The 57,671-nt window shown below is 57.3% G+C and carries 42 protein-coding genes and 1 pseudogene (2 of these 43 only partly in view); 24 read left to right on the plus strand and 19 right to left on the minus strand.

Features of this window, described 5'->3' with window-relative positions; genetic code table 11:
• Positions 1-109, plus strand: partial view of a D-alanine--D-alanine ligase gene (locus OKC31_RS16190; protein WP_270657193.1) — the 3' end only. Its footprint begins 881 nt before the window's first position; 109 of the gene's 990 nt are visible here — the last part of the coding sequence; its start codon lies beyond the left edge, outside the window; it ends in the stop codon at positions 107-109.
• A gap of 169 nt (positions 110-278) precedes the next feature.
• Here OKC31_RS16190 and mngB read toward each other — a convergent pair whose 3' ends face one another.
• Together mngB and mngA are read right to left on the minus strand one after the other, a co-directional pair.
• Entirely contained in the window at positions 279-2,933 is a 2,655-nt protein-coding gene (gene mngB, locus OKC31_RS16195) for a mannosylglycerate hydrolase (RefSeq protein WP_270657194.1), read from the minus strand.
• An 86-nt stretch (positions 2,934-3,019) separates the two neighbouring features.
• Positions 3,020-4,966, minus strand: coding sequence for a PTS 2-O-a-mannosyl-D-glycerate transporter subunit IIABC (gene mngA / locus OKC31_RS16200; protein WP_270657195.1), 1,947 nt, complete (start codon positions 4,964-4,966; stop codon positions 3,020-3,022).
• Positions 4,967-5,213: 247 nt separating this feature from the next.
• Between mngA and OKC31_RS16205 the strand changes: the two genes are divergently transcribed.
• Positions 5,214-5,933 carry a GntR family transcriptional regulator gene (locus tag OKC31_RS16205; RefSeq protein WP_005337027.1) on the plus strand — a complete coding sequence of 240 codons (720 nt, stop codon included), beginning with the start codon at positions 5,214-5,216 and terminating at the stop codon, positions 5,931-5,933.
• Between the two features lie 128 nt (positions 5,934-6,061).
• Here OKC31_RS16205 and xseA read toward each other — a convergent pair whose 3' ends face one another.
• Both xseA and tolA read right to left on the minus strand, forming a co-directional pair.
• Positions 6,062-7,441, minus strand: coding sequence for an exodeoxyribonuclease VII large subunit (gene xseA, locus OKC31_RS16210; protein WP_270657196.1), 1,380 nt, complete (start codon positions 7,439-7,441; stop codon positions 6,062-6,064).
• Positions 7,442-7,531: 90 nt separating this feature from the next.
• Positions 7,532-8,041 carry a cell envelope integrity protein TolA gene (gene tolA / locus OKC31_RS16215; protein ID WP_270657197.1) on the minus strand — a complete coding sequence of 170 codons (510 nt, stop codon included), beginning with the start codon at positions 8,039-8,041 and terminating at the stop codon, positions 7,532-7,534.
• A 575-nt stretch (positions 8,042-8,616) separates the two neighbouring features.
• Here tolA and guaB point away from each other — a divergent pair.
• The 4 genes from guaB to OKC31_RS16235 all read left to right on the plus strand — a co-directional run bounded on the left by guaB (position 8,617) and on the right by OKC31_RS16235 (position 16,548).
• Positions 8,617-10,080, plus strand: a complete 1,464-nt coding sequence (gene guaB / locus OKC31_RS16220; protein WP_005345006.1) for an IMP dehydrogenase — start codon at positions 8,617-8,619, stop codon at positions 10,078-10,080.
• An 84-nt stretch (positions 10,081-10,164) separates the two neighbouring features.
• Positions 10,165-11,754 (plus strand): glutamine-hydrolyzing GMP synthase, encoded by a 1,590-nt coding sequence (gene guaA / locus OKC31_RS16225; protein ID WP_129504193.1) that lies wholly within the window; start codon positions 10,165-10,167, stop codon positions 11,752-11,754.
• Positions 11,755-12,133: 379 nt separating this feature from the next.
• Positions 12,134-12,406, plus strand: coding sequence for a hypothetical protein (locus OKC31_RS16230; RefSeq protein ID WP_005337011.1), 273 nt, complete (start codon positions 12,134-12,136; stop codon positions 12,404-12,406).
• Between the two features lie 299 nt (positions 12,407-12,705).
• A complete protein-coding gene (locus tag OKC31_RS16235) occupies positions 12,706-16,548 on the plus strand; it encodes a hypothetical protein (RefSeq protein ID WP_139730994.1) in 3,843 nt (1,280 codons plus the stop codon).
• 312 nt (positions 16,549-16,860) lie between these two features.
• Here OKC31_RS16235 and OKC31_RS16240 read toward each other — a convergent pair whose 3' ends face one another.
• Positions 16,861-17,688 (minus strand): bifunctional transcriptional activator/DNA repair enzyme AdaA, encoded by an 828-nt coding sequence (locus OKC31_RS16240; protein ID WP_160880445.1) that lies wholly within the window; start codon positions 17,686-17,688, stop codon positions 16,861-16,863.
• Positions 17,689-17,739: 51 nt separating this feature from the next.
• Positions 17,740-18,504: an SDR family oxidoreductase gene (locus OKC31_RS16245; protein WP_115521930.1), complete on the minus strand. Its 765-nt coding sequence runs from the start codon at positions 18,502-18,504 to the stop codon at positions 17,740-17,742.
• Positions 18,505-18,827: 323 nt separating this feature from the next.
• On the opposite strand from OKC31_RS16245, the gene OKC31_RS16250 reads away from it, so the two are divergent.
• Positions 18,828-20,198: a leucine-rich repeat-containing protein kinase family protein gene (locus tag OKC31_RS16250; protein ID WP_236360989.1), complete on the plus strand. Its 1,371-nt coding sequence runs from the start codon at positions 18,828-18,830 to the stop codon at positions 20,196-20,198.
• Between the two features lie 283 nt (positions 20,199-20,481).
• Positions 20,482-21,129, plus strand: a complete 648-nt coding sequence (locus OKC31_RS16255; RefSeq protein ID WP_005337003.1) for a thiopurine S-methyltransferase — start codon at positions 20,482-20,484, stop codon at positions 21,127-21,129.
• A 331-nt stretch (positions 21,130-21,460) separates the two neighbouring features.
• Here OKC31_RS16255 and OKC31_RS16260 read toward each other — a convergent pair whose 3' ends face one another.
• A complete protein-coding gene (locus OKC31_RS16260; protein WP_236360988.1) occupies positions 21,461-24,247 on the minus strand; it encodes an insulinase family protein in 2,787 nt (928 codons plus the stop codon).
• 162 nt (positions 24,248-24,409) lie between these two features.
• On the opposite strand from OKC31_RS16260, the gene sixA reads away from it, so the two are divergent.
• From sixA to OKC31_RS16275, 3 genes are all read left to right on the plus strand, one after another.
• A complete protein-coding gene (sixA, locus tag OKC31_RS16265) occupies positions 24,410-24,877 on the plus strand; it encodes a phosphohistidine phosphatase SixA (RefSeq protein WP_005351311.1) in 468 nt (155 codons plus the stop codon).
• Positions 24,878-25,010: 133 nt separating this feature from the next.
• Positions 25,011-25,217, plus strand: coding sequence for a DUF1107 domain-containing protein (locus OKC31_RS16270; RefSeq protein ID WP_005336998.1), 207 nt, complete (start codon positions 25,011-25,013; stop codon positions 25,215-25,217).
• A 164-nt stretch (positions 25,218-25,381) separates the two neighbouring features.
• On the plus strand, positions 25,382-26,299 hold the full coding sequence (locus OKC31_RS16275; RefSeq protein ID WP_270657198.1) for a DMT family transporter: 918 nt from the start codon (positions 25,382-25,384) through the stop codon (positions 26,297-26,299).
• 103 nt (positions 26,300-26,402) lie between these two features.
• Here OKC31_RS16275 and OKC31_RS16280 read toward each other — a convergent pair whose 3' ends face one another.
• A complete protein-coding gene (locus OKC31_RS16280; protein ID WP_270657200.1) occupies positions 26,403-28,019 on the minus strand; it encodes a peptide ABC transporter substrate-binding protein in 1,617 nt (538 codons plus the stop codon).
• Between the two features lie 382 nt (positions 28,020-28,401).
• On the opposite strand from OKC31_RS16280, the gene fbp reads away from it, so the two are divergent.
• On the plus strand, positions 28,402-29,436 hold the full coding sequence (gene fbp / locus OKC31_RS16285; protein ID WP_005336993.1) for a class 1 fructose-bisphosphatase: 1,035 nt from the start codon (positions 28,402-28,404) through the stop codon (positions 29,434-29,436).
• 100 nt (positions 29,437-29,536) lie between these two features.
• Here fbp and mfd read toward each other — a convergent pair whose 3' ends face one another.
• Together mfd and OKC31_RS16295 are read right to left on the minus strand one after the other, a co-directional pair.
• Entirely contained in the window at positions 29,537-33,019 is a 3,483-nt protein-coding gene (gene mfd, locus OKC31_RS16290; RefSeq protein ID WP_270657222.1) for a transcription-repair coupling factor, read from the minus strand.
• Between the two features lie 56 nt (positions 33,020-33,075).
• A complete protein-coding gene (locus tag OKC31_RS16295) occupies positions 33,076-33,651 on the minus strand; it encodes a hypothetical protein (RefSeq protein WP_005351323.1) in 576 nt (191 codons plus the stop codon).
• A gap of 76 nt (positions 33,652-33,727) precedes the next feature.
• On the opposite strand from OKC31_RS16295, the gene OKC31_RS16300 reads away from it, so the two are divergent.
• The 3 genes from OKC31_RS16300 (at position 33,728) to lolE (ending at position 37,000) form a co-directional block, all read left to right on the plus strand.
• Positions 33,728-34,963, plus strand: a complete 1,236-nt coding sequence (locus OKC31_RS16300) for a lipoprotein-releasing ABC transporter permease subunit (RefSeq protein WP_270657201.1) — start codon at positions 33,728-33,730, stop codon at positions 34,961-34,963.
• Between the two features lie 97 nt (positions 34,964-35,060).
• The gene (gene lolD, locus OKC31_RS16305; protein WP_043825533.1) at positions 35,061-35,759 is read left to right on the plus strand and encodes a lipoprotein-releasing ABC transporter ATP-binding protein LolD; all 699 of its coding nucleotides are present in this window, start codon (positions 35,061-35,063) and stop codon (positions 35,757-35,759) included.
• The gene (gene lolE, locus OKC31_RS16310) at positions 35,759-37,000 is read left to right on the plus strand and encodes a lipoprotein-releasing ABC transporter permease subunit LolE (RefSeq protein WP_043825531.1); all 1,242 of its coding nucleotides are present in this window, start codon (positions 35,759-35,761) and stop codon (positions 36,998-37,000) included. The genes lolD and lolE overlap by 1 nt, the downstream gene beginning before the upstream one ends.
• Before the next feature lie 87 nt (positions 37,001-37,087).
• Here lolE and yfbR read toward each other — a convergent pair whose 3' ends face one another.
• Both yfbR and OKC31_RS16320 read right to left on the minus strand, forming a co-directional pair.
• Positions 37,088-37,678 (minus strand): 5'-deoxynucleotidase, encoded by a 591-nt coding sequence (gene yfbR / locus OKC31_RS16315; RefSeq protein ID WP_043825506.1) that lies wholly within the window; start codon positions 37,676-37,678, stop codon positions 37,088-37,090.
• A gap of 92 nt (positions 37,679-37,770) precedes the next feature.
• A complete protein-coding gene (locus tag OKC31_RS16320; RefSeq protein ID WP_005336982.1) occupies positions 37,771-38,205 on the minus strand; it encodes a YccF domain-containing protein in 435 nt (144 codons plus the stop codon).
• A 441-nt stretch (positions 38,206-38,646) separates the two neighbouring features.
• On the opposite strand from OKC31_RS16320, the gene tig reads away from it, so the two are divergent.
• From tig to ppiD, 6 genes are all read left to right on the plus strand, one after another.
• Positions 38,647-39,957, plus strand: coding sequence for a trigger factor (gene tig, locus OKC31_RS16325; RefSeq protein ID WP_005345092.1), 1,311 nt, complete (start codon positions 38,647-38,649; stop codon positions 39,955-39,957).
• An 86-nt stretch (positions 39,958-40,043) separates the two neighbouring features.
• Entirely contained in the window at positions 40,044-40,667 is a 624-nt protein-coding gene (gene clpP / locus OKC31_RS16330; RefSeq protein ID WP_005336979.1) for an ATP-dependent Clp endopeptidase proteolytic subunit ClpP, read from the plus strand.
• A 70-nt stretch (positions 40,668-40,737) separates the two neighbouring features.
• Positions 40,738-42,012 carry an ATP-dependent protease ATP-binding subunit ClpX gene (gene clpX / locus OKC31_RS16335; RefSeq protein ID WP_247822678.1) on the plus strand — a complete coding sequence of 425 codons (1,275 nt, stop codon included), beginning with the start codon at positions 40,738-40,740 and terminating at the stop codon, positions 42,010-42,012.
• 141 nt (positions 42,013-42,153) lie between these two features.
• Positions 42,154-44,508, plus strand: a complete 2,355-nt coding sequence (lon, locus tag OKC31_RS16340) for an endopeptidase La (RefSeq protein WP_005336976.1) — start codon at positions 42,154-42,156, stop codon at positions 44,506-44,508.
• Positions 44,509-44,748: 240 nt separating this feature from the next.
• Complete coding sequence (hupB, locus tag OKC31_RS16345; protein ID WP_005315375.1) at positions 44,749-45,021, plus strand: nucleoid-associated protein HU-beta; 273 nt, start codon at positions 44,749-44,751, stop codon at positions 45,019-45,021.
• Positions 45,022-45,171: 150 nt separating this feature from the next.
• The gene (gene ppiD, locus OKC31_RS16350) at positions 45,172-47,085 is read left to right on the plus strand and encodes a peptidylprolyl isomerase (RefSeq protein WP_270657203.1); all 1,914 of its coding nucleotides are present in this window, start codon (positions 45,172-45,174) and stop codon (positions 47,083-47,085) included.
• 246 nt (positions 47,086-47,331) lie between these two features.
• On the opposite strand, the gene OKC31_RS16355 is transcribed toward ppiD, so the two are convergent.
• The 5 genes from OKC31_RS16355 to OKC31_RS16375 form a co-directional block, all read right to left on the minus strand.
• Positions 47,332-48,924, minus strand: coding sequence for an ABC-F family ATPase (locus tag OKC31_RS16355; RefSeq protein ID WP_040068106.1), 1,593 nt, complete (start codon positions 48,922-48,924; stop codon positions 47,332-47,334).
• A 167-nt stretch (positions 48,925-49,091) separates the two neighbouring features.
• Positions 49,092-50,744: a cation acetate symporter gene (locus OKC31_RS16360; RefSeq protein ID WP_247822679.1), complete on the minus strand. Its 1,653-nt coding sequence runs from the start codon at positions 50,742-50,744 to the stop codon at positions 49,092-49,094.
• On the minus strand, positions 50,741-51,052 hold the full coding sequence (locus OKC31_RS16365) for a DUF485 domain-containing protein (RefSeq protein WP_040068110.1): 312 nt from the start codon (positions 51,050-51,052) through the stop codon (positions 50,741-50,743). The genes OKC31_RS16360 and OKC31_RS16365 overlap by 4 nt, the downstream gene beginning before the upstream one ends.
• 105 nt (positions 51,053-51,157) lie before the next feature.
• Positions 51,158-51,784: a 3'-5' exonuclease gene (locus OKC31_RS16370; protein ID WP_247822680.1), complete on the minus strand. Its 627-nt coding sequence runs from the start codon at positions 51,782-51,784 to the stop codon at positions 51,158-51,160.
• Between the two features lie 2 nt (positions 51,785-51,786).
• Positions 51,787-53,574: a putative nucleotidyltransferase substrate binding domain-containing protein gene (locus OKC31_RS16375; protein ID WP_270657205.1), complete on the minus strand. Its 1,788-nt coding sequence runs from the start codon at positions 53,572-53,574 to the stop codon at positions 51,787-51,789.
• Positions 53,575-53,741: 167 nt separating this feature from the next.
• Here OKC31_RS16375 and OKC31_RS16380 point away from each other — a divergent pair, with 167 nt between their 5' ends.
• The 3 genes and pseudogenes from OKC31_RS16380 (at position 53,742) to OKC31_RS16390 (ending at position 55,359) form a co-directional block, all read left to right on the plus strand.
• Complete coding sequence (locus OKC31_RS16380; RefSeq protein ID WP_270657207.1) at positions 53,742-54,548, plus strand: crotonase/enoyl-CoA hydratase family protein; 807 nt, start codon at positions 53,742-53,744, stop codon at positions 54,546-54,548.
• Positions 54,549-54,554: 6 nt separating this feature from the next.
• Positions 54,555-55,094 (plus strand): annotated as a pseudogene (locus tag OKC31_RS16385) (phage portal protein); the annotation flags it as partial.
• 58 nt (positions 55,095-55,152) lie between these two features.
• The gene (locus OKC31_RS16390) at positions 55,153-55,359 is read left to right on the plus strand and encodes an ogr/Delta-like zinc finger family protein (protein WP_333563522.1); all 207 of its coding nucleotides are present in this window, start codon (positions 55,153-55,155) and stop codon (positions 55,357-55,359) included.
• A gap of 274 nt (positions 55,360-55,633) precedes the next feature.
• Here the strand turns inward: OKC31_RS16390 and OKC31_RS16395 are convergent, their stop codons facing one another.
• Together OKC31_RS16395 and OKC31_RS16400 are read right to left on the minus strand one after the other, a co-directional pair.
• Entirely contained in the window at positions 55,634-56,557 is a 924-nt protein-coding gene (locus tag OKC31_RS16395) for an HNH endonuclease (protein ID WP_270657208.1), read from the minus strand.
• Between the two features lie 2 nt (positions 56,558-56,559).
• Positions 56,560-57,671: the 3' portion of an AAA family ATPase gene (locus OKC31_RS16400; protein ID WP_270657210.1), read on the minus strand. 463 nt of this gene lie beyond the right edge of the window; only the last 1,112 of its 1,575 coding nucleotides appear in the window; its start codon lies beyond the right edge, outside the window — the gene reads right to left on this strand; the stop codon is at positions 56,560-56,562.

Genomic DNA, 57,671 nt, shown 5'->3' on the forward strand with positions numbered 1-57,671 from the left:
CAACACCTTCCCGGGCATGACCTCCATCTCAATGTTCCCGAAACTGCTGGAGCATCACGGTCACCGCTTCGCCGACTACCTTGAGCAGATCCTGCGCAAGGCCAGCTAAGCGCGCTCCCCCGCTCGCGGGATGAAGCAGGACCCAATAAAAATCCCCGCCAACTGGCAGGGATTTTTTTATGTCTTTATCAAGCGAGGCAGGCCAGCTTGAAGGGATAAAAAGGCGGGGAGGGGATGATTCTTCCCCGCCTGTTGCTACCTGTGGGTGTTACCGGCGGTTAACCGCGAGCCACCCGAAAGCGTACGCTGCGGGAGTGGCACGGCGCCAGCTCACCAAACTCGCCAGCGGCCAGTTCAAGGGGCAGGGGCTGTTCGTCCATCCGCACCGCTTGCCAGTCGCTCAGGATGTATTCGCTGCTCACTTGGCCCCCCTCCAGTACCGCCTGTTCGCTCGGGTTGTAGACCCGGATCACCAGCGCCTCTTCATCTTCGGCTTTCTTCAGAGCGCTCAGCACCGGACCGGAGGGAGCCATGGTGAGCAGACTGAAGTGGAGCGGGGTGGTGAAGCTCGCCTTGTTGAGCTTCATGGCATCGTACGGGATCTTGTTGTAGCAGCGCACCGGGGTGAGGTAGCTGCGCGCCGCCTGCATCACGTTGGCGCTGATGTGATCACCGGCAAACGCCAGCAGGCTGAAACGGCAGCTGAGTTTGCCACGCACCTGGGAGTCCGGGGTGGGCAGCTTGATGCCGGAGGGGCGACCCGGGCGCAGCAGCAGCTCCTCTTTACCGAGTACGCCGACCCCGCGCAGCAGGGTGAGTGCCAGGGTGTCGCACTGCTGACCGATCACTTCAAACTCGCGCAGACCGTCGCTCAGTACCGTCAGTCCCTGCTTGCCATCTTGCAGGGCGACGAAGTTCATCAACTGCCAGACCGGAATGGGGGCCTCTTTCCACCCTTCTGCCTCCCAGTTCGCCATGGCGCTGTCGCGGGAGGGGCGGGTGATGCAGCCAAACTGGTTGTCGGAGACTACGGTGTCGCTCGGGAAGGGGGTGGGGATCAGCACCCGCACTCTGTGATCATCTGCCTGATTGTCGAGTTCCAGCTCGATGTCGATGCGTGGGCTCTGATGCGCCAGCGTGATGCGGCAGGTGACATCGAGGTGGCCGCTGCACTGGCGGCTGGCCCGCTCGGCGAGGTTGGCTGGCACGGCCATGCGGAGCTTGAGCGTAGCGATGCTCTGCCACGCTTCATGGGTGACCTCACGGGTCACCGCAAACTCGGTGGAGTAGCGCAGCCACTCGTCCCGCGACGGCGAGTAGTCATACTCGTCGCCATCATCGGAGCCCTCTTCCAGGGTGAGCACCTGATCAAAGGTGGTGCCGCGCAGCTTGTCCAGGATCTGCAGGGTGCCGTTGTCATTGAGGGCGATGCGGTAAAAATCGTTCTCCAGCAGCTCGCCGCTGGCCGTCACCGGTTGCTCCAGTCCCGGCTGGTTGCCCTCGATATGGAGAGTGCAATAGCCCATGGCGGGCAGCGGATGGCAGAGCTGGATGTCGTACTCCATAAAGGGGTCGTAGTTGCCGTAGTGCACGATCTGTCTGTCTACCAGACCCGGGTCAATCTCGCGCTTGGCGCGGATGAAGTAGGGAACCGGCTGGCCTGCCTCATCGCGCAGGGCAAAGGATTGGGCGCGAATGCGGATGCTGGTATTGATCACCTCCTGACGGGGGAGGGGCATCAGGTTGAACAGGCAGAGCTTGTCGGCCACCTGTACCCCGTCTTCACAGAGCGCCACCGGCATGTTGTCGACAATCTTGCGCATGTAGAAGCGGATCAGGTTCTCGGCCATGTCGTCGGCCAGAATGAAGCGGGTCATCACCTCCTGATGCACCTTGTCGCTGCAGCAGCAGCCGATGCTGTCGTGGGCGTGGTTCTTCATGATCTCTTTCCACATCTTCTCCAGCAGCCCGTGGTGGTACTCGAAGCCGAGTGCCCAGGCGATGCTCGCCAGCGGCTCGAGGATGTTGACGATCTTGTTCTCGATGGCGGCGTGGGCCAGCTTGATGTCCATCCGGGTGGAGGAGATGGTGCGGTGTACCCGCATGTATTTGCCGTCGTTGAACTCCCCCTTGAGGGTGGCCAGTTGGTCGCGGCACGCCTCGATGCGCTCGAAGACCTGCTCGAAGCGGCTCATGTGGAATTCACGCTGGGGGTAGATCTCCCGCAGCTTGTCGATGATGGCGAAGATGTTCTGTTGCAGCGGCATCTGGTCGTGGCCGTTGGGCAGCAGGATATCCTTGGTCACCGAGGCCTTCTCCAGCACCTCGAAGTAGGATTCGAGCCGCTTGCGCAGACCTGCCTCATCTTCTGGCAGGTACTTGCCGATGGCGTAGCCGAGCGGCAGCACCTGGGCGGTCACCTCGCTGCCGTCGTTGCTCTGCCAGAGGAATTCGGTCTTGTCGGTGCCGTGACGCTCGGAGCAGCCGCGCCAGAACATGGCCCGATCGATCCCGAAGCCATTGAAGATGTGGGGCAGCTGGGAGGACATGCCGAACGAATCGGGCAGGTAACCGATCTTCATCGGCTCGCCAAGGCTAAGGCAGTCGCGCATCCCGTAGAGCAGGTTGCGCAGGATGGACTCGCCGCTCACCTGCATGGTGTCGGTCTGGGTGTACCAGGGGCCGATGATGAGCTTGCCTGCTTCCACCAGCGCCTTCACCCGGGCCTTGTTCTCGGGCTGGATGGCGAAATAATCCTCCAGCACCGCAGTCTGGCCGTCCAGTACATAGAACTTGTAGTCGGGGTCGGATTCAAGACGCGCCAGGATCTCAGCCATGTTGTTGACCAGCAGGATGCGGGACTCCTCGGTGGTGAAGTACCACTCCCGATCCCAGTGCATGTGCGGCGTGATGTGAACTCGTGAAACTGTCATGACAATGATCCTTTGCTGACGCACGGCGGCCCTTGCCTGCCGTGCGGAAAAATAGTCTGTTGAAAAAGCGGTTGTGAAGATGAGCCTTACTCTGTGGCGACCACCTGATAGGTGCCGCGCTGCATGGCGTGACGGCGCCAGCCGATCAGCACCACAGTGGAGATAAGGGTGCCCACCAGCGCCGCACCGAGCCAGACGGCGGCAGCCGTCAGGGCGCCATGGCCACCATCGTGGAGCAGGAACAGGGAGAAGATGCCAGCCCCCGGGGTGGAGAGACCAATCCCCATGGCACCCACCATGGCTCCGGTGACCACCGAGCCTGCGAGGAAGGAGCCGATCACCCGGATCGGATCTTCGATGGCCATCGGAATGGCGCCCTCGGTGATCCCCGCCAGCCCCAATAGCCAGGTTGATTTGCCGGTCTCGATCTCGAAGGTCTGGAACAGGCGCGGCGCCAGCATGGTGGAGAAGGTGACGGTAAAGGCCGAGACCATCTTGACCGCGCCGAAGATGGCGTAGGGGCCGTAGACCCCGTTGGCCATGGCGCCGAGGCAGAAGGCGTAGGCCGCCTTGTTGACCGGGCCACCCAAGTCAAACGAGCACATAAAGCCGAGCAGGGCGCCCAGTACCAGCGCATTGGTGCCGGAGAGGCCATTGAGCCACTCGGTGAGGCTGTTGTTGAGCCAAGCTACCGGCTGGCCGATGACAAACAGCATCAGGCTGCCCGCCACCAGAGTGCCGATCACCGGATAGAGGTAAAAGGTAAGAAAGCCGTTGAAGTTGGGGCTAAGGCGTACATGCTGCTTGACCCAGCGCATCAGGTAACCGGCGATAAGACCGCCTACCACCCCGCCGAGAAAACCGGAGCCAATCATGTTGGCGGCCAGTCCCGCCGCAAAGCCCGGGCCCAGCGCCGGTTTGTCTGCCAGCGAATAGGCGGTATAGGCCGCCAGCACCGGCACCATCAGGGTGCCCAGCATGCCGCCGCCCAGCTTGCGGTACATCCAGAGCCAGGAGTTCTCGGTATCAAACAGATGCTGCAGGCCGAAGATCTGGGCCAGCAGCACAGAGACGGCGAGCACGGTACCGCCCGCCACGATCAGCGGCACGGCAAAGGAGATACCGCTCAGCAGCGCCTGCTTGAGCTCGGTCTTGAGGCTCACCTTCTTGCCGGTTGGCGCGTCGCTCTGGCTGAGGTTTGGTTTCGGGGCTGTGCGACCACTCTTGGCCGCTTCCAGCGCCTCATTGAGGATCCGCTCGGCATGGCGGATGGGCTCGGCCACCGGCGTCTCGATACGGGGGATGCCAGCAAAACGCTCCTGCTCCTTGATGGCCACCTCGGCGGCGAAGATGCAGGCCACCGCAGCATCGAGCGCCTCTTGCGGCAAGCGATCCTCGATGCCGTTGGCACCCTGCTTCTCGACCAGTACCCGAATACCCAGCTTGCGCCCCGCCTTTTCCAGATACTCGGCAGCCATATAGGTGTGGGCGATCCCCGCCGGGCAGGCAGTGACACAGACCACAGTGGGTTTATTTGTATTTAAGTTGTCTTCTTTTGCTGGTTGCTTGTCGCCATCCCCTTCACCATCAAGCAGCGCCATCAGCTGCTCGGCACTCTGGGCCGCCAGCACCGCCTCGCGGGTATCGTCATCCACCAGGGCAGTGGTGAGGGTGGTGAGCAGCTGCATATGGGTGGAGCCCGCCTGATCGGTCGGGATCGCCAGCATGAAGATCAGGTTGACCGGCTCGGGGCCGTCGATCCCCTCCCAACCCAGCTCTTCGCTCAGGGTGGCGACGGCAAAGGCTGCTTCACGCACCGCATCGCACTTGCCGTGGGGCACTGCCAGCCCTTCGCCAAGGGCGGTAGGGCCCTGCGCCTCGCGGGCCATGACCGCAGCCAGAAAGGCGGCCTTGTCGTGCAGCTTGCCGGCCTGATCGAGCCGATCAGCCAGGGCATGAATGGCCGCATCCCGATCGGCAAAGCGGGTTTGCAACGTGATGAGATGGGGGCCGGTAAGACTGGTCAGATTCATGATGATCCTCTGTCAGGTTGGCTTGCCAGCAAGCCGTCATGGTGAAAGTGACAGCGATGCTAACAAACCGGCCGACTGATTTTTGTGAGTGGTATCATACAATTCATTATTTGTATTGTTTTTGTATTGTTCGGTCAAGGTGATTTGTTAGGTCAAATGGGGCCGAGCCGTTTTGTCTGCCATGCAACTGGGGTAGAATGGCGCCTCTTCCATTTATCATGGCGCAGAGCCGACGAGGTGGCCTTTCGTGTCGAAAAAACCCATGTATCGCCAGATAGCCGACACCATCCAGCAGTGGATTGCGCAAGGGGAACTGGCCCCCGGCGATGCCCTGCCCACCGAAGCCGAGCTGCGCGAGCAGTTCGGGGTGAGCCGGGTGACGGTGCGTCAGGCCCTCAAGCAGCTGACCGAACTCAACGTCATCGAGAGCATTCAGGGCAGCGGCAGCTACGTGCGGCAGGAGAAGGTGAACTACGACATCTATCAGCTCACCAGTCTCTATGAGAAGGTGACCGATCCGGCGGCCGAGACCCACAGCGACATTCTCGCTTTCGAGGTGATCAAGGCGAGCAGTGAGTTGGCCGAGCGGCTCAATCTGCTGGAGGGGGCGCTGGTCTATTACGTCAAGCGGGTGCGCTTTATTCGCCAGATCGCGGTAACGCTGGAGGAGACCTGGATGCCGCTCGCTCTCTTCCCCGATCTCAGCTATGCGGTGATGCAGGGCTCCAAGTACCACTACATCGAAGAGGTGAAGCAGCTGGTGATCGACCGCAGCGAGCAGGAGATCATTCCGGTGCTCCCCTCGGCGCAGGTGGTGGAGGCGCTCGGTATCGACCCGGCCAAGCCCATTATCGAGAAGGTCTCCCGTGGCTTCTTGCAAGATGGCACCGTGTTCGAGTTCAGTCGCAACTTCTTCAAGAGCGATGATTACAAGTTCACCCTGGTCGCCCGCCGCGCCAAGGGGTGAGCGGGCGGCAGCATCTTAGATAAAAAAGGCCACCACCGTGTTTGCGGTGGTGGCCTTTTTGTTTGGCCGATTAACGGGCCAGCAGCTGGGCTGGATAGTTCGTTGGCTGGTCGTTTGACTCAGCCGACCTACTGCGCAGAGTCCTTGACGATCCCCTCGACCCGCACCTGCAGGCTCCCTTGCGCCAGGGTGGTGATGAGCTGGTCGCCACTGTTGACCTGATCGGCGCGGCTAATGACTTCGCCACGCGCAGTGCGGGTGATGGAGTAGCCGCGACCCAGAGTAGCAAGCGGGCTCACCCCGTCGAGGCGGGCAGTTAGCATGGCGAGGCGGTGGCTCGCCAGATCCTGGCGCTTGACAATCAGGGCATGAAGCCGCTCCTCGGCCAGCTGGTGGCGGCGCTTGCCAGCTGCCAAGAGGCGCTCCGGACTTTTGCCCTGCAGACGCAGCTCAAGGTTGGCGAGGCGCCGCTCACCCTGATGTAGCCGCTGGCACAATAGCTGCTGCAAACGGGTGGAGAGCTCGTCGAGGCGCTGGGACTGTTGCTCCAGCCGCCGCTTCGGATCCTGATGGTCGAGCCGTTTTTGCAGCAGGATGAAATCGTGGCGGGCGGCGGTCTGCTGGCGGCTCATCGCCTGCAGCAGCCGCTGTTTGAGGTGGGCGAGGCGCTGGATGCGGGCCTGATTGTCCGGCGCCACCAGCTCGGCGGCAGCCGACGGGGTAGGGGCGCGCAAGTCGGCGGCAAAGTCGCTGATGGTGACATCCACCTCGTGGCCCACCGCGCTCACCACCGGGATGGCGGAGTGGGCAATGGCACGCGCCACCGCCTCTTCGTTAAAGCACCAGAGATCTTCAAGCGACCCGCCGCCACGCCCGACGATCAGCACATCCACCTCGGCGCGCTGGTTCGCTTTGGCGATCGCTACGACGATCTGGCTGATGGCGGCGCTCCCCTGTACCTGAGTCGGGTAGATAAAGACCGGCAGATCTGGCGCGCGCCGTTTAAGCACCGTCAGCATATCGTGCAGGGCGGCGCCGGTGGCGGAGGTGATAAGGCCCACCGCCCGCGGTTCACGGGGCAGCGGCCGCTTGCTACTTTCGTCAAACAGCCCCTCGGCGCCGAGACGGCGCTTGAGCTCTTCAAAGCGCAGCGCCAACACGCCATCGCCTGCGGGCTGCATCGACTCGATGATCAGCTGGTAGTCGCCGCGCGGCTCATAGAGGGAGACCCGCGCCTGCACCAGCACCTGCATGCCATCCTGCGGGCGAAACGCCACACGCCGGTTGTTGCCCTTGAACATGGCGCAGCGTACCTGCGCCGATATGTCCTTAAGCGAGAAATACCAGTGGCCGGAGCTTGGCATCGCCAGATTGGAGAGCTCGCCGGTCAGCCACACCAGCCCCAGATCTTGCTCCAGGATCATGCGCACGGCGCTGTTGAGGCGGGTGACGGTAAAGACCTGCTGCTCGCGGCCGTTCGCCGCACTGGATGGGGTAAATCGGTTCAATGGCGTACCTGTGGTCTGCCCCGGCGGGGCCGGGATAAAACGATGGCCGCTATCTTAACTCAGAGATTCTCAATAACCGAGATGTGGATGTCATAGATCTGGGTTTAGCTGGATGTTGAATTCTTTGATCATCTCATATGTGTCTTTTGTTTTAGGGGTTGGAAATTTGTAGACTTTTTTGGCAGCATAAATACCCGCATTACATAGTTCGGTGTTACCAGAGATTATTTTTACTTGAGTGATCTTGCCATCTGGGGCCATGTGAATATTTAATTTGCATTCTTGCCCCTTCATCTGTTCGGTGAGTTTTAGTTTACTTTCAAGTTCGTTCTTGATCATTGCTGCATATTTATCTATTTCGCTTAGAGGCCTGCCTGCATATTGCTGAAGTTGTTTTGTGAGCAGCCTCTGCATTATTTCCTGCTCGGACATAGTTGCAGAGGGTGCAGTGTTTGGTTCAAAACTATTCCTGTGGTTGACAGTGTCAATATATTCTTTAATAAAGGGCTCCCATTTTGAAAATTGATAGCCACCAATACTTCCACCAACCAAGCCGAATAACAGGGCAAGCAGAGTGCTTAATCTTACAGTAAACGCCATTGTTAAAGTTATTCCTTTATTATTTTGAGTATTAAAAATAGCCTTGTTTTAATGCCGACACTGCTACTTAATTCTGGAATCAGGAAAAACCTGTATCCGGTTGTTTGCAAAATGTTCGGCCAGCTCATAGCGCATGAACGGGAATCATACGAGACTTTATTTGATCTGTGCTACAGATATTTTCGACTGTGAAACAGACCCCTCATCCGGTGTTCCATTGATGTCACAATACCGGGATGAACTCTGGTTCTTCGGGGGTGGCTCTGTTGCAATAGATTGCCAGACCCTGGAATGGGAACTTGGGCGTGAAGCCACATTGGTGGGAGGCGTCGTCATGGTTGTCAGGAGTGAGAGAGCCACAAGCATGCTTTTTGCATAAATCACCGGTTAGCCAACTCTTTTGCCCCGAAATGGCGCTTTTCGTACTGATAATCTTGGTTTTTTGGCGTTTTGGCCGCCTAAAAGAGGGCTATGCCATAAAAAATTCAAAAAACTTCTTTACCAGTGACCAATGCGTGAGTAAACTTCGTCGGCAATATTTTACACCCCCACTTCCTCAACGGTGAGATATTGCCATGCTCAGGATTGCCAAAGAAGCGTTAACCTTCGACGATGTACTGTTGGTTCCCGCCCACTCCGAAGTTCTTCCCAATACTGCCGATCTGCGTACCAAGCTGACCTCCGCCATCAGCTTGAACATCCCGATGATCTCCGCTGCCATGGACACAGTGACCGAAGCCCGTCTGGCTATCGCACTGGCCCAGGAAGGCGGTATCGGCTTTATCCACAAGAACATGTCCATCGAGCAGCAGGCTGCCGAAGTGCGCAAGGTCAAGAAGTACGAGAGCGGCGTGGTCACTGACCCCGTCACCGTGCGCCCTGACATGACCATCGCCCAAATCAAGGAGCTGAGCCACAAGAATGGCTTCGCCGGTTACCCCGTGGTGACTGACGGCAATCAGCTGGTCGGTATCATCACCGGCCGTGACGTGCGCTTCGTGATTGACCTCTCCCAGACCGTTGAACAGATCATGACCCAGAAAGATCGTCTGGTCACAGTGCGTGAAGGGGCCCCTCGTGAAGAGGTGGTTGCCCTGATGCAAAAGCACCGTATTGAAAAAGTGCTGGTGGTGAACGGCGATTTCAAACTCAAGGGCATGATCACCGTTAAAGATTTCCAGAAAGCCGAGCGCAAGCCCCACGCCTGTAAAGATGACAAGGGTCGTCTGCGGGTCGGCGCTGCGGTCGGTGCCGGTGCCGGTAACGAAGAGCGCGTCGCCGCGCTGGTGGAAGCCGGTGTTGACGTGCTGCTGATCGACTCCTCCCACGGCCACTCCCAGGGCGTGCTGGATCGCATCAAGGCCACTCGCGACGCCTATCCGGATCTGCAGATCATCGGTGGCAACGTGGCGACCGCCGCGGGCGCCAAGGCGCTGGCTGCTGCCGGTGTCAACGCCGTCAAGGTCGGTATCGGCCCGGGCTCCATCTGTACTACCCGTATCGTGACCGGTGTCGGTGTGCCCCAGATCACTGCCATCTCCGACGCCGTTGACGCGCTGGAAGGCACCGGTATTCCGGTGATTGCCGATGGCGGTATCCGCTTCTCCGGCGACATCGCCAAGGCCATCGCCGCGGGCGCCAGCTGCGTCATGGTAGGTTCCATGTTCGCCGGTACTGAAGAAGCGCCGGGCGAGATCGAGCTCTATCAGGGCCGCTCTTTCAAATCCTACCGTGGAATGGGTTCTCTGGGCGCCATGTCCAAAGGCTCCAGCGACCGCTACTTCCAGACCGACAACGCCGCCGACAAGCTGGTGCCGGAAGGCATCGAAGGTCGCGTGCCGTACAAGGGCCGCCTCAAAGAGATCATCCACCAGCAGATGGGCGGCCTGCGCTCCTCCATGGGCCTGACCGGCAGCGCCACCATCGACGACATGCGCACCAAAGCTGAATTTGTGCGCATCTCCGGCGCCGGGATGAAAGAGTCCCACGTCCACGATGTGACCATTACCAAAGAAGCCCCCAACTATCGGATGGGCTGATAAAACGGGGCCCTGCGCCCCGTTTTTCCACCCTTTTTTTATCCCGTGCCCTTTGTGACAACATCAGCCTGATGCAGGAATAAAATGACTAAAGACATTCACCAGCACCGTATCCTTATCCTCGACTTCGGTTCCCAGTACACCCAGCTGATCGCCCGCCGTGTGCGCGAAATCGGCGTTTACTGCGAACTGTGGGCCTGGGACGTAACCGAAGAGCAGATCCGCGAATTCAATCCGAGCGGCATCATCCTCTCCGGCGGCCCCGAGTCCGTCACCGAAGCGGGCAGCCCGCGCGCCCCCGAGTATGTGTTCAACGCCGGTGTCCCTGTGTTCGGCATCTGCTACGGCATGCAGACCATGGCCGAGCAGCTGGGTGGCAAGGTGCAATCCTCCACCGAGCGTGAATTCGGTTACGCCAAGGTGGAAGTGCTGGGCGAGGCTGGCAAGAGCAGCGCCCTCTTGCGCAACATCGAAGATGCCATCGCCGACAACGGCAATGCCCTGCTGGATGTCTGGATGAGCCACGGTGACAAGGTCACCACCATTCCGGCCGACTTCACCACCATCGCCCAGACCCCGACCTGCCCCCACGCAGCCATGGCGTGTGAGGCCAAGCGCTTCTATGGCGTGCAGTTCCACCCGGAAGTGACCCACACCCGTCAGGGTGCCCGCATGCTGGAGCACTTCGTCAAAGACATCTGCGGCTGCGAATGCCTCTGGACCCCGGCCACCATCATCGACGACGCCGTTGCCCGCATCCGCGAGCAGGTGGGTGACGATGAAGTGATCCTCGGCCTCTCGGGCGGTGTCGACTCCTCCGTGGTCGCCATGCTGGTGCACCGCGCCATCGGCGATCGCCTGACCTGCGTCTTCGTGGACAACGGCCTGCTGCGTCTGAACGAAGGCGAGCAGGTGATGGAGATGTTTGGTGACCACTTTGGTCTGAACATCATCAAGGTTGAAGCCGAAGATCGCTTCCTCTCTGCCCTGGCCGGTGTTGACGAGCCGGAAGCCAAGCGCAAGATCATCGGCCGCGTCTTCGTTGAAGTGTTCGACGACGAAGCGAAAAAGCTGAAAAACGCCAAGTGGCTGGCACAAGGCACCATCTATCCGGACGTTATCGAATCCGCCGCCAGCAAGACCGGCAAAGCCCACGTCATCAAGTCTCACCACAACGTCGGCGGCCTGCCGGAAGAGATGAAGATGGGTCTGGTCGAGCCGCTGCGCGAGCTGTTCAAAGACGAAGTGCGCCGCGTTGGTCTTGAGCTGGGTCTGCCTTACGACATGCTCTACCGTCACCCGTTCCCGGGCCCGGGTCTGGGCGTGCGCGTCCTTGGCGAAGTGAAGAAAGAGTACTGCGATATTCTGCGCCGCGCCGATGCGGTCTTTATCGAAGAGCTGCGCAAAGCCGACCTCTACAACCAGGTCAGCCAGGCGTTCGCCGTCTTCCTGCCGGTGCGCTCCGTTGGCGTGATGGGCGATGGTCGCAAATATGACTGGGTCATTGCGCTTCGCGCCGTCGAGACCATCGACTTTATGACCGCCCACTGGGCACATCTGCCGTACGACTTCCTCGGTCACGTATCGAACCGCATCATCAACGAGATCAACGGTATCTCCCGCGTGGTGTACGACGTATCCGGCAAGCCGCCCGCAACCATCGAATGGGAATAAGCGGCTCGCGCCGTTCTGCCCTTCGAGCATAAAAATGCAAAAAGACGCCCTTGAGGCGTCTTTTCTTTTCTCAATCGTTTGCGCAACACATCTTCTTTTTGCGAGCAGCTTTTTCGCCACCTTGCCCCTGTCATATGTGACAGGGGCATTTTTGCCATCCCGCACTAGGCTCTCTCATGCCAATTGAGCCCGCTGTCAACAGCGGCTTGTGGCAAGGGGGAGGGCTGATCCAGTTGCAGATAGCTGCGTAAATTTGCCCATCGTCATCGCGTCAACCGGCAGTGATGACACCCCAGTGGAGACCGGAAACCACTTGAATCAACGGGGCGCAGCCCGAACGGCCAAACGAGTCGGGATCATAGAGCACGGAGAGTTTGATATGTCAGAACAAGCAGTGTTGGTGGGTGGATGGACCGCATATCACAAGCTGACCGCCGAGGATCAGGCGGTATTTGATCAGGCGCTGAAAGGATTTGTCGGGGTGCAGTACGTACCCTTTGAAGTCTCCACTCAAGTGGTGGCTGGTACCAACTACCGCTTCAAGTGCAAGAGCACTGTGCCGCTTGCCAAACCGATCCATGGCGAAGCCGTGGTACAGATCTTCAAATCACTGGACGGGGATGCCCATATCACCTCCATTACCCCAATCTGATTGGGTGGTGGAGCAAGGCGGGAATGGGGAATAGTCTCCAACCTGTTTGCTCCGGATTCCAGAAACAAGAAAGACGCCTTAGGGCGTCTTTCTTGTTTCTGGAGTTTGCACGTAAATTTTGTTCGGACAACGAAACAGTGGAGAAATGAAACTCATACGATTGTTGACGTGGGTAGATATTTTTGTTCGAAATGCAATCACCTCCCGATATAGGTCACACCATTTCCTGTACAAGTAGATAATTGATTTATATGTGAATAACATAGTGGCCTTCTAACTCGGAAGCATCAGAGGGCATCGTGGCGATTTTTGATATTGAGAAAGACGACTTACTCCGGCTCTCTGATACCCAGCTTGAAGAGTTAATAGCGCGCCTTGCCGAGGCGGAAATTGCAGCCCATGGTCATAGCCCTGCCTATGTACACTGGTCTGGCTCGATAAATGCTCCCGATGGCGGTATTGATGTTCATGTTCGAGTACCGGTCGAGCACATGATCACGGGCTTTATTGAAAGACCTGATACGGTCTTTCAGGCCAAGATACACGGTATGCCGAAATCGGCAATCAGCAAGGAAATGGCCCCCGCAGGAAAATTATCACGCGCTATCGCAGAGCTAGCAGCAAAGGGTGGTAGCTATATCATCATCAGCTTAAGCGATGATTGCTCTCCTCCTATGAAACAGGATCGGCTCAAGGCCATGAAGGATGCAGTGAAGGATGATCCTCATCGCTCCAATATTCAGTTGGATTTTTACGACCGCTCGAAACTGGTGCAATGGTTGCGACAGCACCCATCAGTCATGCTCTGGGCCAAAAAAATACTTGGTCAGGGATATTCTGGTTGGCAGCCATATGGGGCATGGAGCAATCCACCTCAGGGGTCAGAAGATACCTTGATTTCAGCTCCCGGGGTGACAATTACTCTGCCATCAGGAAAAGGGCAAAAACTAGCCATTCAGGACGCAATCGGGCCAATGCGTGAGCTGATTCGTTCAACCAATAAAGCTGTTCGGATTACGGGATTATCCGGTGTTGGAAAGACCCGAATTGTACAGGCTCTTTTCGATGAATCAGTCGGAGAAGATGCGCTCGATCGGACTATCGCAGTTTATGTTGATACCGGTGAAAACCCGGAACCCTCTGCCACAGCAATGTTGGATAGACTGATCGCTGAGGGACGACGGGCCATTATGATCCTCGATAATTGTCCTTCTGAATTGCACACTCTTCTAGCCAGTAAAGTAGCGGCCAAAGGTACGATCAGCCTTATTACCGTTGAGTATGACATTAGAGATGACAAGCCTCAGATCACAGAGGTCATCCAGATTGAAGCGGTGGGGCCTGAGGTTGCCGAACAGCTTGTTCTACGTCGTTTTCCCAATATCGGTCGAAATAACGCCCGCCGAATAGCAGAGTTTGCTGATGGTAATGCGCGGGTTTCTCTGGCTATCGCTGAGAGAGTTGAGGAAGGTGAAAGTCTGGCCCAGCTTTCAGATGCACAGTTATTTAACCGTTTGTTCGAACAGCGAAACAATCCGGATCAGAGTCTACGGGAGCAGGCTGAAATATTGTCTCTAGTCTATTCATTTTCGGTCTCAACGGCTGAGGAAGGACAAAATGAACTGGAGGTATTGGGTTCTATCTCGGGGTATTCCGTAAGCCAGTTGTTCCGAGCAACAAGCAAGTTGTCAGATCGCCATATCGTACAAAAGAGGGCCCATTGGCGGGCCATTTTGCCTCATGCCGTTGCCAATAGGCTGGCTGCATTGGCACTTGATAGCATTCCAGTTGAGCAACTCAGGGCGACCTTTGAAGCCACCGGTCGTCAACGTTTACTCATGTCTTTCGCGCACAGGCTAGGGCTGTTGCACGACCACACCGTTGCGAAAGAAATTGTTAAAATTTGGCTTGAACCAGATGGGTTATTAGGGCGGATAACTACGTTAGATGATATATCGACACGAATGCTGGATTATATTGCACCTGTTTCTCCAGAAGTTCTTCTCGATAGGATTGAGACTGTACTTGTTTCCTCTAATTTTATGGGTATGAAGCCGGGTTATAATTCACGACGAACGTCAATTATTAATATATTATGTTTATTGGCTTATGAATCAAACGCCTTCGGACGGTGTATCAGACTTCTTATTAATCTGGCCGATTATGAGAAGGAGAGCGATGGTAACAACTCGCTGACAAGGCAGATAACGAATTTCTTCCAAGCATATCTATCCGGAACACACGCTACTTTAGAACAACGCATTGCCATTATGAATGAATGTTTTTCATCTGATGTTCCTAGACGTAAATCATTGGGTTTCAAGATGCTTTCGACAGCCCTAGAGGATCGCTGGACTGGCTTTGGAAGTAATGCGTTTGGTGCTCGACCGAGAGACTATGGACTTCACCCTAATCATGATGAGCTTGTGCAGTGGCGCCGCGCTTTTATCGATGAAGCTGTACAATTGGGCACTTCAGGCGATCCTGCTCTTGAAGTCCCTGCACGACAGATCATGGCTAATACATTTCGAGGGATGTGGGGCCAGCAAGCGATAAGGGAAAAGCTTGTTGACGCTGCCCGTAAACTACATGCACATAGCCCTTGGGGAGATGGTTGGAAAGCTGTCCGCTCTACGATCTATTTCAATCATACAAAGAAAAAGAATGTAAATAATGTAGAGCCCATACCAGACAGCCTTGTTGCACTGGAGAAAGCTCTGGAACCACATGATTTGCTTCCGACAATCATGATGTTTGTGCTCAGTAGAGCACATGGCCCTTGGACGCTGGATACGGATTTTGATCACAACGATCATAACAAGTATCAGGCAGCCGAAAGGCGACTTACAACCAAGGCATTCCAATTGGGTGAGGAGTTTGCAGTCTCAAGTCATAATTTCGATGAACTGGGGCCTAACCTATTTTCTAATGACTACATGCCTTACCGTACAGCATTCGGGAGAGGTTTGGCCAAGGGGGGGCATGATTTATATTCTGCTTGGCTGAAACTTGTTGAGTATCTTGAGATTCAGCCTGCAGGATATAAAAACTTGTTAGTGTTTGAGGGCTTTATCGAAGAAGTTGACAGTATCGACCCAGCTCTTGCAAAGGTATTACTTGATCAGTGTGCACAACATCCTCAACTTCGACACGGTTTGGTTGAGCTGCATCCTCGAAGGAATTTCACTGAAGCCGATCTGGATCGTTGTATGAATATTATGGATGACTCTGATATTCACCCGAGTATGTATGAATCAATCCTATGGCGGGATGAGTATGGGGATTTATCCAGAGATCGAGTAATTGATCTTGCGATTCGACTCCTGAGAAAGCCGAGAGGTTTTGATGTGGTGCTGCGTGCGTTAAGTATGCGGTTACATGGTAAAGAATCAGGAGATCAGCTTGGCCTTGATTTTCGTCAGATTGGTCTTAAAGCGGCGATTTTAAGTCTTCCAAAGGATCACTGTGATCCCTCTGGGATGGATGATTACAACATGGAATGCGTCATCAATGCTGCATTACGTTTCGATGGCAATGAGCCAGAAAAACAGGAGTGGTTGGACGCGATCTTTGCTGTTGTTGACTTGCACTATGGTGATGTCCATTCATATGAAAGCGCCATTGAGACAACCGCCTCGCTGATGCCAGAAGCATTTTTAAACCGAGTTTTTGAAGGCACTGAAGAGCAACAAAAACGACGGTGGTTTTTTATTTGTAACAGCGACTTACGATTCTCACCTCTCTCCCATATTAATATGGATTTTCTGATTGCATGGTGTTGTGCCCGAAATGAGCCACGCGTATGGGGAGCTATTGCAGCAAGCATTAACTTGTGGGACAAGGATGAAGAGATTGAAAAACTTGAGATATCAGAGTTAGCTCTCAGGCTGCTTGAGGCATCTCCTTCCCCTGCTATTGTTCTGGAAATATTCGCCGAGCGTGTCACTCCTTCATCTTATTCTGGCAGTCGAGCCGAAGTAATGCAGTCCAGAGAGAAGGCTATTCGTAAGTTGGTTGAACATGAAAGAGCAGATATTTCGACTGCGGCTCAAAGAGTTTCTGCAAACTTGATTCAGCTAATCGAGCGCCAGAAAGAACGAGAGCAGCGGGAGGATATGGAACACGAGCAGCGGTTTGAATAAGAATTGTCTGTTTCAAGCCCGTAGGGTGCAATGAAATTGCACCACTACTCTTGTTCCTTATAGCTTGCTCAATAGCCGCTCTGCAAATGGTGCAATGCTCTGCACTTATTGCACCCTACGTGTTTCGTTAATCCGCAGGGGTGTCGCTGAGCGTCATGCATCGCCAAAGCAACAAAAGGGGCGATCTGCGCCCCAATTCTTCTGGTCTCCCCGCTTTATATCGCCGCACGCTGTCTGGCGCTGCCTGATTATCTGCTGACTCATTACCAAGATGTCTGTTTTCCCCATCAGGCCGAGCGGAGAAAGCCACTTTCACTCATACCTCGCCGCTTCCCAGGCGTGTATCGCCAGTTTGCGGGTTTCGCCCCAGTGATAGCCGCCGAGTTTGCCGTTTTGCTGGATGACCCGGTGACAGGGGATCATCAAGGCGACGGGGTTGGCCCCCACCGCCAGACCCACGGCGCGGGCGGCTTTGGGGTTGCCGACGGCGCTCGCCACCTGGGCGTAGCTCACCACCTTGGCGGGCGGGATCTGCAGCAGCGCCCGCCAGACGCTGATCTGAAAGTTGGTGCCGCTTACATGCAAGGAGATGGGGCGATCAGGCGCCTTGCTGCCATCGAACATGGTGTTGATAACGCCTTGAGTTCGTGATGGTGCTTCTTGCAGCGTTGCCTCAGGCCAGCTGTGGGCGAGGGCGGCCAGCGGCGTCTCTGGGGCCTTGTCATCGAGAAACGAGAAGTTGCACACCCCCCGCGGGGTCAGGGCGACGAACGCCTGACCAAAGGGGGTGTCGTGCACCCCGTGATCGATAACCAGCCCGGCCCCCCGTTGCTTGTACTCGCCCGGCGTCACCGCTTCGAGCTGCACGAAGTGATCGTAGAGCCGCGAGCCGCTGCTAAGGCCCAGGGTATCGGCCACCTCAAGCAGCGGGCGCGACTCCTGTAACAGCGCCTTGGCCCGCTCCAGAGTCAGCACCTGCAGATAGCGTTTGGGCGTCACTCCGGCCCAGCGGCTGAACAGCCGCTGGAAGTGAAAGGGACTTAAGTGCACGTGCGCCGCTATCTCGTCCAGAGTGGGCTGGCGCTCCACCTGACTTGCGATAAAACGGATGGCATCGGCGATGCGGGCGTAATCAGACATAAGGCGCTCTCACGATAAGGTGGCGGTCGCAGGGTGTTGGGGGCGGCAACATCATGTGCGACAAATTGATACCCCACCATCGGCCAGCAGGGCAATACCGGTGGTAAAGCTGGATGCATCGGACGCGAGATAGAGGGCCGAACGGGCGATCTCCTCCGGTTGGGCCAGCCGTTTGAGGGCATGCATATTCTGCACAAAGGCGAGGCTCTCTGGCGTATTGGCAAAAGCCCGCCCCATGGGGGTATCGGTGCCCCCCGGCAGCAGGGCGTTGACGCGAATCCCTTGTGCCCCATACTCGGCAGCCAGCACCCGGGTCAGACCAATGAGGCCCGCTTTGCTCGCCGCATAGGCCGCCATGCCGGGCAGCCCCAGGGTATGGCCGACGAAAGTAGAGGTGAAAATAAGCGAGCCACCGCCACGCGCCAGCATGGCGGGGATCTGGTACTTGGCTCCCACAAAGGCGCTGGTGAGGTTGGTATCCAGAATTTCCTGCCACTGCGTCAGCTCAAGCTGCTCTACGCTGCCCGGCGTGCCTGTGGTACCGGCGTTGTTGAAGGCGATATCGAGCCCGCCGAAACGGGTTAGCGCGAGATCAACAAGATCGCGGGCGTAAGTCTCGCTTTTCACATCTCCCGCCAGACTCACCGCCTTGCCCCCCTCATGGCGGATCTCCTCCACCAGCAGAGCCAGCTCGGGCTGGCGGCGTGCGCCGACGACGACGCAGGCCCCTTCGCGGGCAAACAGGATGGCGCTGGCGCGACCGATGCCGGAGCTTGCGCCGGTGATGATGGCGACCTTGTTGGACAGTAATGACATGGCAGTTCCCTCGCTGAGTGTGTTGTGCGCCAGATTAAGAGGTGCACAAAGTTGGCAGTGGATTGGAACCCCAATAGGTTCCAACCGACTTGGGTTTGGTCCCCACTATGGCAACCACTCCTTGCCGGAACGACCCGAATCTTGCTCTCTTTGTTCACAAGTCGTTTTGCTGCATGTCGATACAGGCCTTTGCGGCAACAAAAGGGGCGAACTGAGCCCCGAATTCTTTATAATGCCCCCCTTTAAAATCGCCGGACCCAAGTTCGGCGCGCGCTGATGGCTGGCTACGTCATCAGGCAGATCATCAGGATTGAGAAACGGTTATGCATACTCTGGAACAGCTGCGCGCAGGTGAACTGTGCGGTGCCCGCCATCTGAAGCTCTCTGAAAACCTCGCGGTTTTCCCCCACGAGATTTTGAGCCTGAAAGAGACGCTGGAGGTGCTGGATTTGACCGGCAACCAGCTAAGCACGCTCCCTGACGAGCTGGCCGGGTTTGGCAAACTGCGCATCATCTTCTGCTCCGAGAACCGCTTTACCGAGCTGCCCGAGGTGTTGGGGCGTTGTCCGGCGCTCACCATGGTGGGCTTTAAGGCCAACCGGATTGCTACCGTCTCGGCCAAGGCGCTGCCCGCCGGTTTGCGCTGGCTGATCCTGACCGACAACGCGGTGGAACAGTTGCCTGATGAGCTGGGCCAGTGCGACGCCCTGCAAAAGCTGATGCTGGCGGGCAACCGCCTGCGCGAGCTGCCGACGAGCCTTGCCAACTGCCGCAATCTGGAACTGCTTCGCATCGCCGCCAACCGCATCGAACGCTTCCCCGAGTGGCTGCTGTCGCTGCCTCGCCTTTCATGGCTTGCCTACTCCGGCAACCCCTTTAGCGAAGGGGAGGAGGCGCGGGCCATCGATTATGCCCATGTCACGCCGATTGCCTGGGAGACGCTGGCGCTGGGCGAGCTGCTGGGGCAGGGAGCATCCGGTGTTATCCATCGCGCCACCCTTGTGGCTAATCCTGCTGATGCAGTGATTCAGGCGAGCGACAGAGGCGATGACAGTCTGGTGGCGGTCAAGCTGTTCAAGGGGGCGGTGACCAGCGACGGGCTGCCCCGCTGCGAGATGGCGGCGTCGCTGGCGGCGGGCACTCATCCAAACCTTATCAAGGTGATAGGCAAGGTGGCGGATCACCCCTCCGGCATTCCGGCGCTGGTGATGGAGCTGATCGACCCGGCCTTTGCCAATCTGGCCGGACCGCCGAGCCTGGACTCCTGCACCCGGGATATCTATCCCGATGGGCTGTGCCTGAGTGTGCCGGATGCGCTGGCGATGGCCCACGGCATCGCCTCGGTGGCAGGCCATCTGCACCGCGCGGGCATCATGCACGGGGATCTCTACGGTCACAATATCCTGTTTGCCCGCGGGTCTGACGCACCGGCTCGCGCCCTGCTGGGGGATTTTGGCGCGGCTTCCTTATATGACCGCAGCGACCGCGAGCGGGCGCTGGGCCTTGAACGACTGGAAGTGCGCGCCTTTGGTTGCCTGCTGGAGGAGCTGTTGGCCCATTGCGATACGCAAGACTCACCGCTTGATGGGTTGCATCAGCTCAAAGCGGCCTGCCTCTCGGAACTCCCTGCCGATCGTCCCGATTTTGCTTATATCGAGCGTCAGCTGGCGGCCGCTCGCGCCACGCTGTCGTGATCTTTCTGGCGTTGGCAGGCACGAGTTGGCCTGCCAACGTCATTCCTTTTATTCATTCATCGCCATACACCCATGACGTTTTTGCATGGGTTGGTATGCCACTGCCCGTCATAAACGCACCCAATAGCGATCATTGCGACAGTGAGGCGCACGGCAAGGGAAGGCCCCGTCATTTGCCCGATAACACGCAGAGACTGCGCGGCAAAAAGGGGAGGGCAGAGGGTTGCGCGGTGCGGGTTAAGTTGTGATATTGAGGCATCTTTAGTACAGAAGGGTAATAACGATGGAAGCTGCGTTTTGGCATCAGCGTTGGGAAGAGAACCGGATTGGCTTTCATCAGGCGGACTTCAACCATTGGCTGCAATCCTGGTGGTCGGCCCAGCAAGCGGACGAGCCGGTGCTGGTTCCCCTGTGCGGCAAGTCCCGCGACATGCTCTGGCTGAGCGCTCAGGGTCATCCGGTCGACGGTTTCGAGCTATCGAGCCTTGCTGTCAGCCAGTTCTTCAGTGAAAACCAGCTCGCCGCGACCGTGAGCGAGGTGGGCCCTTATCAGTGCCATCAAGTGGACAGCCTGCGCATTTTTCAGGGAGATTTTTTCGCCGCCCCCAGTCTGGGTCGCCGTTACCGGCTGGTCTATGACCGCGCGGCGCTGATCGCCCTGCCGACCGCGATGCGCCGCCAGTATGCAGCCCTGATCAGTTCGCTGGTCGAGACCGGTGGCCAGATCCTGCTGGTGACCCTCGAATATCAGCCTGAGCAGCAGAGTCAGCCCCCCTTCTCGGTGGGTGAGATGGAGGTGCGAGCCCTGTTCGAACGGGACTTTCGTATCGAGGTGCTGGGGCGCGCCGCCGAAGTGGATCACCCGCGGGTGCTGTCGGGTCAGCTCTCCTACTTCGATGAGGTAGCCTACCGGCTGGTTCGCCGGGGTTAACGGGCAGCTAACGGGCGGGCAAAGGGTGATCTGCGCCGACAAATCATCGGGCTACGCGCTCTTCGCTACCTCCTTTGACGTAGATCAACGTGACTGGCGGGGGGAGTGCCTAATATGAGGCTGTTTCTCAATCACTGTTGGCATTGCAAAGCGAGTATCGGGTCTTTCCCGCTTGCTGATCAGCAACTCAGTGTCTGATTTTCACGCTCATGTTCACTTTTGGCGGCTTTGGTCGCAATTGTTATGGTTTTTCCAGCCGACCCAGATGGGTCGGCTTTTTATTGCCTGCGATATGCCGTGGGCAGGATAAACGGGGGAGTGCGAGGCCTGATCAGGCCTCGAAGGTGGCCGCATTGAGCCGAAATGCCCGTGGATCGTCGATAAACTGGCCGGTGATCCGCTCGTCATGTTCGTGCCCCTGACCATAGCTGCAGAGGATCAGCCGATCGGAGGTGCGCGATCGCAACTGGGTGATAAAGCGCACCAGATCGGCGCGGCTCAACTTGCCTACCTCGTCGCAGACCCGTTCCCGCTGATCGAACCCCAGATCCTTGTTGCCGATGCTGACCCACAGCCGCTGGCCGCGACTGCGCAGGTTGGCATCCCGCTCGCTCAGCTGGGCTTGCAGCCCCGCCTTGCTCTCCTGCCACTGCTGCTCGGTAAATTCGAGCATGGCGAGCGGGAAGAGGTCGATAAACTCCTCCACTGCATCGAGCAGGATCTGCGGCCCCGCCACCGGCGACTGGATATAGAAGATCAGCCCCGGGTGGCGATTGAGAGGCAGGTTGCCAGCACCCACCACATACCCCAGTTGCTGGCGGGTGCGCAGTTCATGGAAGAAGGTGGAGGACATGATGTGGTTCGCCAGAGTGAAGCAGGCGAGATCCCGCGCCCGGGTGGTACGGGACTGGTAGTAGACCAGCAGTGCTGAGTCTTCGTGATCGCAACCCTGTTCGCGAATAAGGGTGCCCCTGTCCTGAATGGAGATGAGCGGACGACGGGTCTCGCCGCTCGGCTTGCTGCTGGTGCCATTGATATCGCTCAGGTGACGCTCCATCAGGGCGGCCAGCTCCAGCGCTTCGGCGGCAGTCCAGTCGCCATGCACCAGTGCCTCGACATGCACCTCGCCAAACAGCTGGGCCACGAAGCCGGGCATCTCCTCCAGCTCGACGGTGCGCAGGTGGCGCAGCAACTGCTCGAACGGCGGGTTGTTCGGTTGCAGCAAACTGGTGAGCTGGTTAAAGAGCTGGGAAATGGGGCGCGCCTTGGACTGGTTATCCCAGTTGCGAATGAGCTGCTCCTTGATCTCGGCGAAGCGACCCGGATCCGGATACCCCAGGGTGCGGTTGCCGAGGATCATGTCGAGCAACAGCGGCTGCTTGTCGGCAAAGCCGCTCAGGTTGATGGTAAAGCCCCCCTGATGGGCATAGATCTGATAGCCCAGCCCCGCCAGCTCCGCCGGATAGGTGAGGGCGTTGAGGTGGTCGGCCAACAGCTCCACGGCGAGGCGCGCCATGGCTATATTGCGCGGATTTTTGACCGCATGTTCGCTGTCGATGGAGATATAGAGATTGCCCTTGGGCACGCTGAACAGGTGCTCATGGAGGTGCCAGAGGCGAAAACCGGGGCGATCGATAAGGCAGGCGGGCATGTCGGCGGCAAGCTCGGGCGTGCGCGGATCGAGCCTACTGCTGATAAAGGGGTTGGGTTTGGGCAGCGCCAGCGCCGGCTCCGGCTCGCTCTGTTGCCAGCGAATTTTCTCGGCCTCGGTAATGGTCGCCACGCTATAGGGGGTCTGATACCAGCGGGCCAGCCGATCGGTCGCCACTTCCGGCGCAGTGATGGTGATTCGCAGGTTGTGCGGGGTGAGTTTGGCGAGGAAGCGGCGGATCAGCCCCTCGTCATATTCGCGCATCATGTAGTCGCCGTAGAGCAGATCCTCAGGTTTGTAGCTAAAGAGGTTGAGCACCAGCCCCGACACCGTATCGAGGGGGCGGCCGCGCTCCTGAAAGCGAAACGCCGATTCGAGCACGGTCCGTTTTTCGTCATAGCGCCAGCTCTGCAGCCCTTCGCGGCCAATCAGTTTCAGATAGCCAAACAGGGCGGCGAGGATGTCGTCCACATGTTCAAGGCCCAGAGGAGTGAGGCCAAAGTTGACGCCAAAATCCTTGAAGTTGGCGCCGCTAATGCCACCGCCCGCCGAGAGCTGGTTGACCCAGCCTTTCGCTTTAAGCAGGGAGAGCAGGCTGCCATCCCCCTCATAACCAATCAGATGGCTCAGGAAGGTGAGGGGCTTTTTGTCGTAAAACTCGTCCACATTGGGTAAGGGGAAGCTCAGCGACAGCTTGCGGGTCTCCTTGACCGGGTTGATGTGGATGCGCACGCCGAGATCATCGAGCCGATAGAGCGGCATGGTGAGGGTCGGGGTTCCCAAATTGCGATTCAAAATGGGAGCAAAGTAGCGACAGCACCACTGCAACTGGGTATCGATGGATTCCGGCGAGATCATCACCAACGCCATGCGATCCGCACTGTAGTGGCTTTCGTAAAAACGGATAAGGTCGGAGCGCAGATCCCGCCCCGGCAGATCGGCCAGGGTATCGAGGTTGCCCACCGAGAACTTGGAGAAGGGGTGCGCCGGGTTGACCGTCTCTTTATGCACCTGATAGCTGCGGCGCATATCATCCTGCAGCTTGAGGCGATACTCGGAGTCGACCGCGTTGCGCTCCTTGTCCACCCACTCCGGATCAAACGTGGGGCAGATAAAGAACTGGGAGAAGCGATCCAGCCCTGCTTCGAAGAAGCCGTTGTCGATCTCGAAGAAAAAGTTGGTGAATTCGGTGCCGGTCCAGGCGTTGTTGCTGCCGCCATGACGGCTCATAAATTGCTGGTACTCACCAGGCTTGGGGTAGGTGCAGGTGCCGAGAAACAGCATGTGCTCCAGAAAATGGGCCATTCCCTGCCGGTCGGCGGGATCGTCAAAATGGCCGGTATTGACCGCCAGCGAGGCGGCGGATTTGTCGGTGTCGGGATCACAAATCAACAAGACCCTGAGCCGGTTGGCCAGCTCCAGAAAATGGTATTGCCGATGGTCATTGGGACTGGCATATGGGCTCATTGGCGTGTGACTCACGTTGGATTTATTTGAATTTAAACATGATTATCGACCCCGCTATCCCGTCAGGCAAACCCTTTTCTGAGAGGTAGCGCAATTGTTTCCACACCCGTGGCGGGGTAAGATTCCCCGGCTATCAAAACAGGCCCGTTGGGCGAGGTTGTAATGAAGATCTATATCATGCGTCATGGCCAGGCTGGCATGAATGCGAAAACAGATGAACAGCGTCCATTGACCGAGCAGGGTATTGAAGAGTCTATCCAGATGGCCCGCTGGCTGGCGCCTCAGCTGATTGGCCCGCTGGATCGGGTGATCCACAGCAACTATCTGCGGGCACGTCAGACCTGGCAAGCCATATGCAGTGAATTACCTGACGCAGCAGCCGTTGAAGAGAGTGGCGACATTACCCCTTACGGTGATCCCGCTTTCGTGGCCAGCTACCTCACCACTTTGGCGCAGCAACATGACCAGATCCTGATGGTCAGCCATCTGCCGCTGGTGGGTTATCTGGTGCAAAGCCTCTGCCCGGCAGCAGGAGCACCCATGTTCGCCACCTCGGGGATCGCTTGTATCGAGTGGCACGATGGCAAAGGAGCCTTGCTCTGGCTCGAAGGGCCGCATACAATAGGCTAAAAGTTAATAAAAAGTTATAGATTGAATTTTTTGGGAAGAGATGGGCGAGTTTTCCGGATTTTTATAAATACTTTACGGAATTAATTCGCAGAAGCTGCTGTCATACGGATACAACTGCAAGAGGTTGCAAACGATGAGAGTGTTCAAGAAGTACCTGCCACTGATGGTGGCAAAGCATGTCAAAACCTTCTTTAAAGGTCGGATTTACATCCATGGTCGGGGGCGGTTTGATTTCCAATCCGGTTTGTTGCTGATGCCGAATCCGGCGGATATTCCCCATCGCCAGACAGTCACCGAGGTCAACGAGCTGATCTCAAGACTGCACATGGATGCCGCGTGATGCGCTTCTGAACCTGTTTCTGCACTGATATGCCCGCACTTTTGCGGGCATATTTGTTTCTGGCTACTGGCGTTCACCATGTGGCTGTTCAGGCCCACACCTTTGTTTATCTTCCATCGCCCCCTATACTGGCCCGCTGTTGTCTCTTCGGTCTGGATCCTCTCATGCCCCTTGCCTTTCTGTTTCCCTTCTCCTGCATTGCCATCTGGGCTGGCAATGGCATCGTCAGCAAACTGGCGGTTGGTGTGTTGTCCCCCGCAGCCTTGGCCTGGTCGCGCTGGGTGGTGGCTGCGCTGGTATTAAGCCCGTTTCTGGCCCGTCGGGTATGGCGTGCGCGTGCCCGTCTGCGCGCTGGCCTTTGGCAGATCGCCATGCTGGCTTCGCTGGGCATGGTGCTCAACCAGACTTTTGGTTACTACGCGGCGCAAACGCTGGGAGCCACCGAGATGGGGTTGATGATGGGACTGACGCCGCTGCTGACCGTGTTGTTCAGCATCTGGCTGCTGCGCGAGCGGCCCACCTGGGGCGCCGTGCTGGGGGCGCTGCTTTCCATCCTTGGCTTGTCTATCTTGCTGGGGCAGGGGGATCCTACACGGCTGTTTACCCAAGGCATTCATATCGGCTCTGTCTATATGCTGATTTCCGCCGGTACTTATGCCCTTTACAGCGTGCTGCTCAAGAAGTGGGATCTGGGGCTCGACAACTGGTCGTTGCTCTACGGTCAGGTGATCTGCAGTGTGGTGATCCTGACCCCCTTCTTTTTGCTGATGGATGGTCAGTGGCCGGATGGCCGGGCCCTGTGGCTGATCCTCTATGCCGGTATCCCCACTTCGGCGCTCTCGCCCTGGCTCTGGATGCAGGGTATCGCCCTGCTCGGTGCCAACCGTACCGCCATCTTTATGAACCTGCTGCCGGTGATGACGGCTGGCCTTGCCATCACCCTGCTGGGTGAGCGGTTGACCAGCTATCACCTGATCGGGGGCGGTCTGACCCTGCTCGGTGTCTTGCTGGCACAGCTGCTGGTTCGTCCGGTGGTGATGGGGCGCCGCCGGGTGTTGCTGGCACCCTGTCCCGAAGAGTAATCTTGCGTGAAGGTGTAAGTAGGCCCAATGGCCTGCTTGGCCGCCAATGAAAAGCGCCTGCAGCAATGCAGGCGCTTTTTTATGGTTACATCTTCCTAGCCGGTTACTGGGCAACCAGATAGAGCTCCTTGCTGTAGACCACATCCTGCGGGTTAAGGTGGGGATAGCCTTTCACGAAAGGCTTGAGCAACCTTGATTTGACCGAGAAATAGATGGGGGCGATGGGGGCATCCGCATCAATGAGTGCCTCTGCCTGTTGATACAGGGCATTGCGTTCAGCGGGATCCAGCGAGTCGTGGGCCTTGGCCAGCAGGGCGTCGTACTCCTTGTTGAACCACTTGCCGCTGTTGGCACTGCTGCTGGAGGTCATGATATCGAGGAAGGTGGAGGCATCGTTATAATCCCCGTTCCAGCCATAGCGGCTAACCCCGAAATCCCCCTCGTTGAGTGCCGAGACCATGGTCTTCCACTCCATGTTGTTGAGGGTGGCAGTGACCCCCAGGTTGTGTTTCCACATGGAGGAGACGGCCAGCGCAATCTTTTTGTGGCTCTCGTTGGTGTTGTAGAGAATGTCCACTGTGAGTGGCTTGTCCGGGCCATATCCCGCTTCGGCCAACAGGGCTTTGGCTTGCTTGATCCGCTCCTCTTTGCTCTGCAGCTGGCTGGCCGGTTTTTTCAATTCAAAACCGTCCACAATGGGGGGCGTGAAGCTATATGCGGCAATTTGTCCCTGTCCCAGGATCTTGTCGGTGATGGTCTCTCGGTCGATGGCGAGCGAGAGCGCCTTGCGTACTTTCGGGTCATCGAACGGTTTGCGCTGGGTATTGAAGACATAGTAATAGCTGGCCAGCGTGGGGACGCTGACCAGTTCTTCCGGGCTCTTGCTCTTGAGCTGTTTGTACTGCTCCAGCGGATAAGTGGTGTAGTGCAGTTCACCGGTGCGATAGCGGTTGTAGGCGGCGGTTTCCGAGACGATCTCCAGATAGACCACCTTGTTCAGGACGGTATGCTGGTTGTTCCAGTAGTGGGTATTGCGCTCGGCACTCAGCCGCTCGTTGGGGGTCCATTCCTTGAGCACAAAGGCACCGTTGGAGACGATATTGCCCGGTTTGACCCAATCCTTACCGAACTTTTCAATGGTGGCCTTGGGGGCCGGGAACGTGGTGTAGTGGGCAAGCGTCTTCAGGAAGAAGGGGACCGGATTTTTCAGGGTGACCTGCAGGGTGTGGTCATCGAGCGCCTTGATCCCGAGCTCTGACGGGCTCTTCTTGCCCTGGGTCACCTCGCTTGCATTGACCACTCCGGTCAACTCGATAAACCAGGCGTAGTTGGAGGCGGTCTTGGGATCGGCGGCCCGTTGCCAGCCGTAGACATAATCGGCGGCGGTGACCGGTTCACCGTTAGACCATTTGGCCTCGGGCCTCAGCTTGAAGGTGTAGACGGTCCCAGTTTTGTCGACCTCGTAGCTGACAGCGCCAGCGGGCTGGGTCTTGCCTTTGCTATCCAGTACGTAGAGCCCTTCAAACAGATCGTTGACGATGGCACTACCGGCACTCTCTTCCACCAGCTGGGGGTCGATGGTGGTGGGTTCGGTGCCGATATTGGTCACGTAGATTTGTTGGGCATCCGGCAGTAGCTTGGTACCGGCAGGCACCTGGGCAGCCCAGGCGGGAAGGGCAAACAGTCCGGCTACCATGCCGGCAATGAGAGTCTTGTTCATTGATAATCCTTGAGTTTTATTTGCTTCCAAAGCGAAATCAGTGTGCTGGATTGGCGATCGGATCTCAAGAGGCAATGGCTGATGGAACGGCAGGCCCATCAGACTCCATTTTTAATGGCTCAAGGCCAGTCAGCTCATGGCTTGTCGCAGGTTATTGCCACGAATTAAGGGTCCGAAAGTTATCGATTGAAACCGAATAAAACGTGTCTTTTACCATAACGTGAGGCGAAATAGTCTATTTAATAGGCCGCTTAATTCGCTGCAAAAACAAAAAACAGACGTTACATTAGGTTACAAATCAAGGCCGCCGGTGATCGGCATTTTTTTTGCTGATGCCTGCAAACGTTTTCAATGCCAACGGATGCGATCTAAAGGAACAAAAATGCGAAACATGATCACCATGGGTGAGTTCATCGTCAAAAAGCAGGCGGATTATCCTACCGCGACCGGCGAGCTGACCTCGTTGCTCAGCTCGATCCGCCTTGCTGCCAAGGTGGTGAACCGGGAGATCAACAAGGCGGGACTGGCGGATATCATCGGTTCCATGGGCGCTGAAAACGTTCAGGGCGAGGTGCAGCAGAAGCTGGATGTCTATGCCAACGAACGCTTCAAGGCTGCGCTGGAAGCGCGCGGTGAGGTGTGTGGCATGGCTTCGGAAGAGGAAGAGGATTTCGTGGCCTTTGACTCACCACTCTCCAAAAACTCCAAGTATGTGGTGCTGATCGACCCGCTCGATGGCTCCTCCAATATCGACGTCAACGTCTCGGTCGGGACCATCTTCTCCATCTACCGCCGTTTGAGCCCGCAGGGTTCGCCGGTGACCCTGGAGGACTTTCTGCAACCGGGCAACCGTCAGGTCGCCGCCGGTTATGTGGTCTACGGCTCCTCTACCATGCTGGTCTACACCACCGGTTTTGGCGTAAACGGCTTTACCTACGACCCCTCCATTGGATGCTTCTGCCTCTCCCACGAGAACATCCGCATTCCGGAAGAGGGCAAGATCTACTCCATCAACGAGGGTAACTACATCAAGTTCCCGGATGGGGTGAAGAAGTACCTGAAATATTGTCAGGAGCGGGATGAGGCGACCCACAGACCCTACACCTCCCGCTATATCGGCTCCCTGGTTTCCGATTTCCATCGCAACCTGCTCAAGGGCGGCATCTACATCTATCCGTCCGGCACCAACTCGCCGAACGGCAAGCTGCGGCTGCTCTATGAGTGCAACCCGATGGCGTTTCTGGTGGAGCAGGCTGGTGGCAAGGCCTCCGACGGCTTTGGCCGCATCATGGATATCCAGCCCACCGCGCTACACCAGCGCACCCCTTACTTCGTTGGCTCGACCAAGATGGTGGAGCGGGCCGAGGCCTTTATGCGCGAGTTCTCCGCCCATGAGGATCCAGCTAACCAGGGCTGATAGTACGTAGCTGACTGATAGCGAATAAAAAACGGGAGCCGATATGGCTCCCGTTTTAGTTGGTGTTATCTCTCTGGCTCGCCGCTAGCGTTGCAGAGATTCACAGGCTGTTGTTGGCCAGATCAGCCAGCAAACCATCCACCAGTTTCAGGCGCATGGCGCGATCCTGGGTCGGCACCTGGAAGCGCAGCCGGGTCGGCCCGTCCATCTTGTAGACCCGTGGCTGGCTGGAGAGCAGCTTGACCAGATAGGCCGGATTGACCTTGGTCTCCTGGGTGAAGTCGAGATAGCCACCGCGCTCGCTCATCTCCACCCGGCGAATGCCAAGGGCGGTGGCACGCTGGCGGAAGGCCGCCAGCTCCAGCAGGGTTTTGGTTGCCTCCGGCAAGAGACCGAAACGGTCGATCAGCTCCACTTTCAGCTCGCGCAGCTCCTGCTCGTCCGCCGCACTGGCGATCCGCTTGTACATGGAGAGGCGCATATTGACGTCCGGGATGTAGTCGTCCGGCAACAGCGCCGGCAGGCGCAGCTCCACCTCGGTGTGCTGGCTCATCAGCTGCTCCAGTGACGGCTCCTTGCCATTTTTCAGTGCCTCGACCGCCTGCTCCAGCATCTCCATGTAGAGGGTGAAGCCGACCGATTCGATCTGGCCGCTCTGATCGTCGCCGAGCAGTTCGCCTGCGCCACGGATCTCCAGATCGTGGGTCGCCAGCGCAAACCCAGCGCCGAGATCTTCGAGAGAGGCGATCGCCTCCAGCCGCTTGGCCGCATCCTTGGTCATCAGCTTGGGGTGGGGGGTGAGCAGGTAGGCATAGGCCTGATGGTGGGAGCGGCCAACCCGGCCCCGCAGTTGGTGCAGTTGGGCCAGACCGAGATGATCCGCCCGATCCATGATGATAGTGTTGGCGCTCGGTACGTCGATACCGGTCTCGATGATGGTTGTACAGACCAGCAGGTTGAAGCGCTGGTGGTAGAAGTCGGACATGATCCGCTCAAGGTCGCGCTCGCGCATCTGACCGTGGGCGATGCCGATGCGGGCCTCCGGCACCAGTTCGGCAAGATCGGCGGCGCACTTCTCGATGCTCTCCACGTCGTTGTGCAGGTAGTAGACCTGACCGCCGCGCTTGAGTTCCCGCAGTACCGCTTCGCGCACCACCGCCGGTTCGTGCTGGCGCACGAAGGTCTTGATGGCGAGTCGCTTGGCGGGCGGAGTGGCGATGATGGAGAGATCCCGCATGCCCGACATCGCCATGTTGAGGGTGCGCGGAATAGGGGTGGCGGTGAGGGTGAGGATATCCACATCGGCCCGCAGCGCCTTGATCTTCTCCTTCTGGCGTACCCCGAATCTGTGCTCCTCATCGACGATGAGCAGCCCCAGATCCTTGAAAGTGAGTTCGGAGCCGAGCAGCTTGTGGGTGCCGATGATGATGTCCACCTTGCCCTCGGCCAATTCCTTCATCACAGCGCTCTGCTCCTTGGCGGAGCGGAAGCGGCTCAGCACCTCGACCCGCACCGGCCAGTTGGCGAAGCGGTCGCGGAAGTTGTCGTAGTGCTGCTGCGCCAGCAGGGTGGTGGGCACCAGCACGGCAACCTGCTTGCCGCCGTGCACGGCCACAAACGCCGCCCGCATCGCCACTTCGGTCTTGCCGAAACCCACGTCGCCGCACACCAGTCGGTCCATGCTCTTGGCCTGACACATGTCCCCCAGCACCGCATTGATGGCGTTGAGCTGATCGTCGGTCTCCTCGAACGGGAAGCTGGCGGCAAACTGGCGATAGGCCTCTTTGTCGTGCTTGAAGGCAAAACCGGCGCGAGCGGCGCGATGAGCGTAGACATCCAGCAATTCGGCTGCCACGTCGCGCACCTTCTCCGCCGCCTTGCGCCGCGCCTTGCTCCAGGCTTCACCGCCGAGCTTGTGGCTGGGCGGGTTATCCGATCCGGTGTAGCGGCTGATAAGGTGCAAACTGGTAACCGGCACGAACAGCTTGTCGCCGCCGGCATATTCGAGGGTCAAAAACTCGGTGGGCAGACCACCGGCGTCGATGGTTTCGAGCCCCAGATAGCGGCCGACCCCGTGATCCAGATGGACCACCGGCTGACCCTGGGTCAGCTCGCCCAGGTTTCTGATCACCGCATCGGAGCTTAAGTTTTTGCTCTTCTCTCGCGCCCGTTTGTTGCGCACCTTGCCGCCCAGCAGTTCGGTCTCGGTGATCAGCGCCAGTGGATCCTGACCGACCTCCTGCCACAGGAAGCCACGTTCAAGCGGTGCCACCAGCAGGCCGTGGCGATCCGTGCTTGCCATAAAGGCGTCGAGGGAAGGGAACTCTTTAGGTTGCAGCGACATGCGCGCCAGCAGATCGCCGAGCACCTCCCGTCGCCCTTCGGATTCCACCGCAAACAGGGTGCGCCCGGCAAAACCTTGCAGGAACTGGTTGAGCGCCAGCAGTGGTTGTTCCTTGCTGTGATCGAGTTGCAGATCGGGCAGCGCCGAAATAGGCAGATCGTGCTGACCTGCATCGCCCGCAGTGGCGGCCTCTTGCAGCCGCACCGCGCCATATTGGCCCAGAGAGGCAAAGAGCTGCTCCACCGGCAGATAGAGCTGGGCCGGGGGTAGCAGGGGGCGAGTATTGTCCCAGCGTCTGTCTTCATAGCGCTGGCCGATATCGTTCCAGAAACGCTGGGCGGCGGGGTAGATATCCCCCACGGTGAGCAGCAGGGTATCTTCCGGCAGGTAGTCAAACAGGCTGGCAGTCTGGTTGAAGAAGAGTGGCAGATAATACTCGATGCCGGCGGGCCAACGCCCCTTGCTCACCTCCTGATAGACGGAGCCCTCGGCCCGCGACAGCTCGAACTGCTCGCGGAACTGGCCGCGAAACAGTTCGATGGCCGCCTCGTCGGTAGGGTATTCCCGGGCGGGCAGCAGGCTGACCGTCTTGACCGGTTCGCTGGAGCGCTGGGTTTCGGGATCGAATGGGCGGATGGAGTCCACTTCATCGTCGAAGAAGTCGATGCGATAGGGGCTGCTACTGCCCATGGGGAAGAGATCGAGCAGGGAGCCGCGAGCGGCAAATTCGCCATGTTCCAGCACCTGATCCACCGCCACGTAACCCGCCTCGGCCAAGCGTCCGCGCAACTGTTGCAGATTGAGGCGCTGGCCGGCCTTCACCATCAGGCTGTATTTGTCGAGATAGACCCGGGGGGCGCAGCGCAACATCAGGGTGGAGATGGGGACAATCAATACCCCCTTGCTCATTTGCGGCAGCTTGTAGAGAGTTTCGAGCCGCTGGGAGATGATGTCCTGATGGGGAGAGAAGGTGTCGTAGGGCAGGGTCTCCCAATCGGGGAACAGCAATACGGGGGCGGACTGATCGGCTAGCTGCTTGTCTGCCAGCAGCTTGTCTGTCAGCAAATACTGCAGCTCCTGCTCCAGGCGCAGGGCGCTCGGGGTATCGGCAGTGATAAGCAGTACCGGCCCCTTGGCTTCACTGGTGAGACGGGCTGCAATCAGCGAGAGGCTGCTGCCGACCAGCTGGCCGAACGTGATCTTTTGGCCCGCTTTGGCGGGCAAGGCGGGGAGTGTCATTGGCATGGTTCGATTCTTTTAACGTTGACGTTATCTATCGCTGACGTTCGCTCTGGTTAGCGCTGACGTTCTTGGGCGCGCAGCTTGAGCTGCTTCGATTGCACGTGGAGGCTGGCACGAACCAGGAGTTCACGGTCATCTTCGCGGATCCGTACATAGTCGAGCTGCACATGGGTGCCATGTTCACCGCCGTCGAGCTGTTTGACCTGGCCATAGCAGTAGATGGCGGCCGCCTCTTCCCGCAGGAAGATCTTGAGGCGCACGATCTGGTGCAGGTGCGGCGCATCCCCGTGATCATGATAGGGGTGCAGGTAGGTGAGCTGGCCGGCCCCGAAGCGCAGGGTGTGGAAGCGCTGCTCCGGATGGTCCTGCAGGGAGAGCACATAGCCCATGATCATGTCGATCTTGCGGGACTGTTGATTGACGATCTCGATCAGGTCGTGCATCGACTCGTTCTGGTTGCGCAGCAGGCGAGTGGTCACCAGATCGATGGAGGTAATGGCCGAAGAGATCCGAAAGGGCTCCGGCAGCTCAGCGTCCAGCTCCTCCAGCGAGGGGAGGTGGAAGTCGGCCGGCATGGGGATCACATTGACCGGCGTGGCATGAGTGACGCTGAAGAACTGTTCCTGCATGGAGGCTATCCCTTGTTGTCATGGACGGTTTCCCTTTATTATCCGGTATCTTATTTTGTTGGCAACGTACATATCCTTGAAGACCGGACTTTTTCAGCCCCTTTCGCTGGCCATCGGCCTGCGTTATGCAGGCTCGAAGCGCAGCAATCGCTTCGTCTCATTTATCTCCCTGTTCTCTACCTTTGGCATCGCCATCGGGGTCGCCGCCCTGATGGTGGTCATTTCGGTGATGAACGGTTTCGAAGGGCAGCTCAAAGGGCGCATCCTCGGGGTGATCCCCCATGTGGTGGTGACCAATCAGGCTGGCCGTATTGATGCCGACCCGCAAGGCTTGCCGGATCTGGCCAAATTACCCCATGTGGTTGCCTCGGCCCCCATGCTCGACAGCGAAGGGATGCTGCAAAGCCCCGGCCAGCTGACCGGGGTGAGTGTGCAGGGGATCGACCCTGCGAAGTGGCCCAAGGATGACATCCTCCACAGCCAGATGCTGGGGGGGCGCCTCGATACCCTGCAGGCTGGCCACTACCGCATCGTGCTGGGGCAGGGGGTAGCACGCCGCCTCAATGTCTCCATCGGCGATCAGGTTCGCCTGATCCTGACCGAGGGGACCCGCTTCACTCCGTTTGGTCGGGTACCGGCCCAGCGCCTCTTTACCGTCTCCGGCATCTTCGGGGTCGGCGCCGATGTGGATAACCAGATTGCGTTGATCGCGCTTGGGGATGCCCAGCGGCTGCTGCGTCTGCCGCCAGAAACCGTCGGTGGCATTCGCCTCTGGCTCGATGATCCCTTTGCCGCTGACGAGGTGATCAAGACGCCGTTGCTGGATGGGCTGCTGTGGCAGGATTGGCGCCGCGAGCGGGGCGAGCTGTTCCAGGCGGTCGCCATGGAAAAACGGATGATGGGGCTGATGCTGGTGCTGATCATCGCCGTCGCTACTTTCAACATCCTCTCCGCTCTGGTGATGGTGGTGACGGACAAGGAGGGCGAAGTGGCCATCCTGCGCACCATGGGCATGAGTGAATCGGGGATCGTCAAAATCTTCATGGTACTTGGCGCCTCCAGCGGGGTGATTGGTGCCCTGTTTGGCGGACTGGCGGGCCTTGCTCTCTCCCTGGGTCTCAACCCTCTGCTCAATGCAGTGGGGCTCAACCTCTATATGGCGGCTGGCGGCAGTGGCCTGCCGGTGATTGTCGAGCCGGCTCAGGTCATCACCATCTTGCTGGGCGCCGTGCTGCTGAGCTTCAGTGCCACCCTTTACCCGGCGGCACGCGCCGCACGGGTGAAACCGGCCGAGGCGCTGCGTTATGAGTAATGCCGTGAATAATACATCTTCTGTTGTTACCTCCGGTGCGAGTACCGGCGTTATTACTGGTGCCTCTGTGGTCACTGGCGTAAGTGGAGCCCCTGTTATGAATGAAGCCGTATCCCGTGAACCTCTGCTGCGCTGCCAGGCGCTCAATCATGTCTATAAAGAGGGGGAGCTGGAGACTCAGGTGCTCAAGGGGATCGATCTCTGCGTTGCGCCCGGTGAAATGCTGGCGGTAGTGGGGAGCTCCGGCTCCGGCAAGACCACTCTGCTGCATCTGATGGGGGCGCTGGACAACCCCTCCAGCGGCGCCGTGCTGTTCAAGGGGGAGGATATCCACCATTGGGACAGCCGTACCCAGGCGAAGTTTCGCAACCGCGAGCTGGGCTTTGTCTATCAGTTCCACCACCTGCTCTCCGAGTTCAGTGCGCTGGAAAATGCCGCCATGCCGCTGTTGATCGCCGGTGAGTCGGTGGCGGTTGCCACCGAAAAGGCAACCAGGATGCTGGGGCGGGTGGGGCTCTCCCATCGCTTGAACCACCGTCCCTCCGAGCTTTCTGGTGGCGAACGTCAGCGGGTGGCGATCGCCCGGGCGCTGGTCAACGAACCGAGTCTGGTGCTGGCGGATGAGCCTACCGGCAATCTGGATCACGCCAGTGCCACCGCGGTGTACGAACTGCTGTGTGAACTGAATCGTGAACTGGGCACTGCGTTTGTGGTAGTGACTCACGACTTGAGCCTCGCGGCCAAGCTCCATCGCCGGGTGACCCTGGTGAGCGGCGTGATGGCGGAGGTTGCCTGATGTTCAAACCGCTGCCCCTCTTTCTGGGCCTGCGTTACAGCCGCTCCCGCCGTCGCAACGGGTTTATCGCCTTCATCTCTGCTTCTTCCCTGATCGGTATTGCCCTCGGGGTGATGGCGCTGATCCTGGGCCTCTCCGCCATGAACGGTTTCGAGCGGGAGCTCAAAGATCGGGTGCTCTCGGTCGTGCCGCAAGGTGAGCTGGACGCCGTCGAGCGGCCGCTGCCGGATTGGCCACGTCTGCGCGACTACCTGCTGGCCCAGCCGGGCGTTGAGGCGGCAGCGCCGGTCATTCGCCTCAATGGCCTGCTGGAGCATGGCTCTGCCCTCAAGGGGGTGCAACTGCGCGCCGTGCTGCCCGATCTGGAAGCCAATCTGTCGGATGCCGGCAAATACATGACGGGCCGCGGCCTGCGTGAGCTTCAACCGAGTGAACGTGGAGTGATCTTGGGCAAGACCATCGCCGACAAGCTGGGCGTCAAGGTGGGGGACTCGGTCGCCCTGCTGCTGCCGCAAGGGGGCGATCAGGCGGGGATCAAGAATCCTCGGCGCGAAGCCCTGACCGTTGTGGGGCTGCTGGAGATCGGCGGTCAGCTCGACGGGGTGCTCGGCTTTATGCATCTGGCCGATGCGCAAGCGATCACCGGCATGGGCAGCGGCGTGGAGGGCTTCAGCCTGCGGGTGAGCGATGTGCTCAAGGCGCAATCCATCACCGTAGCCGCCGCGCAGCAGTTCCCTCATCACGTCTATATCCGCAGCTGGATGAACAGCCAGGGCTACCTCTATCAGGACATCCAGATGGTGCGTACCGTCATGTATGTGGTGATGCTGATGGTGGTGGCCGTCGCCTGCTTCAACATCGTCTCCACTCTGGTGATGGCGGTGAACGAGAAGCGCAGCGAAATCGCCATCCTGAAAACCATGGGGGCGAGCCCCGGCCAGATCCGGCTCACCTTCGTCATTCAGGGGATGGTCAACGGTGTAGCCGGTGCGCTGCTTGGCGCCCTGCTGGGCGGACTGCTCTCCAGCAAGCTGACCCAGATCCTGGGTGTCATCGAGAAGCTCATTGGCCACCGCTTCCTCAATCCGGATATCTACTTTATCGACTTTTTGCCGACCGAGTTGCATATGCAGGATTTGCTCATCGTGACGGGCGCCGCCATCCTGATGAGCCTAGTGGCTACCCTCTATCCCGCCTGGCGGGCGAGCGGTCTGGTACCTTCCCGCGAGCTGGGTCACTGATGCGCTGCATCTAATGCGCCATAAATAACGAAGGGCCCGTCGGTGAAAACCGGCGGGCCCTGCTGTTTTCCGGTCGCGTGGACTGGCTTAGTGAGCGTTAAGCTCATCGAGCGGCAGAGAGAAGCTGGCCACAAAGGTGTCGATAAAGTAGCGCATCTCCTCGCTCATCCGCGCTGCCAGCATGGCCTCAAGGCGTTTGCGAGCCGGTTCGAACTCCCGGTTGCCCGCGTTGATCTCCTCCAGACACTTGGTATAGGCGCAGAGGGTGTCGGCATCCTTGACCAGTCTGGCCAGCTCGTCATCCTGGGCTGCCGAATCGAGCAGGGGGCGAAAGTCATCGATCAGTTCTGGCGGCAGCATGCCAAGCAGACGCTGTTCGGCGGCCAGTTCTATCTTCTTGTACTCGCGGGCAATTTCGGGGTTGAAGTATTTGACCGGGGTAGGCAGATCGCCGGTCAGCACCTCACTGCTATCGTGGTAGAGGGCCATCACGGCGGCGCGATCGGCATTCACGCTGCCGCCAAACAGTCGATTTTTGATTATGCCGAGGGCATGGGCCACCATGGCCACCTGCAGGCTGTGCTCGGCAATGTTTTCCGGCTGGATGTTGCGCATCAGGGGCCAGCGGTAGATGAGTTTCATGCGGGCGAGATTGGCGAAAAAGTGGCTGGGTAACATGATGGCCTCAACAAAAGAGAATAGAAAAGGGCAGACCCTAGTCTGCCCTTTTTTTCGTTGCAGGGCAGCGTCTGCCCGCGCATTTCCCGCAGTTAGCGGATATAGCGGCCCGATTCCGCCTCCTGGTTGGTCACAATCATCTGGCCGATAGGCGCCAGACTGATGAGTGCCAGCTTGAGGTGCTGGATACCGAACGGGATACCGATAATGGTCACGAAGCAGGCCAGCGCGGAAGCGATGTGGCCGATGGCCAGCCAGACGCCGATCAGCACGAACCAGAGGATGTTGCCAATCAGCCCCAGAGTGCCGGTGCCGATATCGCTCTGGCCAGTCATGGTCTTGCGATTGACGGCCTGCTTGCCAAACGGGAAGAAGGTAAAGGTGCCGATCACGAAGCAGGCACGTCCCCAGGGGATGCCGACCAGCGAGATAAAGCAGACAAGACCGGCCAGCCACCAGGCCAGGCCCATAAAGACACCTCCCAGTACAAACCAGAGCAGATTGAACAAGAAGCGGAAAAAGGCCATGTGAGTGACTCCAGATCATCAATTTGGTTGCCACCATAACGAGGGAGGGGTAGGGACGCAATGGTTGATTGGCCCAATCGCCATTGGGCTGGTCAAATTAAGTCGTCGTCCGCAACGGTGGGCTGTTTTTCGGCGAAAAATGGGTAATAAAGCGGCGTTCGGATGAAAAAAGGTGAGCGAACGCAAAATTATCCTCACCGGATGGTTGAACTAGAGGGCCTCTCTCCCCATATAAAGGGCAGTTTTGCACGAATTGTGCTTGCACGCCGCTCAATGTGGGGGATGTGTGGCTCGACTCGACCAAAGTGCGCCGCTATAATGCCGCGTCATATTTTCTCATCACAAAGACATATCGTTGTCTTTATAAACAGGAAGACTCCGGGCTTTGCCCAGGGGCAATAAAGGGTCAGCACACAGTGCTGAGTTGAACGAGGTAGAAGAATGCAAGTTTCTGTAGAGACAACCCAGGGTCTGGAACGCCGTCTTACCATCACTGTACCGGCTGCTACCGTAGACGCCGCTGTGCGTAAAGAATTGAATGGCCTGGCCAAAACTCGTCGCATCGACGGTTTCCGTCCTGGCAAGGCTCCGGTTGCCATCATCAAGAAGATGTTCGGCGCCATGGCTCACGCCCGCGTTGCTGATGAAATGATGCAGAGCAACTTCATCAAAGCCATCATCGAAAACAAACTGAGCCCGGCCGGTGCCCCGACCATGGATCCGAAAGAGATCAAAGAGGGTCAGGATTTCGAATTCACCGCCACTTTTGAAGTGTATCCGGAGTTCGAAGTTGCAGGTCTTGAGACCATCAAGGTCGAGAAGCCGGTTGCGACCGTGAAGGATGAAGATCTGGCCAACATGATCGACACCCTGCGCAAGCAGCACGCTACCTGGGCTGATGCCGATGTTGCCGCTGCCAATGGCATGCGTGTGACCATGGATTTCGTCGGTTCCATCGACGGTGAAGAGTTCGACGGCGGCAAAGCTGAAGGCTTCAACCTGGTGCTGGGCGCTGGCCGTATGATCCCGGGCTTCGAAGACGCCATCCTGGGCAAGAAAGCGGGCGACGAGTTCACCATTGAAGTGACCTTCCCGGCTGACTACCACGCTGAAAACCTGAAAGGCAAAGAAGCCAAGTTCGCTTCCAAGCTGATCAAGGTTGAAGAGCAGATCCTGCCTGAGCTGACCGAAGAGTTCGTCAAGCGTTTCGGTATCGAGAGCGGTTCTGTTGAAGAGCTGAAAGCCGAAGTGCGCAAGAACATGGAGCGCGAACTGGCTCAAGCCCTGAAAAACAGCGTGAAAGAGCAGGTTCTGAACGGTCTGGTTGAAGCCAACCAAATCGACCTGCCGAAAGCAGCTGTTGCTCAAGAGATCGACGCTCTGCGTCAGCAGGCTCTGCAGCGCTTCGGTGGTTTCCAGGGCGGTAACGCTCCCGAGCTGCCGGCTGAACTGTTCCAGGCTCAAGCCGAGCGTCGTGTACGCGTAGGCCTGCTGCTGGGTGACGTGATCCGCACCAACGAGATCAAGGCTGACGATGCCCGTGTAAACAGCATCATCGAGTCCATGGCGACTGCCTACGAAGATCCGAAGGAAGTGATCGAGTACTATCAGAAGAACGAACAGATGCTGAACGGCGTTCGTAACCTGGCAGTAGAAGATCAAGCCATCGACCTGATCCTGTCCAAAGCGCAAGTGACCGAAAAAGAAGTTGCCTTTGACGAAGTGATCAACAAGTCTGGCGCCGCTGCCTAAGAACATTTGACTTAAGGTCAAGACTGTTAAGTATAATGGCTCGTGTGATCTCCACTCGGGCCATTTTATTTTAGGGACAATGCCTTATGTACAAGAACTATAACGATATGACCGATTCTCCCAGCAATGCGCTGGTCCCCATCGTGGTCGAACAGACTGCCAAGGGTGAACGTTCCTACGATATTTACTCCCGTCTGCTGAAAGAGCGGGTGATCTTCCTGACTGGTCAGGTTGAAGATCACATGGCTAATCTGGTGGTTGCCCAGCTGCTGTTCCTCGAGTCCGAGAATCCGGACAAGGACATCTATATCTACATCAACTCGCCGGGTGGTTCGGTGACTGCGGGCATGTCCATCTACGACACCATGCAGTTCATCAAGCCGGATGTCAGCACCGTCTGCATGGGGCAGGCCTGCTCCATGGGTGCCTTCCTGCTGGCCGGTGGCGCCAAGGGCAAGCGTTTCTGCCTGCCTAATGCCCGTGTGATGATCCACCAGCCGCTGGGTGGCTTCCAGGGTCAGGCATCTGATATCCAGATCCACGCCCAGGAGATCCTGAAGATCAAAAATACCCTGAACGAGCGCCTGGCGTTCCACACCGGTCAGGACATGGCTACCATCGAGCGTGACACCGATCGTGACAACTTCATGTCCGCCGAGCAGGCCGTGGCCTATGGTCTGGTTGACGGTGTCCTGAGCCAGCGTAGCTGAGCAGGGTGTCCCGGTCTGTTGTAAACTCAACAGGCCGATCCATCCTCTATTGATAAAACGAGGTTGCTGAATGACAGAGAAACGCAAGGGTGAGGGTGATAAGCTGCTCTACTGCTCTTTTTGCGGCAAAAGCCAGCATGAAGTGCGCAAGCTGATCGCTGGCCCTTCCGTCTACATATGTGATGAGTGCGTCGAGCTGTGCAACGACATCATCCGTGAAGAGATCCGCGAGATCTCGCCCAAGCGCGATGGTAACGAGCTGCCGACCCCTCATCAGATCCGCGCTCATCTCGATGACTATGTGATCGGGCAGGAGTACGCCAAGAAGGTGTTGGCCGTTGCCGTCTACAACCACTACAAGCGCCTGCGCAACAGCGGCGAAAACAGTGGTGTGGAGCTGGGCAAGTCCAACATCCTGTTGATTGGCCCGACCGGTAGCGGCAAGACCCTGCTGGCTGAGACCTTGGCTCGCCTGCTGGATGTGCCGTTCACCATGGCCGATGCGACCACCCTGACCGAAGCCGGTTATGTGGGCGAGGACGTGGAGAACATCATCCAGAAGCTGCTGCAAAAGTGCGACTACGACGTGGAGAAGGCCCAGCGTGGCATCGTCTACATTGACGAGATCGACAAGATCTCCCGCAAGTCGGACAACCCCTCCATTACCCGCGATGTCTCCGGGGAAGGGGTGCAGCAGGCCCTGCTCAAGCTGATCGAAGGGACCATCGCTTCCGTGCCGCCGCAAGGTGGTCGCAAGCATCCGCAGCAAGAGTTCTTGCAGGTTGATACCTCCAAGATCCTCTTCATCTGTGGTGGTGCCTTTGCCGGTCTGGACAAGGTGATCGAGCAGCGTTCCGTCAAGGGAACCGGTATCGGTTTTGGCGCCGAGGTGAAGTCCAAGGATGCCAAGGCCTCCTTGAGCGAAACCTTCGCCAAGGTGGAGCCGGAAGATCTGATCAAGTACGGTCTGATCCCCGAGTTCATCGGCCGTCTGCCGGTGGTGGCGACCCTGACCGAACTGGACGAGGCTGCCCTCATCCAGATCCTGCAAGAGCCGAAAAACGCGCTGACCAAACAGTACGCGGCGTTGTTCGATCTGGAAGGGGTCGAGCTGGAGTTCCGTGACGACGCACTCAACGCCATTGCCCGCAAGGCGATGGAGCGTAAAACCGGTGCTCGTGGTCTGCGTTCCATTGTGGAAGCCGTGCTGCTGGATACCATGTATGACCTGCCTTCTCTGGAAGGGGTCAGCAAGGTGGTGATAGACGAGACCGTGATCAAAGGGGACTCCGCGCCCTTGATGATTTACGAAAATCCCGAAACCCAGGCTGCTGCATCAGAGTAAATGTCTGATTTTTAATCGAATGGAAGGGGCTTTTTGCCCCTTTCATGCTTTTTACGGTTTCGGCGATTGAATCTCATCTCTGCGCCCCCATATACTCAGCCAAGCGCTTTGCCAACGGTATAACAAGCCGAGAGGACATATATGAACCTAGAGCGTTCAGAACGCATCGAGATTCCCGTCCTGCCTCTTCGTGACGTGGTGGTTTATCCCCACATGGTCATTCCACTCTTTGTGGGGCGGGAAAAATCCATTCGCTGTCTGGAAGCGGCCATGGAGCAGGACAAGAAAGTTCTGCTGGTGGCCCAGAAGGATGCGTCAACCGATGAGCCGACTGTGGAGGAGATCTTCACCGTCGGGACAGTGGCCAATATTCTGCAGATGCTCAAGCTGCCGGACGGCACCGTCAAGGTGCTGGTAGAGGGTGGGCAGCGTGCCCGCCTGGAGCGGATGATCGACGACAAGGATTTCTTTGTCTGCGAGGCTCAGTACATCCCCTCCCAAGCTATTGAGGAGAAGGATCAGGAAGTACTGGTTCGCTCCGCCATCGGCCAGTTTGAAGGCTATATCAAGCTCAACAAGAAGATCCCGCCCGAGGTACTGACCTCGATATCGGCGATCGACGATGCTGCGCGTCTGGCTGACACCATGGCGGCCCACATGCCGCTCAAGCTGGAAGACAAGCAGAAGGTGCTGGAGATCGTCTCTGTCTCCGAGCGCATCGAATTCCTGATGGCGATGATGGAGTCGGAAATTGACCTGCTGCAGGTTGAGAAGCGCATCCGTACTCGCGTCAAGAAGCAGATGGAAAAGAGCCAGCGCGAGTATTACCTCAACGAGCAGATGAAGGCCATCCAGAAAGAGCTGGGTGAGCTGGAAGATAGCCCGGATGAGTTTGAAGCCCTCAATCGCAAGATTGAAGAGGCTGGCATGCCGGAAGATGCCCGTGAAAAGGCCCAGGCCGAGCTCGCCAAGCTGAAGATGATGTCTCCCATGTCCGCCGAGGCTACCGTGGTTCGCAGCTATGTGGACTGGATGGTACAGGTGCCGTGGAAAGCGCGATCCAAGGTCAAGAAAGACCTTGGCAAGGCGCAAGAGGTGCTGGATGCCGATCACTATGGCCTTGAGAAGGTCAAGGATCGCATCCTCGAATATCTGGCGGTGCAGGCGCGCGTCAATAAGCTCAAGGGCCCCATCCTCTGTCTGGTTGGCCCTCCCGGTGTGGGCAAGACCTCGCTGGGCCAATCCATCGCCAAGGCGACCGGCCGCAAATATGTGCGGATGGCCCTCGGTGGGGTGCGTGATGAAGCGGAGATCCGCGGTCACCGTCGCACCTACATCGGTTCCATGCCAGGCAAGCTCATCCAGAAGATGGCGAAAGTTGGCGTGAAGAACCCGCTGTTCCTGCTCGACGAAATCGACAAGATGAGCTCGGACATGCGTGGCGATCCCGCATCCGCCTTGCTGGAAGTGCTTGATCCGGAACAGAACAACAGCTTCAACGATCACTACTTGGAAGTGGATTATGACCTGTCGGACGTCATGTTCGTGGCCACCTCCAACTCCATGAACATCCCGGGTCCCTTGCTGGACCGGATGGAAGTGATCCGTCTCTCCGGTTACACCGAAGATGAGAAGCTCAACATTGCCAAGCAGCATCTGGTTGCCAAGCAGATCCAGCGTAACGGCCTGAAAGAGTCCGAGATCACCATCGAAGATTCTGCCCTGGTCGGAGTGATCCGTTACTACACCCGCGAGGCGGGTGTGCGGAGTCTGGAGCGCGAGATCTCCAAGATTTGTCGCAAGGCGGTCAAGCGCATCCTGCTGGACAAGAGCATCAAGCATGTTCAGGTCAATCAGGAGAACCTCAAGGAGTTCCTCGGGGTGCAGCGTTTCGATTACGGCAAGGCCACCGACCAGAATCAAGTGGGTCAGGTGTGTGGTCTGGCGTGGACCGAAGTGGGGGGCGATCTGCTCACCATCGAGACCACCAACATGCCGGGCAAGGGCAAGCTCACTTATACCGGTTCTCTCGGTGATGTGATGCAGGAGTCCATCCAGGCGGCCATGACCGTCGTGCGTGCCCGTGCCGAGAAGCTGCGCATCAACGCCGACTTCTACGAGAAGCGCGATATCCACGTGCACGTACCGGAAGGGGCAACCCCGAAAGATGGTCCGAGCGCCGGTATCGCCATGTGTACTGCCCTGGTCTCCAGCTTGACCGGTAATCCGGTTCGTGCTGATGTGGCGATGACAGGGGAGATCACCTTGCGCGGCGAAGTGCTGCCCATCGGTGGTCTCAAGGAGAAGTTGCTGGCAGCCCACCGTGGCGGCATCAAGCGAGTGCTTATTCCGAAAGAGAACGAGCGCGACCTTGAGGAGATCCCGGCAAACGTCAAACAAGACCTTGAAATTTATCCGGTTCGCTGGATTGACGAGGTGCTGGAATTGGCGTTGCAGGACAATCCACAGGGGTTTGAGCGCGTTTCTGTCGTGTAAATGTTGATGCGCCGCAAATTTGGCGCATTCGGCGGGTGGTTAAGGCTTGCATGCGCCCGATAACGGAAGTAGCCTTGACCACCGATCGGGTACTCGTGATGAGTCGCAATGCGTTGTGTGGCGCGGGTTTGCGCCAGATTGTCACTTGCAACTGATCAGGAGGCTTGCTATAAAACCTCCACTTGTTGTGGCCAGGGAAATCAGCGCCGCAGCGGTGTTTGATAAAAGGGGAATATAAGAGTGAATAAATCTCAACTGATTGACAAGATTGCAGACGGTGCCGATATCTCCAAAGCTGCCGCTGGCCGTGCGTTGGATGCCTTCATTGATGCTGTTGGTGAAGCGCTGAAAGAGGGTGACCAGGTTGCTCTGGTTGGTTTCGGTACTTTCGCTGTACGCGAGCGTGCTGCCCGTTCAGGCCGTAACCCGCAGACTGGCGCGACCATCGAAATCGCTGCTGGTAAAGTTCCTGCCTTCAAAGCCGGTAAGGCCCTGAAAGACGCTGTTAACTAAGCCGGTCGCTGATATCCGTCGGCTACCGTCCTTGGTCGCAGACCAGACAAGTTAGAGAGTCTTCTCTCATACTGATTGACCAAGGCGCATCGCAATCGGTGCGCCTTTTTATTGTTTACGCCCATCGAGTTCGGGAGCATAAGTACAAACATGATGTTGGATAAACTACGCGAAGGGGCGCAGGGCAAGGTAGCCAAGGTTATCTTGGGCCTGATCATCCTCTCCTTTGCCTTGGCTGGTGTAGGTAGTTACCTGAACGGCCCGGCCCGTACCGCCCCCGCCACCGTCAATGGCACCGAGATCAGTGCTGCGGCACTGGAAAATGCCTACCGTAACGAGCGCGCCCGCATGGAATCCCAGATGGGAGAGGCATTCAGCCAGCTGGCCGCGAACCCCGATTACATGAAACAGTTCCGCCGCGGCGTGCTGGATCGGCTGATCGATCAGGCGCTGCTGGACAGCAAGGCCCGTGAACTGGGTCTGCGCGTCAGCGATGAGCAGATCAAGCAGGCCATCGTTGCCATGCCGGAATTTGCCGAAAACGGCAAGTTCAACAATGACCGCTATCTGCAGCTGATCCGTCGTGCCGGCATGACTCCTGAAATGTTCCGTGACTCCCTGCGTCAGGACATGGTGCGTCAACAGTTGATGAGCGCCCTGCTGGGCACCGAATTCTCCCTCAAGGGTGAAGCGGAGCAGCTCGACAAGCTCTACAACCAGACTCGCGATCTGCGTCTGGTGCGTCTGGCTGCCGCCAACTACATGGCTGATGTTCAGGTCTCCGACAACGAGCTGGAGCAGTACTACAAGACCAATGGCGCCCGTTTCATGAACGACGAGCAGGTCAAGGTCGACTATCTGCTGCTGGACGCTGCCAACCTCGCCAAGGATATCAAGGTCACCGAGCAGGATGCCCAGGATTACTACGATCAGCACCAGGATCTGTTCCAGCGTGCCGAGCGTCGCCACGTGGCTCACATCCTTATCCCGTTTGGCAAGGATGAGAAAGCGGCCGAGCAGAAAGCAGAAGCCGTGCTGGCCAAAGCCAAGGCGGGCGATGATTTCGCTGCGCTGGCCAAGGCTGACTCTTCCGATACCTTCTCTGCCAAAAAAGGCGGCGAGCTGGACTGGTTCGAGAAAGGGGTGATGGATCCGGCCTTCGAGAAAGCCGCGTTCGCCCTGAACAAGGCTGGCGATCTCTCCACCGTGGTGAAGAGCCCGTTCGGTTTCCACATCATCAAGCTGCTGGGGGTTGAATCAGCCCAGACCAAGCCGTTTGCCGATGTGAAAGAAGAGACCATCACTCGTCTGCAAGCTGACAAGGCCAAGGAGAAGTTCTTCGCCGAGCAACAGAAGATGGCTGACAACAGCTTCGAAAACCCGGACTCGCTGGATCTGACCGCTGATGCCATGGGGATGAAGGTTCAATCTTCCGATTTCTTCACCCAGGCGACTGCTCCGGCTCCGCTGAACGATCCCAAGGTGCTCTCTGTTGCGTTCTCCGAACAGCTGCGCGATGACAATACCAACTCCGACGTGATCGAGCTGGCTGACGGCAAGGCGCTGGTGCTGCACATCACTGGTCACAAGCCCAAAGCGGTCAAGCCACTGGCCGAGGTGAAAGAGCAGGTGATTGCCGCCATCAAGCATGACAAGGCTAGCGAAGTGGCCCGTGGCAAGGCCCAGGGCCTGCTGGACAAGCTGAAAGTCGGTGAGAGCATCACAGCCGATCTGACTGCACTCGGTCTGAAAGTGGAGACCCACAAAGGGGTTGCCCGCTTCGATCGCGAGCTGGATCAGAACCTGATTGCCCAGGCGTTCACGCTGCCCCATCCGATCGACGGCAAGCCGAGCGTGGCTCTGGTTGCCGAGACCAATGGTGACCGCGTTGTAGTTGCGCTGGACAAGGTCAACGTCCCTGCCGCCGCATCCGGCATGGCCGCCATGCTGCAAGCTCAGCTGGGTCAGGGCAAAGCTCAGGTGGATTACAAGTCTCTGATCGACGAGTTGCGCAAAGCGGCCAAGATCGAGTACTTCACCAGTGTGGAAGCGACCGTCGAGTAATCGGCACTGCGCAATCCATTGAAAACGGCTCCTTGATGGAGCCGTTTTTTATCTGTGAGCTAGAGGGGGGATACTCAAGCTCTGCTCTCTGCTCTCTGCTCTCTGCTCTCTGCTCTCTGCTCTCTGCTCTGTGGCGTGTAGTCACATCACTGCTATACGCCGCCATCTCAATCGTCTAAATACGGAATATAAAAAAACCGGCACGTGTGTGCCGGTTTTTCATTGCGAACTTACGCAGGAGTGGGGTTATACCACGCCCTGGGTGCGCAGGTAATCCTCGTAGGTGCCGCCGAAGTCGCGGATACCATCTTCGGTCAGTTCCAGGATACGGGTCGCCAGGGAGGAGACGAACTCGCGGTCGTGGGAGACGAAGATCAGGGTCCCCTGGTAGAGCTCCAGTGCCATGTTCAAGGATTCGATGGATTCCATGTCCAGGTGGTTGGTTGGCTCATCCATGATCAGGATGTTGGGGCGCTGCATCATCAGCTTGCCGAACAGCATGCGACCCTGTTCACCACCGGAGAGCACCTTGACCGGCTTCTTGATGTCGTCCTGAGAGAAGAGCAGACGGCCCAGTATGGAGCGTACAGCCTGCTCGTCTTCGTTCTCCTGTTTCCACTGGGCCATCCAGTCGAACACGTTGAGATCAGTGTCGAAGTCTTCGGCGTGATCCTGAGCGTAGTAACCGATCTGGGCGTTCTCGGACCACTTGATGGTGCCGGTATCCGGAGCCAGTGCGCCGACAAGGGTCTTGATCAGAGTGGATTTACCGATACCGTTGGTACCCAGAATGGCGACCTTCTCGCCCACTTCCATCATCATGTTGAGGCCCTTGAACAGGGGACCGTCGCCATAACCCTTGGATACACCTTCCACTTCCAGGATGTTGCGATAGAGCTTTTTGTCCTGCTCGAAGCGGATGAAGGGGTTCTGGCGGCTGGAGACCTTGACGTCCTCAATCTTGATCTTGTCGATCTGCTTGAGACGGGAGGTCGCCTGACGGGACTTGGAGGCGTTGGCGCTGAAACGGGAGACGAAGGATTGCAGATCGGCGATCTGGGCCTTCTTCTTGGCGTTGTCGGCCAGCAGACGCTCGCGCGCTTGAGTGGCGGCCAGCATGTAGTCATCGTAGTTGCCCGGGTAGACGCGCAGCTCGCCGTAGTCCAGATCCGCCATGTGGGTACAGACAGAGTTCAGGAAGTGACGGTCGTGAGAGATGATGATCATGGTGCTTTCACGTTCGTTGAGCACCTGCTCCAGCCAGCGAATGGTGTTGATATCCAGGTTGTTGGTCGGTTCGTCCAGCAGCAGGATATCGGGGTTGGAGAACAGCGCCTGTGCCAGCAGCACCCGCAGTTTCCAGCCTGGGGCCACTTCGCTCATCGGGCCGTTGTGCTGCTCAAGGGGAATGCCGACACCCAGCAGCAGCTCGCCTGCACGCGCTTCAGCGGTGTAGCCGTCATATTCGGCGACCAGACCTTCCAGCTCGGCGGCCTTCATATAGTCTTCGTCGGTGGCTTCGAGATTGGCGTAGATGGCATCGCGCTCGGCGATAGCCGCCCACAGCTCGGTGTGACCCATCATGACCACGTCCAGTACGCGCATATCTTCGTAGGCGAACTGATCCTGACGCAGCTTACCGATGCGCTCGTTGACGTCCAGGCTCACATTACCGCCAGTGGGCTCCAGATCACCACCGAGGATCTTCATAAAGGTGGACTTGCCACAGCCGTTGGCGCCGATAAGGCCATAGCGGTTGCCGCCGCCAAACTTGACGTTGATGTTCTCAAACAGCGGCTTGGCGCCGAACTGCATGGTGATGTTGTTGCTACTTAACAAGGTATGTGTCCCGATTGGTCTGTCAAATGGCGCGCATTATGGCACAGATCCCCCGAAAGTTTTAGCGAGAAGTGTGATCTTGATCGGGGCAAGCGGGGCGTGCAGCCGATTGATGGGCAATAAAAAAAGCCGGCTTGAAGCCGGCTTGGAAGGATGAACTTGATCTGTTAGTGGGAAGTTGCGCCAGAGGCCCCCAGCCCGGTTTGGGAGCGAACGAACTGCGGCAGGAACTTGGCATGCTCGTCGGCGGCGTTCTGGGAGCTGTCAGTGATGGAGAAGAACCAGATCCCGATGAATGCCAACCCCATGGAGAAGAGGGCAGGGTATTCGTAGGGGAAGATGGCCTGGGCATGGCCCAGCACTTTCACCCACACGGTCGGGCCCAGGACCATCAGGGTTACTGCGCTCACCAGCCCCAGCCAGCCACCGTAGACGGCGCCACGGGTGGTCAGGCGTGACCAGAACATGGAGAGGAACAGCACCGGGAAGTTGCAGCTGGCGGCGATTGAGAAAGCCAGACCCACCATGAAGGCGATGTTCTGCTTCTCGAACAGGATCCCCAGACCAATGGCAACTACGCCCAGCACCAGAGTCGTCATCTTGGAGACACGCAGTTCATCGGTCTCGTTAGCCTTGCCCTTCTTCAACACGCTGGCATAGAGGTCATGGGAGACCGCAGAGGCACCGGCCAGGGTCAATCCGGCGACTACCGCCAGAATGGTGGCAAATGCCACGGCAGAGATGAAGCCGAGGAACAGACTTCCACCCACTGCATCAGCCAGGTGGACGGCTGCCATGTTGGTGCCGCCCAGCAGGGCGCCGGTGGCATCCTTGAAGGCCGGATTGGTGCTGACCAGCAGGATGGCGCCAAAACCGATGATGAAGGTGAGAATGTAGAAGTAACCGATAAAGCCAGTAGCGTAGAACACCGATTTACGCGCCTCTTTGGCATCGCTCACAGTGAAGAAGCGCATCAGGATGTGGGGCAGGCCGGCGGTACCGAACATCAATGCCAGACCGAGCGAGATGGCGGAGATGGGGTCGGAGACCAGCCCGCCCGGGCTCATGATGGCGGAGCCTTTCTCGTGCACTTTGACCGCTTCGCTAAACAGGGCGCCGATGTCGAAGTTGACTGACTTCATCACCATGATGGCCATAAAGCTAGCACCGGAGAGCAGCATCACTGCCTTGATGATCTGCACCCAGGTGGTGGCCAGCATGCCGCCAAACAGCACGTAGAGCACCATCAGGATACCGACCAGCACCACGGCCACATGGTATTGCAGGCCAAACAGCAGCTCGATCAGTTTGCCGGCACCGACCATCTGGGCGATCAGATAGAGGGCGACCACCACCAGCGAACCACAGGCGGAGAGGGTACGCACTTCAGTCTGCTTGAGACGATAGGAGGCGACATCGGCAAAGGTATATTTGCCGAGGTTGCGCAGCCGTTCGGCGATCAGGAACAGAATGATGGGCCAGCCCACCAGAAAACCTATGGAGTAAATCAGGCCATCGTAGCCGGAGGTGTAGACCAGCGCGGAGATCCCGAGGAAGGAGGCGGCGGACATATAGTCACCGGCGATGGCCAGACCGTTCTGGAAGCCGGTGATACGGCCACCGGCCGCATAGTAGTCGGAAGCCGAGCGGTTGCGCTTGGAGGCCCAGTAGGTGATGAACAGGGTAGCGGCCACAAACACCAGAAACATCACGATGGCGGCGACATTAAGGGGCTGACGCTCCACGGCGCCAGAGATTGCATCGGCCGCCAGCAGGGGAGAGGAGGCCAGTGAGGTCAACAGCAGCAACTTGCCTTTCATGATTGCACCCCTTTGAGGATCTTCTGGTTCAGTTCATCAAACTCGCCGTTGGCGCGAAAGACATAGACGCCGGTCAACACGAAGGAGGAGAGGATCAATCCTACCCCGACAGGAATGCCGCGAGTAATGGTCGACCCTTCGCTCAAGGGGGTGCCCAGCCAACCGGGGGCAAAGGCGATGAGCAGAATAAACGCCAGGTAGAGTCCCAGCATCAGAGCCGAGAGGGCCCAGGCAAAACGCTGGCGCTTGGCGACCAGCTCCTGGAAGTTGGGATCTTGCTGGATCCTCAGATAGCTTTGCTGTTCCATTGCAGTTCTCCATGACATGAGTGTCAGCGGTGGATGGGGTAACCCCGACGAGCAGGCAATCTGCTCATGTAAGCAAAATGTGAATTAAATGTTATTTCTCGACAATTAGACTTTGGGATAAGTGAGCGGCGAGCCGCAGGTCAGGCGCAGGTAGATGAGCGCGGCCGTGGTGGCATCGGCAAGGGCATCGTGGGCGGGCAGGGATGGCAGTTCAAGGTGGCTACAGATGGCACTCAAGTGGAGGTCAATGGCCGCATCGGGATAGCGGCGATAGAGGTGGTCGTGATAGAGCTGGCTCACCTCGATCCCTCGCTGGGGCAGGGTCAATCCCCACAATTTCTGGCAGGCAAGATTGAGAATGCGCAGGTCGTAGGCGATGTGATAGCCCACCAGTTCACGGGGGCCGATATAGTCGAGTAGCAGGCGCAGCGCGGCTTCCAGCTCCATCCCCTGTTGCAGATCCTGATGGCGCAGACCGTGGATCACCACAGATTGGCTGGTCAGGCTAGCCGGTGGCTGTACTTTGATGGCGAGGGCCTCGCCGGTCAGCAGCCGGTTGCCCTGAATGCGCACCGCCCCGATGGAGACGATCTCGGCCTGCTCGGGATCGAGACTGGTGGTCTCGAAATCGAGGGCGATCCGTTCATCTTCCGGTGGGGTGGCAAAGAGTGGCGCGAACTCGCCCGTTCGGAACGCACGGCCATACCAGTAGCGTCGAACGCGGTTCAACATGGCTATTGTCTCAGACGAAAGTGCAAGGTGAGCCACTGCTGGAACTTTTTCACCTGATGCAGCGCCTGGCGCAACAGATCCCGCTCGCTGTGGCTAAGCTCGCTTGTCTGCACCCGACTATTGCCCCCCTTGAGCTGGCTGCGCAGCCTAAGCCGGATAAAGAGCCGGAACGCCTCTGCCAGATTGCTGCCATAGTCGGCACTGAGCCGATCGGCTGCCACCAGCGCATCGATACGCCCCAGGGTCGAGGTCTCCAGAATGCCAGCCTCAAGGGCCAGCATGCGGATACCGTGCACCAGTGGAAACAGGCCGCCTCGCTTCAGATCCAGCCCTTCCGGTGGCTGCTCCAGCCTGCCAAACAGGGTGAGGGGGGCATGGAAGGCCACCGCCGGTCGCACCATCTCCGCCAGCAGATCCCGTCTGTCGGCCAGCTGCTCGCGCAGCGCTCTGGCAACCGGCAGATGGAGCTGTCGATCCCCCGCGATGGGGTGAGCATCGGCCAGGGTGGCGAGCCAGAGTAGCTCATCCTCTTTTGTCGTGGTGCAGGCACTGGCAATGGCGCTTTGCCACTCGCTGCCTGTTTTCACCCAGGCCGGATTGTTCACCATCACCTGCCCGGGGCACAGCGGGTAGCCGAGGCGCTCCAGCAGGGCGCTGAATTCGGCCAGATCGGCTGCCTGGGTGGGCCATGCCAGCCCCTCTGGCAGGATCAGGGCGTTGTCCTGATCGGTTTTGAGGATCTGCTCGCCGCGCCCCTCCGAGCCCAGCATCAGCAGGCAGACGTTATCCTGCACCTCGGGGGGGATCACCAGCGCAAAGGCTTTGGCGATCAGCTGCTCGTTGATGGTGGCGATCAGCTTCATTAAAAAGGCGGTGTGGATCCCTTGGGCAAACAGCGATCGGGTCAGTTGTTGTTGCTCGCGGGCCACCGCCTCCAGTGCTGGCATGCTGTCGGCGCGGGCGATACGCAATGTCAGCACGTGGGAGTGGGTAGAGAAGAGTCCCAACACCTGAGTCAGTTGCAAGATGCCCGCTACCGCGTTGCCACGCCACACCACCAGCCGCTTGATGCGATGACGGGTCATCAGCAGCAGGGCATCAAACAGATAGCTCTCCAGCGGCAGACCAATCAGCGGTGTGGGGGTCAGCACCGAGAGGGGGGCCGTCAGTGGCAATCCCTTGAGGGTCAGGGCGTGGAGCAGGGTCTTGCGGGTTGCCAGCGTGAGGGAGCCGTCATGGGCGGGATAGAGCAGGCAATCAGTCCCCTTGCTCACCATGGCTTCTGTGGCCGCCAGCAGTGACAGCTTGCAGTCGACGATGAGCGGTGCCTGCAGATGGCCGGGTTCGATGCGGGTCAGGATAAATTCAGCCAGATTCTTCTGACCCAGTTGTTCGCGTTGCTCCTGCTGGCGCTGGCGCTCGGCCAGATTGGCGGTGAAGTAGCTGGCAAACTGCGGATCCTGCTCACAGAGCGCCAGAAAGGTGTGGCGAGGGATGAGCTGACAGAGGCTATCTTCCAGCGCGGTGAAGCGGTGGCGGCAGTGGCCGTCAAACTGGGCGCGCACATCGAACAGGTCATCGACCCCGTAATCACCAAACGGGTGGTGAGGGGCAGACTCTTCTACCGCCCCCTTGATGATGAGATAGAGGCCGGGAGGCTCGTCCCCCTCCTTGAGCAGCAGATCGCCAGCGCGAAAATAGCAGAGCGAGAGGTGGCGGGAGAGCCGCTCGCGGGCCTCCTCATTCAGTCGGTCGAACGGTGGTCTGGCAAAATTGAACAGGGTTGACATGACGGCGTCCTCTGCTGGCTTGCGGCACTCATGCAACTCCCAGTGTGACAAAGGGAGGGGGAGGCGGCCAGCCGACTTTAGTCTCAGCTGTACCGGATGATCACACTCTGATAACGTGGTGGTATGACCAGTAGGTCAATAACCCGGATCAAGGAGAGGACAGGGAGATGGAAAAACCAAGGATCAAGTGCGAGATCCACGACGGGATTGCCGAAGTGATGCTGACTCGGGGTGACAAACTCAATGCGCTGGACAGAGCCATGTTCAGAGCCATCGACGAGACGCTGACGCAGCTCGCCCGGCACAAGGGGTTGCGGGCGGTGATCCTGCACGGCGAGGGGCGGGCCTTCTGCGCCGGGCTGGATGTGAAATCGATGCTGCGCCAGCCGGTTGCAGCACTCGATATTCTCAAGCGCGAGGCGGACGAAGCGACCAATCTGGCCCAGCGGGTCGCTTATGGCTGGCACCAACTGCCGGTGCCGGTGATTGCGGTCACCCAGGGAGTCTGTTTTGGCGGTGGCTTGCAGATTGCGCTCGGCGCTGATTTTCGCTTCAGCACCCCCGATTGCCGTTTCTCTGTGATGGAGATCAAGTGGGGCATCATTCCCGATATGAGCGGCAGCGTCACCATGCGCAACCTGATGGGGCTGGATACCGCCATGGAGCTTGCCATGAGTGGGCGCGAGCTGGATGCCGTCGAGGCCAAATCCCTCGGGATAGTGAGCCGGGTCTGCGCCGATCCGCTGGTGGAGGCGCGGGAGTTTGCCCGTACCCTTATCACCAAGTCGCCGGATGCGCTGGCGGGGATCAAGCAGCTTTACAGTCAGGCCTGGGCCCGCAGCGATGAGGCGATGCTGAAGGAAGAGACTCGGTTACAGAAGCAGATCCTGGGACGCCCTAATCAGTGGCGGGCCACCCTTAACAGCCTGTTTCGCTGGCGGCTGCCCTTCGGGCCGCGCCGCAATCCGCTCTGACTGCGACCTGCACGAGCGATCTACGGTATGCCCGACTACTTGGGTGGCTTGCAGTCGGCGCTGCTTAACCAGGATGCCACCCTGTTTCGGCGTAAATACTTTCTCAACGGCGCCCACATGGGGTTCATCTTCTACGCCACCGACCCGAACATGGGCGACGACACCGAAGAGGAGATGAAGGAGATGATTGCGAGCAGCAAGGGGGGGGGGAAACTTTCGCTCTATGTTCGTCAACATCCCGGACGGTAAGCCCGATGGCATCAAGCTGATCCCGGTGGGGGACATCGCCACCAAGGACGAGTTCGCGGCTATCAAGGGGATCACCGCTCAGGATGTATTGACCAGCCACCGCTTTCCAGCGGCGCTGGCCGGCATCATTCCGACCAATGGCGGGGGAGGGCTCGGGGATCCCGAGAAGTACGATGCGACCTATGCCCGCAACGAGGTGCTGCCGCTGTGCGAGCTTATCCAGGATGCCATCAACAGCGCGGGACTCCCGTCTCCCTGCGGGCCGATTTTCGGGAGAATATCGGTTCAACTGTATAAACAAACAGTGTTTGCTGTGGCAAGATAGGCTGTTGATTTGGATAGAAAAGGGGGCGTAATGCGGGTTTATTGCAAAGTGTGTGGCCAGCGGGGCCGCATTACCAAGACCAACCGACTGAGCGATGATGTCTCGGATCTCTACTGCCAGTGCACCGATGCAGAATGTGGCCACAGCTGGGTGGCCACCTTGTCGTTCGCCCACACCCTAAGCCCCTCGGCCAAGACCACCAACCAGCTGGTATTGAAAGGACTGAGTGGATTGTAACAAGCTGGAATTCAGTGCCGCAGACGTCTAGCATCCTTCATCGAATTTCTATCACCTGTCTGCTTTGACAAAGCAGACAGGATGGAGAAAATTACATTTATAAGAAGACTTATGGTGAAGTGCTCTAATAGTACTCCCCCCATCTTTATAAATAAGGAAGAGTCTATGGAGCACATTACTCTGAATATATTTTGTCTTTCTCGTATCTTATGCCCAACTATCTTATTATCCAGCATGGATATGAATTATCTAATGAAATAATATATTGTAGGTTTTAAGGAACATTGAATACATCAACAGTTTTACCTTGTAAAAAGTCCTTCGACTGAGACAAGCACTTATACATGACTTTTTTCCAATGATTTTCAAATCGATGTTCTGTTATTACAGGCTCAAGAAAATTGTCAATAAATTCTGCCTCCAGTTTAGCTCTAGACATGGAGTATCTATTTTTTTTGTAAAATCTATTTCTTTGGCTAACAATATCGGCTAAGTGGTCACTTGCTCTTATACTATATCTACTAGCCAAGCCGAAGTCAGAGAAATGCTTTATGGCTCGCTGTGCATCAATTAGTGACCACGTATTTGGTGGTGCGGCCGTGTATATTACGGCTCCTGGAGTTACAGGATCGTAAATGTCATCGATAACATAGCTGGCAAATACCCACTGCTGAGTATAAAAAATATCACTATCTAAATATGGATGAAGGATTTGATCTCCTGGAGTTTTTGCATAATCATCACCTTTTTCACCCATATTACAATCGCGACAGGATGGGACTAAATTCAACGGTAGTACTGATAGTTGTGGAAAGTGTGCTACAGGCAAAAAATGATCTATATTTTTTGGCTCTCCGATTTCACCACAAAATGGGCATTTCCCATTTGCAGATGCAAGTAATCTGTCATAGATTTTTCTGGCTGATTTTTTGGGGTTCCTTAAGTAACCAGTGTATAGTGCTTCTAGTTTCGATTTTTTAAGTCCAGGAACAACATCAGTATCTTTATCAAGGTCATTAATTCTAGGGAATCGGCATAACCTTCCTTTTTCACCCAATAGACGATACTGATTTTCAATAGGCATGAGATATGGTTTAGAATCTAAAAATCTAGCTTTCATATTCACCTTTTCCATGCTATCAGAACATGCATTTAAAGCATCGGAAAAACTGTATGGAGGTTCTGGGAGTTTTTTCATTATTACATCCATCTATCTCTATTTATTATCATCGACTTTAACACCGAGCGGGCTTCCATACCTAACTGTTCGTCATACTGCATCAGTATTTCTTGATAGTTCATGTGTTGCGAAACAGACTTTGATAATAAACTGTGATAACCAGAGTTTATAACTTCCAAACCGAAGACTTCTTTAGTTAATACGCCTACGTTTTCACCAAAAGTCTCTATGTCTAGGCGATATGGAATAATGACGTCTCCAACTCGGTTAATTTTCCAGACGCATGTTCTCGGTACTTCTTGAAGAACAACAGGTGAGTGTGTTGCTATTATAGCGACACCGTTTTGTTCAAAAAGCAATTCACTTAATGTCCGAATAAATGCTGATAATAATGGTGGATGGAGATGCCCTTCCGGTTCATCAAGTAATATAAGTGTTTTTTCTTCAATCTTTGATATTATTTTTGTGATAGTAAAAAGGACAATGGCATGGCCAGAACTGAGACGCTCTAATATATCAATAATCTCATCATGCAGTTTCGAAATGAATGGTGTAGAGTCAACCTGTTCATTCTCCTTAAGATTTCTTTCAAGTCGACGATAATACCTCAATAAAATAGACAGATTCATTGATTCGAAATTTATATCTGCTTCTAGCTGATTGATTGAATTAAGCCACAACTCTCTTTTATTATTTAACCGGTAGCAATCAACAAGTGATTTTACAAATTCATACCTTAACTCTGACAGAGTTAAGTGACTCTCTGGATTTTTTTGGCTCTTCAGACCGATATAAAAATAACAGGTTCCTTTGCTTGGGTTTGGCTGTTCTTTAGGAGGTAAGAAGGGGTCAAATGCACTAAATGAAATCGATATTAGACTGCTGAAATAGTCTGATTCTATTGGTCTTCTTTGCCATGAGTTTTCAATGAAACTACATGTTCCCTTTGGGGTGTTGGTTATTGCATCAATCATCCCATTAAGAATTGTAGTTTTACCTGAACCATTTCTACCTATCAATGCATGTATGTTTGTGCTTGGTGTGGAGTTATCCTTAACATTGAAATCAAGTTCAATAGGGTATGTTTCATCATCTTCACTATAACGTACGAATGAAAATTTAAACGCTGTGA

Origin of the sequence: Aeromonas sp. Y293-4 (assembly GCF_027705905.1) — a bacterium.
Taxonomy (GTDB): Bacteria; Pseudomonadota; Gammaproteobacteria; order Enterobacterales; family Aeromonadaceae; genus Aeromonas; species Aeromonas veronii.

Excerpts from the sequence above, each read along its gene's own strand:
- mngB (WP_270657194.1), bottom strand. The coding sequence starts at position 2,933 with ATGACAGTTTCACGAGTTCACATCACGCCGCACATGCACTGGGATCGG.
- mngA (WP_270657195.1), bottom strand. The coding sequence starts at position 4,966 with ATGAATCTGACCAGTCTTACCGGCCCCCATCTCATCACGTTGCAAACC.
- tolA (WP_270657197.1), bottom strand. The coding sequence starts at position 8,041 with ATGGCGTTTACTGTAAGATTAAGCACTCTGCTTGCCCTGTTATTCGGC.
- guaB (WP_005345006.1), top strand. The coding sequence starts at position 8,617 with ATGCTCAGGATTGCCAAAGAAGCGTTAACCTTCGACGATGTACTGTTG.
- guaA (WP_129504193.1), top strand. The coding sequence starts at position 10,165 with ATGACTAAAGACATTCACCAGCACCGTATCCTTATCCTCGACTTCGGT.
- OKC31_RS16230 (WP_005337011.1), top strand. The coding sequence starts at position 12,134 with ATGTCAGAACAAGCAGTGTTGGTGGGTGGATGGACCGCATATCACAAG.
- OKC31_RS16240 (WP_160880445.1), bottom strand. The coding sequence starts at position 17,688 with ATGTCTGATTACGCCCGCATCGCCGATGCCATCCGTTTTATCGCAAGT.
- OKC31_RS16245 (WP_115521930.1), bottom strand. The coding sequence starts at position 18,504 with ATGTCATTACTGTCCAACAAGGTCGCCATCATCACCGGCGCAAGCTCC.
- OKC31_RS16250 (WP_236360989.1), top strand. The coding sequence starts at position 18,828 with ATGCATACTCTGGAACAGCTGCGCGCAGGTGAACTGTGCGGTGCCCGC.
- OKC31_RS16255 (WP_005337003.1), top strand. The coding sequence starts at position 20,482 with ATGGAAGCTGCGTTTTGGCATCAGCGTTGGGAAGAGAACCGGATTGGC.
- OKC31_RS16260 (WP_236360988.1), bottom strand. The coding sequence starts at position 24,247 with ATGAGCCCATATGCCAGTCCCAATGACCATCGGCAATACCATTTTCTG.
- sixA (WP_005351311.1), top strand. The coding sequence starts at position 24,410 with ATGAAGATCTATATCATGCGTCATGGCCAGGCTGGCATGAATGCGAAA.
- OKC31_RS16270 (WP_005336998.1), top strand. The coding sequence starts at position 25,011 with ATGAGAGTGTTCAAGAAGTACCTGCCACTGATGGTGGCAAAGCATGTC.
- OKC31_RS16275 (WP_270657198.1), top strand. The coding sequence starts at position 25,382 with ATGCCCCTTGCCTTTCTGTTTCCCTTCTCCTGCATTGCCATCTGGGCT.
- OKC31_RS16280 (WP_270657200.1), bottom strand. The coding sequence starts at position 28,019 with ATGAACAAGACTCTCATTGCCGGCATGGTAGCCGGACTGTTTGCCCTT.
- fbp (WP_005336993.1), top strand. The coding sequence starts at position 28,402 with ATGCGAAACATGATCACCATGGGTGAGTTCATCGTCAAAAAGCAGGCG.
- mfd (WP_270657222.1), bottom strand. The coding sequence starts at position 33,019 with ATGACACTCCCCGCCTTGCCCGCCAAAGCGGGCCAAAAGATCACGTTC.
- OKC31_RS16295 (WP_005351323.1), bottom strand. The coding sequence starts at position 33,651 with ATGCAGGAACAGTTCTTCAGCGTCACTCATGCCACGCCGGTCAATGTG.
- lolD (WP_043825533.1), top strand. The coding sequence starts at position 35,061 with ATGAATGAAGCCGTATCCCGTGAACCTCTGCTGCGCTGCCAGGCGCTC.
- lolE (WP_043825531.1), top strand. The coding sequence starts at position 35,759 with ATGTTCAAACCGCTGCCCCTCTTTCTGGGCCTGCGTTACAGCCGCTCC.
- yfbR (WP_043825506.1), bottom strand. The coding sequence starts at position 37,678 with ATGTTACCCAGCCACTTTTTCGCCAATCTCGCCCGCATGAAACTCATC.
- OKC31_RS16320 (WP_005336982.1), bottom strand. The coding sequence starts at position 38,205 with ATGGCCTTTTTCCGCTTCTTGTTCAATCTGCTCTGGTTTGTACTGGGA.
- tig (WP_005345092.1), top strand. The coding sequence starts at position 38,647 with ATGCAAGTTTCTGTAGAGACAACCCAGGGTCTGGAACGCCGTCTTACC.
- clpP (WP_005336979.1), top strand. The coding sequence starts at position 40,044 with ATGTACAAGAACTATAACGATATGACCGATTCTCCCAGCAATGCGCTG.
- clpX (WP_247822678.1), top strand. The coding sequence starts at position 40,738 with ATGACAGAGAAACGCAAGGGTGAGGGTGATAAGCTGCTCTACTGCTCT.
- lon (WP_005336976.1), top strand. The coding sequence starts at position 42,154 with ATGAACCTAGAGCGTTCAGAACGCATCGAGATTCCCGTCCTGCCTCTT.
- ppiD (WP_270657203.1), top strand. The coding sequence starts at position 45,172 with ATGATGTTGGATAAACTACGCGAAGGGGCGCAGGGCAAGGTAGCCAAG.
- OKC31_RS16360 (WP_247822679.1), bottom strand. The coding sequence starts at position 50,744 with ATGAAAGGCAAGTTGCTGCTGTTGACCTCACTGGCCTCCTCTCCCCTG.
- OKC31_RS16365 (WP_040068110.1), bottom strand. The coding sequence starts at position 51,052 with ATGGAACAGCAAAGCTATCTGAGGATCCAGCAAGATCCCAACTTCCAG.
- OKC31_RS16370 (WP_247822680.1), bottom strand. The coding sequence starts at position 51,784 with ATGTTGAACCGCGTTCGACGCTACTGGTATGGCCGTGCGTTCCGAACG.
- OKC31_RS16375 (WP_270657205.1), bottom strand. The coding sequence starts at position 53,574 with ATGTCAACCCTGTTCAATTTTGCCAGACCACCGTTCGACCGACTGAAT.
- OKC31_RS16380 (WP_270657207.1), top strand. The coding sequence starts at position 53,742 with ATGGAAAAACCAAGGATCAAGTGCGAGATCCACGACGGGATTGCCGAA.
- OKC31_RS16390 (WP_333563522.1), top strand. The coding sequence starts at position 55,153 with ATGCGGGTTTATTGCAAAGTGTGTGGCCAGCGGGGCCGCATTACCAAG.
- OKC31_RS16395 (WP_270657208.1), bottom strand. The coding sequence starts at position 56,557 with ATGAAAAAACTCCCAGAACCTCCATACAGTTTTTCCGATGCTTTAAAT.